This window comes from Candidatus Nitrospira neuquenensis, assembly GCF_979578155.1.
In genome coordinates, this window is the sequence record NZ_CEFZDU010000039.1 from 1 (window position 1) to 55,295 (window position 55,295).

Here is a 55,295-nt window from a genome sequence, read left to right on the forward strand (position 1 = left end):
GTCTTAATCCCTTCTGGTTCAGGTCGAGGTTCCATCACAATGCGACTCCGGAAACTTCCACCAGAGCTACGGTCTTAATCCCTTCTGGTTCAGGTCGAGGTTCCATCCGTCCTCAATGTCTGCATCTTTCAGGTGGTGCGCCTGTCTTAATCCCTTCTGGTTCAGGTCGAGGTTCCATCACTCCGTCCGGACGGGGATAGCCGTATTCCCCGACGGTCTTAATCCCTTCTGGTTCAGGTCGAGGTTCCATCTTGACGCCGCAGGTAAAATCCTGCGGCTCAATAAGGTCGTCTTAATCCCTTCTGGTTCAGGTCGAGGTTCCATCGGTCGCTAAGGAGTGACCTGTAAGACGGTCTAGCCTGTCTTAATCCCTTCTGGTTCAGGTCGAGGTTCCATCCGCCCCCACCCACAAACCTCCGACGTTCCGCCCGGTTCGGCGGCCGGTTGCACGCAACTGACGAAACGTGCCGAGCAACAAACTCCCTCACCCCCCTTCAGGCACTACGCCGCCCTGTTTCCACTCACGCACCCGGTCCCGCAGTTCGGGCAAGTCGGCCGGGCCGACCAAGCGGATGCCCGCCTGCCGAGCCCGGGCTTCCAAGACCGCCGTCGGCCGCCGTGCCGTGAGCAGCCAGATATCCCCGAACAGGCCACGGGTGTCTTTCCCCAGGCTCTCGACTTTGTACGCCAGCTCGTTGTCGTTTCCTCCCCCCTCGATCTTGAGCGTCTTGCACTCGATGAACAGCAGCCGGTTCCGGTGGCAGGCGAGCACATCGAACTCGTTCCGCGCCGCCTCGGCTCCCTCCCACACCCCCTCGACATTGATCCGGACATCGTGCAGACCCTCGTCCCGGACCACGGCGAATGCATACTCCTCCAGCCACCCGCCGCTGAGAACCCGGGCGCACTCGGCATCCGGAAATTCGACCTCGGCCTCACCCTTCCATCGGATCACCCCGGCCCGCTTAAGCGTGCGCAAGGCCTCCGGCCACCAGCGGCCGTGGGGCTTCTTGGAGAACTTCTGACACGGTTTCTCCAATCGCTCGCCCTGCGCATCCAGGGCGGCCCGCGCCAGGGCGTTCAGCGCGCCGATCAACCCGGCCAAGGGCTCGGCACGCTCCGCCAAATACCGGGCCGCGAGTTGCCGCGCCGTCATGCGAGCCAGCCACGCCGCATCCCGCGACGCATCGCCCTGATACCGGAACCCCTGCACGGCCAGATAGCGGGGAACATCGAGCACGTCCGCCATCGGCACCGGCTGGGGATCGGTCGTCCCTCGCTCGTACAGAACTTCGATCTGCGCATGCGCCGTATCCGTATAGATGATCCGCGCGGCCCGGTCCCGGAACGCCTCGATGAAGCCGAGCGTCATGAGTTTCGTGCCGCCCGTCGCGTTGAAGACCACCTCGCCCCCCGCCGAACCACCTTCCAACTCATCGGCCAGTTCCCTGGCATAGTTCCGGATCTCCTCCAGCCGCGCGTCCGGCGCCTCTCCGCGAATCTCCGAGCCGATCCCGTGGTCTCGCAGCACGGCCTGGAGCCGCCGCGCCCTCTCGGCCATCGCCCGCGAGACCACCAGCACCACCCGGTCCGGCCGATCCATCAGGCAGGGAATCACGGTCGGGAGCAACTGCTCAGACACGATCGCGAGATGGACGCGCATGACGCAGATCGGCGTACCGAAGCAGGGGGGTCGCTCCTTTCCCTTGGGCGAGACCCGCGAGTTCACGACGGAGGCGGAACCAGCGCCAACCCCTCCGCCCCAGCCGCCCGGTTGAGTTCCTCGTCGAATCCGAGGAAGGTGAGCTCCTCGGAGGCACGAGCCCGAAGGTGCAGTGCTGCAGCCAAGTAGACCGCATCATGGGCACGCAGCCGATGTCTCTCGGCTAACCGACCGGCAAGCCGGATGACCTGCTCGCTCATGTCCATTACAAGATACCGGTGCCAATCTTGTTCAAAGTCCGCCACCATGGCTCGATACTGTCGACGGACCACCCGCCCGCCGTGAGCCGCGCGCGCGAAGGCAGCCTTGGCTTCCACATAGCCGATGGCGGCAATCCCCACCACGTCGGCGGTGTCGATCCAACGGCGCACCCACGACGAGCCCGCTTCCTCAACATAGAGCTTGACCAGCGCGCTCGTGTCGCAATAAAGGATCATCGGCGATCGGCAATCACCAGGTCCGACACCGAACAACCTGGCAGCACGAGCGGCCGCTTAGCGCCCTTGGGCTTGCCGCCGCCCCATGTGGCCGCGCCTTCGCGCACCAGAGCGCCGACCCCGACCGGGATCTCCCGGCGTGCGGCCGGCACGACCCTGGCGATCACCTGTCCGCGATCCGCCACCTCCAATTCCTCTCCCGCCTTCACCTTTTTTAAGTACCGGCTGAGGTGATCGCGCAATTCCCGCACCCCGACTTGTGCCATGGTTTCTCCCCTTGTGGCGTCATTGTGGCCGGCATGTGGCGACGAGTCAATCCACACCCTGCGCTACCGGTCCCTGGCCGAGCAAGTCGTCATAGATCGCCTTGGCCTGTTTTGCCGAGCCGGATACCTTGCTGTCCCACCAGCCCTTCGCCTTCCAGCGAACGACGATGTCAGCCAGGGCCGCTTGCTTGGTCTGCTCGTCCTCGATGGCTTTCACGGCTTCGGCCAGCGCCTTGCCGCGCATACCGGTCTACGATTCACGAGGAATCGTTGGGACCAGTTCATGTTTTCCGCCATTGCTGCAGCACCTCCCCCAGTTTGCCCTTGCGCAGCTCCTTCGGTAGCGCCTGCTCCAACTGCTGTGCGACATGCTCACGTTCCTCCGGCGTCAGAACCCACGTGTCGTACCTTTTCACAATGGCTTCAAGTGCCGATTTGTCTTGGGCACCTTTGAACATCCGCACTCGCCGGCAGTCAGAGTCTAGTCGCTGCTGCAATTCTCGCGTTCGCTTGTCGCGCGCCGTCTGTTCGGCTCTCGCTTTTTCAGCTTCCTCCTGTTCCTCCCGTTGACGGTCGTACAAGCCTCCCCACTTCTTCTCGCTTATGTCCATAGCCCTGAGACGGCCGTAGCCCACAGCGGTCTTCGCGCCGATGCCATACGTTTCCAAGCCCGCTTTGAGGCAAACCCTGGCGCGCTCAAGTTGAGCCCGGTGTTGCTCATGCGCTATGAGAGTGAATCGGAACCGTGTGCCAGGAGCGACCGTCCAGAAGAGAATCGGGATAGGGTTCTGGCATTCGGTCGGGCCGATGGGGGAGCCGTTCGGCCCATTCTTCTGAGCGTAGTAGTCGGGATAATGGGGATTCATGATGTCGAGTTGCAAGGCCAGACCGTCTGGAAGCGGCAGCGCATCGAGAAACCGCACGGTCCCCATGGCATCTTGCGAGCCGAAGTGTTCAACAGTCGCGGGCCAGTGAGGATTGGTGTGGTCGCCGCTGAGGAGCGGTTCTTGCCGGGGTTTCCGTTTCCCATCCTCATCATCCTCATCAAGGATTTCTTCCCCTGTCCACAACGACCTGAGAAGCTGGCGCTGAGCCCGCAGTTCATCCTCCGAGGAGAATCGATTGATCTCTTCTACTTCAAACGCGAAGCGGCACAGTCCCTTGACAGATGTTGCCGGAAGATACGGCACCCCCAGCGTCCAATGAAACGTCAATCCGACCTCGGAAGGATGGGCCCCACCGATGCCAATGACGAGCGGGCTCGTGACGTCAGCCTCGAATTGAATGGCCAGTTCCTTGCGGCGAGCAGCAGCTTTGGCATAGGCTGCTTGCCGTTCGAGTGCACGCTCCAGCACCGGTCGTTGATGCCCAACCCAGTGTTGGAACGCCTTCGTCATCGCCTGATACTCTGCCTTGCCGAACTTCAAGTCTTGTCCGTCCACGGCAAATGCCGCCCATTTATTGAAGCGCAACCCAAAGTTGTAGGGTACGGCCTGCGCCTGGAGGACGGCTGCTACTGCTTCGTTCATTTCGCGATACAGCGCGCGCACGATGGATGTCACCCCCACAACCCGGCGTCGGCATACCGCTTGAGCCACGCCAAGACTTCCAATGCTTCCTGCTGGGCGCGCAGATAATCGTTGAGGCCCAGGCTGTTCAGGCCTTTGATGAGTTCGCCTTGCGTTGGATCGGATCTCAAACCGGGCAGAATGCCTTCTCTCACGACCCAGGCCAGTACAGCCTTGGCAACTTCCTTGTGGTCGTCTTTCCCTAGCATAAACGCCAAGGCTGCGCCTAGGCCGTTTTGCAGGATCATGGCCGGCGCGCCCTTGACCTTGTCTCGAAACCCGTTCCGCGTGGCGGCCGAGAGAGTCCGTATATGTTCCAGGGCGAACGCAGCCCGTCGTTGGCTCATGCGAGTCACGGTCGCTTCTGCCGGCATGCTCGTCCTCACGTTCCTGTCCCGTTCAACCAGGACATCTCGAAAATTCCTCGTCCCAGCGTCTCATCGCCGCCCATCTGGATGTAGCCGGCTTTCTTGAGACCATCGAGCTTCTGCAAGACCTCGCTCACGCTCAAGCCGTTGCCGTTGGCCTTTCGCTCTCCGGTGGCGAAGACCACCGTGTACATGAGCGTCTCAGGGGGCAGGACTTCCTGGTACCAGAGGTTGCCCCCATCGTCCGTCGTCTTGTTCGGCCCCAGAGCAATGCGGGGCTGAACCTCCGTGGCGTTCTCCGCCAGAAACTGAAAATGCTGGTCCGAGACGAGGAACCAGCGTGTCTTGATCTCGTCCCAAAGCGGGCCAGCCGCATGCCTCAGGAATGTTTCCCCGTTCGCGCCGTTGCTCAGAGACCCTGTGGAAAGGGTAAGGTCTTCGAGTACGATGGTGCTGGCACCGGGCGCAAATCCAAGAGCTTTGTCACCTGGCTGCTCGATCGTCGGCACACCCCCATTCTGGCCGAGGTGTCCGATCAAGGCGAGGTCCCGGACCACTCGGTTCAACAAAGCCGGACATCCGACCCACACGAACGGGGCGAGGCTGCTTCGGACCGGCAAGGCCAACAGCCGGGCGTCCGTAAAACTCAACGCCCCTGGCTGGGTGCCCCCTTCAGCTCCAGCGCTTGCTTTCCCGAACAGCGCCTGCACATCGGCGCTTTCGCTTCCCCAGAGGGTTTCGGCTAAATCCCGAAACGCGCCTTTGACACCAGAGGATTGAATGACCGGCCAATTCGTGTGTTTCTCCCGCTGGATGGGCAGATCAATGGCGCCCGTGCTTGATCCAGCTCCAGCATGGCATGGGGTCAAGCCATAGAGCGTGATCCATCGTGCATGAGTCGTCAAAAACATCGTTGTACTCCCTTACCCTGAGACTTGAAACGATTGACCCATCGGCTGGAATTCGGCAGTCTCTTGGCGTTCGAGTTTGGCGCGGATTGCCTCGAACCGGCGGACGGTCTCCTGCGGGTACAACCGCTCTCCGCAATGGAGACAGACGTCGGCTTGGACACGCAGCACGGCGGTATGCAGTCCCCCTCGGACGATCTTCTCGACCTCTTTTTCGATGAGGTCACCTCCGCAGACCGGACATTTCTCGAACGGTTTCATGAGTTCTTCCTCCTTGTTCGCCACTCGATCCAGCGTTCAGGATCAGGCCGATAGACCGTAATCAGGACCGCCCAGCCGGATTCCTGGTTGTATGCCCAGACGCTATGCACCGGGTCGCCCTGAAACGTCTGCCCGTAGAGCAGACAACTCGGGTACGGCTTGCTCTCCGGGTAATCTTCGATAATTTCTCCGTGGAACACCGAATAATAAATTTCGTCGAATGTCAGCCGATCCGCCTCGGCTTCTTCATCGGCATGGTCAGTGATCTTGAGTCGACCTGCTTGAATGGCCTCGAGTATGAACCTCAACTCCATGATGTCGCTACACCCACAGCAGCCCTTGCCGTTCCGCGAGCTGAATGCGCTGCGTAGTCGGCGGCTCAACGGGATACAAGACCGTTCCAGCCGGAAACCACGATTGCAGGGGCTTGTGCTCCCGCTTGGCCAGATCCCATCCGCCGACTTTGCGGAACTTTTCCGCGACCCAGGAGCGGAGGGGAACCGCCGCGCCGTCCAATCGGAGCGTGCGGTTCCCCTGATCGACCTTCTCGGCGGGAAACGGCACGACGGCCACCCAGCGTGAACCCGATTCCGCTCGTGGCACCGCCACGGGCTCGCGCTCGCGGTAGTACACCAGCCGTTGTTCTCCACCCCATTGTAGGAGACCTGAACCGGGCAACACGGACGCGGGAACACCGTCGAGTCCAAACACCATCGTCACGCCGGAACGAAGCCGGATGTGGCTGGTGCTGTACAGATGACCTTCCTTGGCGCGCCGACCGTCCAGCGCGAGTCCGACGCGGGATTCCGTGTCAAACACCGCGTCCGGATCGACGAGGCCCGTTGGAATATCGCCTCGATCACCCGCGGCGAGGCCGTCAGCCGTCACCCATCCTCGAACCGCACCGTCTTTGCCGACCTCGTTCCGCAACCACGGGAGACTGATCGAACCAGCAACATGGCGGATTCCCCAGCGATCGGCCACGTCACAATCTACCGGCGTGAGACGAACCACACGTCCGGTCGTATCGCGCCGCCAGTCAGCCGGCACCGGATAGAGGGGCACGCCACCATAGGCAAAGAGCGGGCCAAAGAGGCTGAACGTTGCCGGTGGTGCCGGGTCCGCGCCGATCGTTTTCCGCACTTCCTCGGAGAGTCGGCTTTGCCATCCTGGAGCGAACGTGACCCCGGCCCGGGACAGCGCGGCGGTCCGCACCGCACCGATCAAAGTCTGCGGCAGGGGAGGAAACTCCAGTGACTGCACATGGGTTTCCCCCGGTTCCATCGGTTCGGCTCCACGGAAAAACAGGGTGTCGAGAGGATCGATCTCAAACCACCGCATCGGCATGTTCTTTCTTCTGCTTCGCCAGCACTTCTCCCAAAAATCTGGCGATCAACAAGGGATCGGTCCAGCGCTTGCCTCGATGAACATTCGTCTGAGGGCGCAGCAATCGCGCCACCTTCGTCGCCAGCTCTTCGCGCATCTCTTTCTGCTTCTCACCGGAGAGGCCAGATTTGTCCAGCACCCGTTCAAGCATCCGCTCCAATGCCGGACCCGGTTCTTCGGTCAACGGCTTGAGTCCAGGCTCCATGGCCTCGACGTGATAGGCCAGTCCACGAGAAAGGTCCTGCCCGCCCTTCTCGAAGGCGTCGGCCACGTCATCAAGAATGTCCAGAAGGTCATTGTCCCACTTTGCGCCGAAGAGAGCCGGCCCACCGCCGCGCTTATACAGTCCGATTGCAAAGGCGCCTCGTCCGCAACGTTTCTTTGCCATGTCGTCCAACAAGCGATGCGCCTCGCGGAGCGCCCACTTGAAGGGCGCCTTGTGGTGCACGATGGCGATGCCGGCCGAAATCGTCGCGTTCGGCCCCATGTGGATCACCAGGCGGCCAGGTCTATCGGAAACATAGGCCAGACTTTCAGCCATGAGGCGCCCCTGACGCGCCAGGTCCGGCGCTAAAGAGACGTAACTCCACTGATACGCCTGAGCCAACTCCCGAGCCGCCTTCACCACCGACCGAACCGGCAGTAACGCCAGCACGTCATCGCCACCAGCATAGATCAATTCCCCTCCGTGCTTCTCGATCACCTGCGGCACCGTGACGGTCGAAAAATACCCCAAAGCTTCGCTGATGGCTGCATGACGAGCAGGAGTGAGCAGGCGTTCCCCAGACAAGAGCTGCCGCCAAATACCGGCCACTTTATGGTTCAGTCGATCTTCCCTGTCGGCACCTGTGATTCGCTTCACCAACGGAGGTGCCAGCACCTCTTGCCACGTGAAGCCACGCGGCGCCCCCGCCACGATTTTGCCCATCTCATCGCCGTCCATCAGGAGGATGGCGTAATATCCACCCTCAGGCTCATCCGCCGATGGATCGAAATCTTCTTCCTCTCGTCGCCCCCCAGCCAGTTCCGTGGTGGATTTGAAACTGTCTGGTCGGTCAAAGACCGCGCTCAAGAGGTGGTCATCCTTCCTCTTGAACACAAGGCTTGTCAGCCGCTTGGTCAGGCACAAGGCGCACAGACGCTCCTTTTCGGCTCGCCTGAATAGAGCCTGATCGTCACCCCAAGCCTGGGCGATCTTTTTCCAGAACTCGCGTACCGCCTCGCGTCCGTCGCCGATCTCCGGATCGTGAAGCTGCTGAAACTCCACGCACTGGATGCACTTCTCACCCAGCTCCTGACGGCCATCAGGCCTACGGACAAGCTTCGCCGCCGCATAGACGCCTTGGACGCCTTGATGGGCCAGTCCGTAGAGTAGCCCTTGGGGATGCACGTGATCCTGATTGATCTCGTGAAACTTCTCCATGACTCCACAATAGCGAGTGACCTCGCTGCTTGAGAACCACTCCCTCAACGAAGCTTCCGCCGCATGATCCTTATCAATCAATGGAAAACTTGCCCAAGTGATCTGCCAGTAGGATTCGCACTGGCGTGTCCACAATTGCCGGAACCTCTGCGAATCGTGAACAGCCACCCGGTGAATGACCGCCTCGTGCACCGACCGCCAGATGTCAGCCCATGACTCTTTGATGGCCCGCTCGATGTTCTTGGCGATGGCCTCTTCCTGCCCCGCCGGAACCAGCACGACGGCTTTGTTGGGAAATGACGGGCATTGAAGCGATCCGGTCTCCACCCATTGCTCAGGAATATCGTGACTTCGCTTCAAATGCTCGGCGACCAACGGCTGATCCACGAGTGATGGGTACAGCACATGGTCCGGCCCCAGCTCGTGCATCACCCATTTCAATCCGGCAAACATGAGATAGGAGAGGATCACTGAGCCGGTCCAGAGGTCACGCGCCTTTCTGGCTTTTTCGATATAGTCCTGCACCGGGGCGAGGCCCCAAACCAGTAAGGCGGGCGCAATGCCCCCTTGCGGGTCCTTGCACGAGGCCAGAGCCGCCGTAAGCGCACAGTGCTGCCAGATCGAATGGTCCGGCATGCGTGTGTCGGCGGGCAGGCGGTACCACAAGCCGCCCAGTGCTGGCTCGCACATGGCCAGGCGTTGGCGCAAGGCTAGGTGAAGGTACAGGAACTTCCGCCGTGCCGCATCGGCTGGAGAGAGCTGCTCCAGCCTCAGATGGCGAAGATCGTCCCGAACCAAGGTGGCCACGCGATCGGCCAGGTCATCGGCGGAGACGCCGGTGAGCGACGGGGGCCTAAGCGCATCGCCACCGAGCGGATGGGTGATGCCGCCATCTCGAAAGTCCACGCTCCCGCCCTGCTGGTGGCTCGGTAAGACGGCGCGATCTGCACTGGCCGCGTACCAGTCGGCGACTTGGCTCTGATCCGCCCTGGTTTCGAGTTGAAATGCTTCAAGGACTCGATCCGCGAGCCGCTCGTGCTCCTGAATCGACAGCGCCTTGAACGGCGGATCGTGCAGGTAGTTAAGGATCTTCGTTTCCCAGTAGTGTGCGTTAGGCATTGCGAAACCTGTAGCTTAAGGCAGTGTCATCCGATCCATTCTCGAATCGAGTTCCTGATGCACCTCGCTCCAGACGTCCTTGTCTGCTGGTACGTCATGCGGAATACCAAACTGATACGGAAGATGAAGGATGTAGCCCTGATGCGTGCCATTCACCCGTTTAACCATAAGACGCAGCGGCGACGCATGACGTTTCCACTCATTGCTTTCCCAGGAAGGCACTTCATGATCCGTCACCGGATACCCCAGAACATGGCGTTTGTCTGGTCGCGACCGAAGCGGCAAGGACTTCCGAACTTGTCGATAGATCTCTGCCAGCTCGCATAAAGGCTCTACCCAATCATCTTTGCCACTACCGGTGAGTTTCCACCAGAGCGGACGATGGTCTTCGTCGAGGGCTAATCCTGACGGGTAAGTCCTGTCGAAGAATCCCGTCCAAAGCCGCCACACCACCTGAATTTCACTCAAAGCTGGAAGAGAGATGTTGTTCGGCCTCAGAAGAAGGCTTCCCCATCCGTTACTACAACGTCCGCCAATCGTGCCGAATTGGTCGATTGCTAAAAGCACACGGAGAAGGGTCGTTCGTTGAGACGAGGGGATGCCGAGGCGCACCAGGACTCGTGCTCCAACGTTGATCGCCTTGATCGGCACGGCTATAGTTTCGCCCGCGCGCTCCTCGTGCCGCACGGGCCTCAGCACTCTGTCCTCCTCTAGGCAAAAAGGCTTGACCCGGCCAAAGCCAATATAGGCCAGGGGGTGAGCCGGGCCAGCTCGATGCCGGCCACGGGGCAGAGCATCAACCTCAATGTTCTGGTTATTTTGACTCTCAATCGTGATCTGCACCTGACTCTGCCCCGCCTCGACCGCTGAACCGAACAAGGCGCTCTCGGCCTTGAATAAGTCTGACACCGTTTCGTATCGATGCCCCTCCACCACACGCCACCAATAGCGGAACAAGGCCTTGAACGGCGCCGCACGCAATTCGCTTTTCTGCTCCCAATTTCCTAAGAACGCCGGGGTGACAAACTCCAGTGTTAGTTCCAGCCGCTCCCGCTTGTACCAACGAGCAATCGAGACCGCCATGGTTTACCTCCCCCATTCCGCAAACTTACCGAGATCGTGCAACAAGGCGGCGATCGCCACACGGCAGCTTGCATCAAGAAGTTGGCTCATCGCGAGATTCTCCCGATCGCGTGGTTGACTAGCACAACATCCAACGGTGTGCGCCACCGGGTCCCTGACGGAGCAGGTCGGCGTCGATGGCCTTGGCCTTCTTGGTGGCGCCGCCAGTTGGCTGCTCCCACCAGCCTTTGGCCTTCCACCGCGCAGCGATGTGGGCCAACACTTGGCCGTGAACGGTCATTGCCCGTCGCCCTTGTTCAGCGACGCGAGGCCTACGAGCGTCCGCAAATTGCCCTCAACCTTTATCACAACAGGAATGCCCTCCAGTTGCCCTTTTTTCTTCAACCGTCGGCGCTGTTCCTCAGACAAGGAAGCCAGAAAGGCCGATGCCGCTGGCCCGCGCGCTTCCGCTTTATTTCTCCCTGCCTGAGCTGTCACGATGCCACCACCGCCTTTGTCCTGGGTGATGATCGCTGAGTGCCACACCTCTTCGTGTGAAGTTCCTCGCGGCACGTGCGGAGCCTGCCTCCCTCTCGGGGTGGCCACGGCAGCTGGATCCATTGCCTCACTCTTTCCTGTCGGCTTGGCAGCCCCACAATCTCCATCGCAAGGCGACTTCATCGCTCCATAGCCCACCGCCGTCTTGGCGCCGAAGCCGAGCCAGGTGAAGGCATGTTTGAACGCCGCTTCGAGTAACGTCTTCCAGTGGGTCTCGCCTTCAGCGAGGAGGTCGGGCGCACCCGGTTGCTTGTTATCCGTCAGCCGCTTCAGGTGCGCCACATCGCAGACCACGTGGAAGATGAACTGTGAACGGGGCGGCACGGTGAGGAAGCTGATCGGGTTGGGCTGGCCGGAGTCGTGGGGTGGCACTTCGATCGGTTTGCCATTGCGATCGGTTTTCCATTGGTAATAGTGGCTCTGATGCGGGGTCATGATCTCGACCAGGAGGTGGTCGTCCTCAATCTGCGGGATCACATCCCAGAAGCTGAGCGCGCCCCGCACATGGTCTTTGTCCCCGGCTTCAGTCTCGCGCCCGAAGAGGACATCGAGGAGGGACAATCGAATCGTGGTGTCTCGATCAATCTGTATGGAATACGGCTTCTCCTCGCTCCAGCCTTGCTGGTCCGCCCACTGGCCGCTCGCGAGTTCCTTAGCCGCCTGGCGCAGCACGCCTTTGACCCCACTCCCCGGCAGATAGGGCAGCCCGTAGGGATTCAAGAACGCAAAGCCGTTCTCCAGCGGATGTTCGTTGCCGAGACCGGTGGTGAAGGGGGCGACGGCGCGGGCGGAGAGACGGAGCTTGGCGGAATCAGGCCCGGTCGTGGAAAAGGAATGAGACTCACGATCAATCAGCGCCTTCATCCTGACCCTGTCGGATTGATTGAGAGCTACAATGCCGTTCCAAGCCTTGCGCGCAGCAAAATCGTTCTTTTCCCAAAGACCAGGAAGTGGCCGAGATTGGCGCTGACGCAACGTCCTGATCGCAGCGTCCATCCCCTGGCTCTGAAGCAGGGCAGCTACTTCCCTCCCCTCAGGGCTCTTGGCTTCCCCACGCTTTCTGACCTCCTGTTCCTGGTCTGCTCGATCCGTCCAAATCGGCAGGTACATCCCAAACCGCAAGGCCGGCGAGGCGTCTCTGAAATCTTTGCCTAGATACGAAGGCACAGCGGCGATCGGCATAGCGTGCTCCTCAACAATGTGCTACAGTGGCCGGCACGAGCATCAAGAGGTGCCTCATGGCCACGGATCTGACCATTCCACTCGATGACGAACTCGATGCCGAATTAAACCGGCTGGCGCAACTGACCCAGCGCAGCAAGAGCGATCTGGCACGCGAGATGGTGCGCCGGGGCGCGGAGTTGGAAGCGCTCCGCCTGGCCCGCCGGCGCCTGACGCCCTTTGCCGAGCGGGCGGGCTATCTGACCGACGAAGACTTCTGGCGCGCGTTTTCGTGAGGGTGTTCCTCGATACCAACGTGCTGCTCAGCGGCCTGTTCGGGACAGGGTTGTGCGCTCGCTTGCTCGACACCTTGGTGCTGACCGGCCACACCCTCGTCATCGGCGAACCCGTCTTAGCCGAGTTCACGCGCATCGCTCGTGAGAAATTCGAGGTTCCTGAGGACGAGCTGACCCTGGCGCTTGACTGGCTACGCCGACATGAGGTGGTCGGCAACCGCTCGTCCTGGCCCCTCCCGGATATCCCCGATCCCGACGACCGTCCCATCATCGCCTGTGCCTTGGCTGCGCAAGCCCACCTGTTCATCACCGGCGACCAGGCGCTGCTCGACCTCGATACCGTCCAGGGCTTGCGCCTCGTCAACCCACGGGTGGTCTATGAGCGCATGCAGTCCATCGTAGAGTAACCAGCCTCTGCCTACCTGTCCGACAAGCGCGCCGAGGCCATCTGGCGCAACCACTTGAGCCAGGCGAAGGCTTCCGCGGTGATGGCTTGGTAGGTTCGCGGATCGGCGTTCATCAGCGACGTCATGAATATTTCGAAGCCGGGATCGCGAGCCACGCCGTTGAACCGCTTGTTGAGCCAGGCGCGCAAATCGGTTGCGACTGTTTCTTGCGCCCCCTCTTTCTCATGACAGAACGCCAACACCTGCATAAGCCCGCTGTTCATGATGAGGGCCGGCAGCCCCTTAGCGAAGTTGGCATGCTCTTTCGTATAGCGCTCGCAACATCGCCACGCATCCTGCGCGCGTTGTTGCTCCAGAGTGAGTCGTGCCGGCTGTTTCGTTTCGGTGGCGGCGGCCATTTAGTTCCCTCCCACGACGGTGGCGACGATCAGCCCACGACCGGTGGTCGCGTCGCCGCCGATTTGTAAGAGCTGCCCGTTGATCACGGTGGTGATTTTTGCCAGCACCTCGGTTGCTGGCATCTCCCCGTTCGCGCCCTTGCCAGTTCTGGTGTCGCTCGCCAGGACCGGCACGATGAGGAGCGACTCGGGCGGTAGATTTTCCGTGTAGAAGAGCCCGCCGTCGGCCGCCGTGCCAGTGACATCATCGATCCGCACGTGTGGTTCGACCAGGGTGGCATGTTGGACAAAATAGGCGAAGTCGGTATCGGACAGGACGATGAGGTCAGTCGCGAGTTTGTCGCGAAAGAAACCATAGCCGTTCCCTTGGGGAATCGCCTTGGCAGCGAGGTCGGCCGCCAGTGTTTTGAGCGCGGCGTGCTCTTTGTCTTTTGCCGTGTACTCGAAGGCTTCCAGGTGCAAGACGTCGGTCTGCCGACCGTTGATCTGGCGTTGCGAGAGCAGAGCGGGATTGGCGACGAGACACTCGCCCTCGCCCACGGCAGGCACGTCGGCCCAGGTGACCGAGACGCCGACGGCCTCCATCAGGCGACGGGCGCGGGCCAGGGCCAGCGGACAGGTGGCATAGACGTAGCCGCCCTTGAGCGAGCGCACCGGAAAGGCGACGAGCTGCGCGTCGCCAAAGCTCACAGCACCGGCATAGAGATCCTGGCTCCCGGATTCCGGCCCGAATAAGGCATTGATCAGGGTTTCGTCCCCACCAATCGCCTTAAACCCATGCCGCACCGCGCCCTTAATACCGGAGCCGGCAACGCACGGATGCCCCGTATGGCGCTCGCGCTGGATGGGGTTGTCAATGACACCGATGGCTTGGCCCGCGCCCATGTGGACAGGGCTTACGGCATACAAAAAGACGACTGCGCGTTTTTCAAACATGAGCACTCTCCTTTGCTGACGGAACGGCAATGGGAACCGATATCCTGGTGATCGTGTCTTGCAGGGAGGCCGGCGCCTCAGCCCAGACGACGAGATCCACGCGGAACGGCAGGTCACTTTCGTCAAAGCCCTCCAGGACGGCGCTTCGGACCAAATCGGGCACGCACTGCTCCCCCATCACCACGAGATCGAGATCGGAAAAGGGTTTGGCCGGGCCGTGGGCGCGCGAGCCGAAACGGATCAGGGCTCTGTCGCTCATCGTGTCCAACTCGGTCGCGCCCGGCAGATCCATCTCCAGGCGGCGCTTGAGCATTTTCCAGCAGAGCTCGAAGGTGAACTCGAAGCGCTGGATGCAGGCATCGCGCAGTTCTTCATCGCTCGGAGCTTTGGCCGACCGAGCCAGGGCGCGATCCAGCGCGGCAAGCGCCCTTTCCAATGAGGTGAGGTCCAAGATCATGATGTGCTCCCTTTCGGCCAGGCGGCAAAGATCGCCCGATTGAAACCCTCGGCGTGGCGGGCGGCGTCTTCGCAGGGCTCGCTCCATAAGCCTCGCTCCACGAGGGTCTGCAGCTCCTCCGGTGTGGCGTCCAAATCGTCCAGCCAGTAGACGGTGCCCGTCGGAGCGGCGCGCTTGGCCGGTTTCGGTTGCCACTTTGCAAGGTCCCAGCCCGAGACGACTTCCGCCCGCGGGACCGCCGCACAGACCAGCCGGCCTCGGACACCGTGCAGATCGAAGCGGATCGGACCGGCGCCATTGGGGACGCAGCCCGTGGGGAGCCAGCCGCCTGAGAAGATGCCGGGGCTCGTCAGGATCAGCCGACAGCGGCGGCTCTGGAGAATCTGATTCACTACGTCGGGTGTGCCAACGTTCGCGGAGATCACGGTCGCTCGGGCCGCTCGACCATCGCCGCCGAACCGGAGCATCAGCTCTTGCGGGAGAGTCGCCCCTTCGATTTGAGCCAGAAAGCCAATGTCGTAGTCATGTGCCTTGTCGTGATGCCGCTTCCGCATCGCCACGGCCTGCACCGTGAAGAGCTTGCCCTCCGCCGCGCTCCGCTTCGTTCGATCGAGCCCCACGCCCACGCGGGTATCGAGCCCCCAGAGATCGCCGGTCTTCACCAGCATGGTGTTCGGGTCGATTGGATCGCCTCGAAGATGGGCACGCCAGCCGGCAGGCGTGAGCCAATAGCCGCTCTCGGGCTTGGTGCGTTCGCGTTCGGGGAGTACAGCATGACGCACCGTCGCAGCCGAGGACTGGATGCCGTGCAGCAGTGCCTGCGGCTGCATGGGAACGCATTCGACTGTGCCGTCATCGTGACGCCGGATGACCAGATCAGCGGGCGGCGCATAGAGCGGCTCGACCTGACCATCGGCCCAGCGTCGTGCGAGGCGGAACTCCGTTATCCGAAATGGGCCGGGGTCGGCCGGTGTGCCGAGTTCCGGGTCGGATACCCGGCCGGCTGCGAATGCCTGAATGTCCACTCTCTTGTGAGCCAGCAGCGCCGAGCGGATGGCGCCCGCCGCCACGGAGGGCCAGGGCGGGACCAGCGACTCGCCATAACTCCCGGGATCGCCGAAGAGCTTGTTGCCGCGCAGGAACAGCACATCGAGCGGCTCGATGAAGAGTGTCTGTCTGGTTGCCGTGGCGATCATCGCCTCTCCTCGGCTCCCCGTGAGCGGCCTGCGGTTGCCGTGACGGGTGCCACCTCGTTCAGCCCAGCCCGCGCTTCGCGGGCCAGGAACTCCGCCACCCCCATGAATCGCGAGAGCCAGTCGAGCCGTGCCTTCTCTTGTTCGTTGCAGGCCAGTTCCGTAATTCGTCGGCACAACTCTGGGCCGTTGCGCTTCTGCCAGGCTTCATCGCGGAAGGTTTGCCGTTTGAATTGATAGGCCAGCAGGCTTCCGAGCATGTCGGAAGGCGCATCGGACGGCAGGTCTTTGAGCCACACGAGGCTGTTGTACACCGCGCGGCGGGAGACGGCCGGGTCGGCCAGGAAGTCCCGCAAGCCCAGCAACACGTCCAGCGGCTCGCCCCATTTCGCGGTGACGGATTGCGTCCCGCCCGACCGTTTGATCACGGTGATCGAGAAGGCATCGCGCCCGCCCTCCGTTTTTGCCCGCTTCTCGGCCGCGCGCAATTCGCGCAACACCATGGCGAGTGGTGCCTGATGATGGGCGATGACCGCCCCGCACGAGGCGGTGGCGCTGGTGCCCATCATCCGCATGAGCCGTCCCTTGAGATAGGCATAGCCCCCTTTGCACACAAGCTCTGCCGAACGGCGACGCACATCTCTCCAGTCCAGAGCAGCCTGCTGAGGGTCGTCACCGCTATACGCGGAGCGCAGTCGCCGCATCGCCGAGAGCACATCGGCCACGGGCAGCATGGCCAGCACATCATCACCCCCCGCATAGAGAACCCGGCCGAGATGTTCGCCTTCGACGACTTCCGGGACCACGTGAAGGGCGAAGTCGTTCAAGGCTCCGGAGATGGCAAGATGCCGATTGGGGGACAACGCTCGCTGTTGCTGGCCATAACCCTTCAGACTGTCATTGTTTCGGGCGCGCTGCTCGAACTCCCGTTGCACCTGCGGGTGAAAGCTCTCCTGATAGGTGATCGCATAAACCGGATCACCTGAAAGGATGCGGCCCATGTGGTCGCCATCCATGAGCAGGAGAGCATAGTAGGTTTCGAGGCGGACCTCCTCTCGCCCTGCATCTGCCGCGGCAAAAGCATTTTTTATCAGCTCTTCCGTCTCGCGTATTTCAAGTTCGTTGTCACTCTCGCGCGCCGCATCGAGCAAGGCAGGCAGCCGCTTGGCGAATTCAAAAACGTCGCGCCAGCCATGTTTCCGTGCAAGCTTCCGGGGTAACGGGACCGAGTCGACAGCGGCCAGACGATTTCGCAGCGCTTCGTTCATTGGCGCCCCCGCATCGAGCCACCGGTCAAGCTGGTACGCCAGCGCCATGGTATGCGTGGAGACGACAAAGCGCGGGACTCCACCTGGCTGCTGACCAGTGGCGTGCGCCACCTCCTCGGCGAAGAGGGAGGGCCACAGGCGCTTGATGGCCGACAGGGCCCCGAGGTGCTCGCCCTTCTTCGCCCAGGCCGGCTTGGTAGCGGCCACTCTGCTCCAGAGCGTGTCGGTGCGTTGACCCGGTGGGAGCGTCAAGTATGTCGGGTCATGCGAGAGCCATTCCACCTCGCCAGAGAGCGAATCGCGCCAGCCGGTCTGTTCCTGTTGTGCGAAGGCTCGTGCGCTCTTGGCCGCAGCCAGGACGCGCTCGGCCAGATCGTACACCGCCGGGTACAACACGCCGGGTTTAGGCGAAAAGAACGTGGTCCCATCGGCTAACTGTGCTTCCTTCTGCAACACCTTCCATGCCGGAGTGTCCAGAAAACCACAGGCTTGGCCTGCGGCTACGCCGAAAAAGGGGGCCATGGCTTCGGACAACTGGGTTACGTCGAGATCTTTCTGTTTCAATTCGTCGCGCGGCCGGATCAGCGAAAAGGGCACCGTCGCCCAATGGACCTCGGGAAAGCTCTGAAGTTGCTCGCGCATTTGCCCGTGGCAGTGCATGTCCGTCCCGTCGGCCAATCTGGTTGCGTCTAGCAGGCGCTCCACGACAGTCTTGCCAAGATCTTGGAGCCACGCGCGCACCCGGGTTTCGACCGCCCGTGCGATCTCGCGTGCCCGCGAAGCCGGCGCGACTGCGACAAAGCGGTTGGGAAGGGCGGCGGCAAACAGAGGATTGGCATCCGTCGTCCTTTCCGTCCAGGCGTGACCTTCGAACCATTCTCGAGGAAGCCTCATCTCGTCGCGCAGCCAGACATCGACCTGAGGCACGCCACGCAGCCGCGGAAACAGGATTGCATCTGGACCAAGCTGTTCGCACACGACTTTCATCGCTTCCCAGGACAGCTGCGCGAGGAGGTGCGAACCGGCCCACAGATCTTCTGTCTTGCGGGCTGCGGCGATGAAGGACTGCACAGGACCAATCGAGAGCGCTAGCAGAGCTGCCTCTCCATGCGGATCGGCGGCAAAAGCGCCGGCGAACGCCGAGGTGAGATCGAGGTGATCCCAGATCGAATGGTCCGGCACGCGGGTATCAGCAGGCAGCAAGGGCCACAGATGGCCCAGTTTCGCGTTGTCCTCATCTTCGTGCAGCTCGGGCCCAAAGCGCCAGAAGGCGAGCAGCGTGCGCTGCCAATCCACGACCTCGCCGTCTTTCACGATCAACCGGGAGAAATGGTCGAAGCTCCGCGTCTTGATATCCCTGATGTCGGTGTCGCCGAGATGACCGAGATCGAATGGTTTGCCAGTTAGCGGATGAATCAACACAGGCTGTTCCGTCCAGCGCACGCGCGCCCAATCCTTAACCTTCGCGGTGACGCCCTCGCCCGTCCTTGCCGGGACCGTATCCACCGGCCACTGTGGCCGATCGGCCCCGGCCGCCCACCAATCAGCGCGTTTCACGGCCTTGTACATCGTGATCGGTATCCCGTTTTTGAAGAGCACCGTATCGAGCACCTGAGCATTATCCGGATCGAGCCACTCCTTGACTGGCAGGTCGTGGAAGCCCAAATCCCGATGCAACGCGCGGCTCGTGCCGCCCTCGTGACCTTCCGGGTCCCGGAGCAGCACGAGCGCTTTCTCCGCCGGATCGTGCAGACGGGCATGGAGTTTGGTTTGCCACAATGTGTCGTGACTCATGTCCTACTCCGAGATTCGTGTCAGCATAACCATGTCGAGTTGCGGCTTCAGTCTCAGCCGTCTGGCTTCATCCTCGACACTGCTATAGCTTCGGCCATTCGCGGGTTTGCAGAGCTCATCGAGCAAGCAATGCACCGTTTGCCACGTGCGCTCGATTGCGGCACGGGCCGGATTAAATTCTCTCGGTGGCAGACAGGGCATGTGAAAGATCACCCCGACCAGCTTCCCATCCTCGGTCTGTCGCATTTTGAACCGCAGGCTGTTCGGAAGACGGGCGTTCCGATCAAAAGCCCGCGTCGTGTGTCGGGTAATGGGATAAGCGAGCCAGTGCCGTTCCAATGATTGTTGGTGTGGAGGAGCGACTTTCGGGAACACAAACTGCGTCCGCAGCCCGATTTTGATGACCGCGAGGTCGCGCATGAGGGACTTCCAGTCGTCATAAATCTTGGCCGTCTGCCAGATCAGCGGGCCGTTTTTATCCTTGCCGATGGCATGCGGCCAGTCGCGATCGAGGCAGTCCTTCCACTCACGCAGGGGAACTTGTCCATCGAGCTGTGGTGTCTCATTGATTGGAGTTAATGTGAACGAGCCCCAGCCGTTCCTGCTCCGCCCGCCCAGCGTGCCGTAGCGATCCATGAGCCAGAGGGCGCGCTGGATGCGGCGCCTTTGGTTGTTGTCGTCCAGAATCTTTTGAACCTCACCACTCGGATGCTGCATCGGCCAGGCGAGGGAGAGCGTGGCGCCCTCGCCAACATTCACGACGGTCTTGACCTTCTCATTTAGTCTTGTGCCGCTTCGGCCATCGAGGGGACCGTAGCCCAGATAGGCATGGGGACCAACTTTGTAACCGGTTCGTTCCACTTCGGGATGCGCGACCGTGGATTGTTCCAGACCATTCCAGCTCGTCAACTTGCCAGGCTCCCACCGATCCAACCGCAGCCGCACGAGGCTCTTGCGAAAGTCGTTCTCCAGCCACGCATTGCCGAACAGCAATCCCTCCTCGCGCCGCATTGCATCCACATCCACAGCGAATCTGTTATCAGCGGCATAGACCACTCGCCACCACTGGCGCAACAGCGCTTTGATCGGCGGCGTGCGCCACCGGCCGCTCTGCTCGGCGTCGCCGAGAAAGGCTGGCGTGAGGAAGGTGAGGCTGTAAGTTGATGTCTTCATGGTGCGTATTCCTTGGGAATCAGGCTCGCACTGTACGTATCCCGGGTCGCCCTGTCCAGCGCGGCAACGTTGCCGGCCACGTCCCTTGCAGAGGATGTCGAATGACGGATTGCCCTCCCTTTCCAGATCGCGAGTCCTAGCTACCGGATGGCCTGGTAGATTGCCGGGCGGTAGCGGGGTGCGGGGATCGGCTTGCCTGACGCACGCGCTGTCTCCAGCCACGCAGCCTTAGCCTGCTCGACTTGAGCCAACGCTTCTTCCGGCGTACGGCCGAAGGCCGAACAGGATTCGAGGTCAGGGATATCCGCAATATACCCGCCGTCCTCTTCGCTAAAAAAAATGTTGATGTGGTAGTCGCTCACGGTCTGTCCTCCTCAAGCCGGAGATTGTATCGCTCCACCAGCCGCAGGAACTGCTTGATCTGATACGGCTTCGCCTCGCCCTCTACCTCCTGGAGATTCACCAGTTCCGCGAGTTCTGGATGGACAAAGATGTGATGGCTGCCGCTGACACGCTTGAGTTCGAATCCAAAGCCTTCAACTAACTTCCGCATGTCGCCAAATGCCACATTATGCAACGCACCTTCAGCGAGTCGCCGGAGGAGCTTCTTGCGATTCATTTTCCTCGATCCGCTGACAAGGCTACTGTTCCCCACCGGCCGTGCTGCTCGGCATCGCCGAGGAACGCGGGGGTGAGGAAGGTGAGGCTGTAGGTTGATGCCTTCATGGTACGTATTCCTCGGGAATCAGGTTGGCACTGTACTGATCTCGGTTCGGCTTGTCCAGCGCGGCAACGTTGCCGGGGCTGCCCATTTGGATTGCGGATGGCGCATTGCCAACGGTTAGCTGGTATCGTACGGCCTGGTCGATCCCCGATCGGTCGCCGAACACCGGCGATGCTCCTGTTGCGCAAGCCTTGCAAGTCGGCTCCAATTAGCTTACGGTACAGCCACGCCGTCACCAGGAGGGTCGTGCAGTGCACAAGGTCAGCGTGATTATCGAACATGACGAGCATGGGTATTTTGCGTACTGCCCTGAGCTGAAGGGGTGTCATACCCAAGGGCAGACCCTTGAAGAGGTCCTCGCCAACATTCGCGAGGCCACCGCGTTATATCTGGAAACCCTCTCGGCTGAAGAACGGTCCGCTCTGTTGAGCCGCGAGGTGTTGACGACGACGGTCGAGGTCTCGAGTGCCTAAACTGCCCCGGCTGACTGCGCCGGAGGCTGAATCCTTGTTGCATCAGGCCGGTTTTGCGCTCGTGCGCAGCAAGGGAAGCCATCGCATCTACGTCAAGGGGCAAGAGCGGTTCGTCCTGCCGTTTCACGCTGGGAAGACCCTCCATCCGAAGTTGGTGAAGCAACTGCTGGACGCGATCGAGGGCCGCGCAGGTGCTTCTTGAGGGAGTTTCCGTCGGACTAGCGCAAGGAGCCACCGGAAGCTTTTCTGTGTCGTCTTCTCCATCAGCCGCTCGGCGATAAACCGTTCGTGCTCGACGGGATCCAACCGGTCGAAGTCCGTATCCCAGAAATACGGCCTCAGGAACTCTGGCAATCGCGCCGCGCTCATGCTGGCCTCTCCGGTTCCAGCAACGCCCCGAGGTCCAGCGCGGGAATCTCCGGCCACTGTCCGCCGATGGCGCCGCGGATCGCGCCGTACATGCCGTCGGTGCTCGTGACCAGCCGCTCGCTCTGTGTTTGTTGTTCACCGGAGTCGCTCTGCCAGATCCGCCGCCGCGGCCTGGGCCTTGGTCGGATTATTCTCAGAGAGGAACACGTATGCCTTCGTCGTCCCCTCGTGCGCCGCATAGGTGGCGATCACCCGGTCACCATGCGCAGAATCCGGCTCCACGGTCGAGCGCCCCGGCAGGCGCGGGTTGTAGTAGAAGGTCTGGATCCGAGTGACGTAGGGCACAGCACGAACGCGCTCGACCCATTCGGCCAAGCCACGGTGCTTGCCGGGGTTGTCGTCTTCGAAGCTCACTTTCTTGTCGGCCGGCGCCATTCCCGACGGTTTGGGCAACAGCGCCTGCGATTGGGCGCGGAATCGGTCGCGAAATCCTTCGTGATAAAGCGTGCCCAGCGCGCTCAAGGTGGCCAGGCCCTGGCTGATGTCTACGAGGACCTTGAGACGGTCCGGCAGCGTCTTGAGGCGCGCATCGTCGGCCCGCAGGAATTCTCCGCCGTCCCCCTCATCGAGGACTTCGAGGATGTGGCGATAGGCGAACCAGTCGGTCAGATCGAAGGAGATCGGCAGCGGCGGCAGTTCGATGGCTTGAGGAAACGTCTCGAACTGGTAGTACACCGGCACCTGGAAGACTTGGCCGATGAGCCCAGCGAAGGAAATCTGCGCCTTGTAGCCGCCGGTGGCGTTGATGGCCCATTGCTCCCCCTGGGGCAGGGCCCGATAGTAGACAGCGATCTCCCGGACAAGGTTCTTGAGCCCTTGAGCGAAGGCCTTGGGATCGTTGCCCTGAAGCTTGCGCACGGTGCGGGATTCGGCAACAAAGCCTTGTACCTGGACGACATCGGCGAGCACCTGCCCGACGAACGCCCCCTCGCGCGTGTCCGAGACCAGAAACACGAGGCGATCGCCAGAATTGATCACGCCCTGCTCGCGCAGCGAGTGGATCGAGGTCAGCTCGGCCCCCGCCCGGCGATCAGTGGGGGACATGGACTGGAGAGCCGCGACCAGCCGTGCCCGGTGGTCGTCGTTGTAGGAGGTGCCCAGATCTTTCCAATGTGCAAGCAGCGAGGTCCCGACGGTGTTGATCATGAGCATGGTACCCTCCGGTGCCGGTGCGTGCTCCGTGTCCTACCGCACACCGTGGCCTTTGTCGAGCAGAGAAACATTGCCGGCAACGTTGCCGATGCTCAGCCTCTGTCCGCTGAGGTGCCTTCGTTGATCATGATTTTGGTTTTATCAAGCGCGAGGCCGTAGACCGTCTCGCCCTTCGGGCCGCCCGAACGGACCCGATAGGGGTTCTCGCTACCGGACAAGTGGGTGGCAACGTCCAACGCCCTATTGAGCTTGCTGACCAGCGAGCGGAACTGCTCCGGCGCATCCTCCGGTCCTTTGACCATCGGAAGAAGAGTCCCGCTCCCGCGTTCTTCGAGTTGGGCCCGTGTCTCTGCCCAGGTTTCCTTCGTGAATGGCAGGAAACAGTCGATGCAGTCGCCGCAGGCCGGGAGATCAGGATGCACGCAGTGGTGCAGTTTGGTCCGCGCCAAGGCCCGGTAGAGGGTCATCTGCGCCGGGGTCAGCCTGACCTGCACCACCCCGATTCTTAGCGCCCGGTTGGCCATGACGACCACCGGATCGGGTTGCTGCCAGAGGCGGAGTTTTCGCTCGGCCAGCTCGACCAGGACCCCGAATTGGCTCCCCTGACGGAGTTGCTCCGGCAGCAGGAGTCCGCGCAGCCGAACGTACGGCAACTCAGCCAGCTCGACCTGCGCGTGGCGGGTATTCAACCGGCGCCCGTCGGGAGCCTGAAGCACCGTCGGTTCTTTCGGCGGAAAGTAAAAGGCGGCCAGCGATTCGAACTCCGGCGTCACAAGGACATGGTAGAGGCGATCCTCCGGTCGCCCGTACAGTTGCAGCGCCGCCGCGAGCAAGACTCCCATGGTCTTCCGGCCACCGGCCACAGAACAGTGAAGCCGCGTGTGGACCCGCTCGGTCTGCCGACGGAGGAACTCAGCCAATTGGTCGGCGATCGCTCGACTGTCCCGTTCGGAACGGACATCGTCCAGCGGGCGCCCGTCAGCCCCCTTGAGTACGATGACCTGCGCGGGACCGCACCGCGGTCCCGGACGTGGGCGGTATTCGCGCACGTACCGCGCCACGGCGCCCGACGGCGCCAGCAGGGCTTCGCGGCATTTCCGGCGTCCGCGTTCGGTCGTGAGGATCCAGACTTCGGCGGGGTGAATCGGCGGGGTGCGGTGATGCAGCGCCCAGAGGGTTTCGGTGACGACTTGAGGGGTGAGCCCGCAGAGGGCCACCAGCACGTCCCGCATGCCGACCTCCGGCTTTCGGTCGCGACAGCATGCGGGAGGCTCGCACTCATGTCAAGAACCTAGTGTTGCGTCCCACAGGTTTGTTGCATCGTCATGCCGGCGGAAGTTTACCCCGGACCTGTTCAATCCGGGACCGGCATCCAGGATCTTGCAACGTCGCTGGATTCCGGCTCGCGGCCGCCCGGCGGCCTTGGCCGGAATGACAAAAGGAATTTACGGGACACTACACTCGCTCGATGGAGGGCGTCCGCCGGATGGGGCGGCGCGCCGCCGGTCGCCGACCGAGTTGCCGAACGGAGTCGGGTGAGAAGGCCGGGAAGCGAAGGCGGGCGGTCAGGCGGTGATGCCGCCGCGGACGATGGACCAGGCCAAGAGCGCAATCAGCGTCGTCGTCATGATCAGCATGGGGCACCTCCTGTTCCGGTGAAGCCCTGCTCGTCGGCAGGCGAGGCTGCCTGGAGAGTACGCAAGGGCGGTGCCAGGATGGCCTCTCCGATTGAGTCGGCGTAACGCATCGTTTTTGCAGGCCATTGCACCTCACTCCCCTGCCGGCGGCTCGATCCACCTGCTCGATCGCTTCCCGCTCCCGCCGTCTGATTCCCACGACAGCGTGGCGCGTTCGACACAGCGGGCCGGACGACGGCGCTTCCCGTTCTCACTACGCATCAACCGGCCCTTCGCCGCCACCGCTGGCCCCGCGCAGGGGTTCCGCGTATACTGCCGTCCGCTGGCGCCCGGCGGACGGGCGGGGGCTCCTCAGGGGTGAGGTCGGCGATGGGATGGCGCGAGGCGATCGTGGTCGTGGGGCTGCTGGCGGCCGGCTGCACGAGCCAGCCGCAACCGGGCGTGTCCGCTCCCTACCAGACCTGGGATGACGTGGTGAACCGCTGGATCGGCAAGAACAAGGCGGACCTCTATTACGAGATCGGCCCGCCGAACCTCCATCCGAAGGAGGCCGGCGACGGGATGGTCGAGATGGTCTGGGACTTCTCGATCGACCGCATGCCCGGCCAGGCCGACGAGTTCAACCTGCTGCCGCTGTACGGGTCCACCTCGAACTGCCGGCTGGTCTTCTTCGCGGACGCGGACGGGGTGATCCGCTCGGGCCGCCGGATCGGCTGCGACTGAACGGGCCGCCGCGCGCTCAGCTCCGGGCGAGCGCGACGGCGAGCAGGAGCACCACAAGCGCCAGCCCCAGGCCCAGGCGGGCGATCCAGGGCGCGACGCGCAGCAGCCCCTCCAGGAGCGGGGAGCCGCCCGGGTCCGCGCCGCGCATCCGCGCGGCGGCCCTGGGCCCCAGCCAGAAATCGTGGGCCGCGGTCAGCCCGATCAGGAGCGCGACGAGCAGCAGCTTCCCCGTCAGCACGCCGGGCCAGCCGGCCGGATTCCCCAGGTCCACGCCCCGCAGGATCAGCAACAGCGGCCCCGTCGTCACCAGCACCGACACCGCCGTCCAGACGACCAACCGAAACCGCAGGCCGAGGGCCCGGAAGAGCGGCCCGCGCTGGGCGGCGAAGGGTTCCTGCTTGAGCAGGGGGACGAGGACGAGCGTCAGGAACAGCATCCCGCCGATCCAGGCGAAGGCCGCGAGCAGGTGGAGCCAGGTCAGGAGGATGAACATCGGAAGGCTTGTCGGGAGGCGGCGGGGGCTTCGGCCGCCGCTACGCCGTCGTAGTCGGCGGCCGCCGGCCGATCATCGATCCCACGTTGAGGCGGGGGCTCCGGTCAGCACACGCGCCGGCACCGCGTCCGCTATCCACGCCTCCGCCTGTCGTTGGAGGTAGGCTGCGGTGAAGGGGCCTGCCGGTTCGGCAGGCCGGCCTGTCTTGGAAGCCGGTCCTCGCGGCCCTTCCCCCCACCACAGCTCCTTATCGCTAGCAATCGCCACGCCAGGGAGCGGCCGCCCAGGCCGCCACACAACATACTGATTTCGTGCGAGGTTTTCGCCACCTCGCGAAACTCCTACTCCAAAGGGACGGGGCGGTCCTCCCCATCGGCGGGAGCGGCCCTGGGGCAAAGCGCACCGCGGGCGTGCAAAAGCGCTCGCGAGAAGCCGCCGCCCGCCCTCCGTGTCATGCTCCTGCTCCTCCCTCGGCCACGCCCTTGACCAGGTCCCAGGGCGCAATCAGCCCGACGAGCCGGTCCCCCTCCTCCACGACGGGCAGGACGAAGCTGGTCTTGGCCCGATGCAGCATCAGCGCCCCGCATTCGAGGAGGGGAGTCTCGGGCCCGACGGTCGGCGGATCGGGATCGAGGACGGCGGAGACCGGCTGAGCGCGGAGCGCCGAGAGCCGGCGGCGCACCTCGGCAAGGTCCGGCGCGAAGCCCACGTGCCGGAGCTCGCCCGACGCGACGTAGGGGGGCAGCGCGCGCTGCAGGATCGTCACCGCCGAGACGGTGCCGAGCAAACGCCCCGTCCCGTCCACGACGGGAAAGGCCTGGAGCCCGGTCTCGGCGAACCGCCGGAGCGCTTCGCCGACCGGGCAGTCCGGCGCCAGCGTCCGCACGGCGGTCGTCATCACGTCCCTGGCCGTCATAGATACCTCCACCAGACGTAGAGCGCGCCGATCGCGACCTGCAGGAGCATGAGCGGAAAGGCGACCTTCAAGAAGGGCAGGAACCGGAACGGCACGCCGCTCCGCTCCGCGAGGCCGGCCACGACCAGGTTCGCCGACGCGCCGATGAGCGTCCCGTTCCCGCCCAGGCAGGCTCCCAGCGCGAGCGCCCACCAGATGCCGTCGAGCCCCTCGCCGGTCACGCCGGCCCGCTCGAAGGCCGGCCGCATCTGCTCGATCATGGGGATCATCGTCGCCACGAAGGGGATGTTGTCCACGACCGCCGAGAGCAGCGCCGACACCCAGAGGATGGCCATCGTCGTGGCCGCGAAGTCGCCGGCCGTGAGCGAGAGCGTCCACTCCGCGAGCCGCGCCAGCAGGCCCGCGCGCTCGACCCCGGCCACGATCACGAACAGGCCGCAGAAGAAAAAGATCGTGATCCACTCGACCTGGGCGAAACCGTCGTGGACCCGGCGGGCCGCCTCCTCCCGATCCAGCCCGACCGTGACCAGCAGAAGCAGGAGCGCGGCGCCGCCGAGCGCGATCGTGGCAGGCTGCAGCCCCAGGGGGTGAGCCAGGACGAACCCGAGGATGACCAAGCCGAAGACGATGAGGCACTTTCGGAGCAGCACGGCGTCCCGGATCGCCTCGTACTCGTCGAAGGCCAGGAGCCGCTCCCGCGCCTCCGCCGTCCCCCCGAGGTGTCTTCCGAAGACGAGCCGCAGCGGGATGAGGGTCGCGGCGAACACCACCAGGCAGACGGGCGTGAGGTGGAGGAGGAACTGATTGAAGGTCAGGCCGGTCGCCGAGCCGATCATGATGTTGGGCGGATCGCCGATGAGCGTCGCCGTGCCGCCCGTGTTGGAGGCGTTGATCTCCGCGAACAGCAGGGGGTAGGGCCTGAGCTTGAGCTCGTCCGCGATCAAGAGCGTGACCGGCGCCACGAGCAGGACCGTCGTCACGTTGTCGAGGAGGGCGGACAGGACGGCCGTGACGATCGAGAGCATGACGAGGATCCCCCAGGGGTCGCCCTCGGCCGTCTTGGCCGCCCGGATCGCGAGGAACTGGAAGACGCCGGTCCGCTGCGCCACGCCCACGAGGACCATCATGCCGGTGAGCAGGCCGATGGTGTTGAAGTCGATCCCCCGGACCGCCTCCTCCTGGTCCAGCACGCCCAGGCCGACGACGAGCGCCGCGCCAAGCAGCGCGACCACGGCCCGGTTGAACCGGTCGGCGATGATGATCGCGTAGGTGAGGAGAAAGATCCCGGTCGCCAGCGCCGACGGCGGCAGGCCGAAGAGGGTCGCGTGGGAGGTTGCCTGATCCATCCGCGGAGTCGTCGGCCCGGTCGGCCGGTCGCGGGATTATGCGCGGGGGGCGCGGCGCAGTCAATGCGCCGTCACATAGGGGGGCAGCAGGAGGCGCGGGAGGGGCGATCCCTCCCGCGCCGTCCCACAGCAGCGCACCGTTTGAGGAGGAACAGGCGGCCCGGGCCGGCGCTCAAAAGAGCTTGAGCAACAGCCACCCCACCAGCACGAGGAAGAGGACCTCCAGGACCACCATAGTGGTCCGGGAAGCGAGCAAGATACGTTCCCGTGACACGCTTCCCGCGATTCCTACAGATGACTCTCACCATTCCAAAGCAATTCAATCGGTTGCGACGGCTATAGCGGCCGGCCGGCTCCCTTCCCCGGTGCAGCGCCTCCCCAATCCCTCGCAACGAGTGCGGATTCGCTCACCGCGACCTGTGCGAATGTGCAAGGATGGGAAGAACTGGCCGGCGCTGGGGCGGGGAGTCACCCCCGCCGTTGGCCGGGGTCGGCCCGCAGGACCGCCAGCGCCTTAAGTATCTCCCCCGGACGCGGCGGGCAGCCGGGAATGCGGACGTCCACCGGAACGTGCCGATCGACGGGGCCGGTGACGGCATAGCTCCCCTTGAACATGCCGCAGTGGATGGCGCAATCTCCGAGCGCGATCACCAGCTTGGGGTCCGGCGTCTGGCGATAGACGTCCTTGAGCGCCCGCTCCATGTTGGCGGTCACCGGACCGGTCACGACCAGCGCGTCCGCGTGTCGCGGGGACGCCGCGACGTGCAGGCCGACCCGCTCCGCGTCGTAGACCGGGTTCATCAGGGCGTTCATCTCCATCTCGCAGGCGTTGCAGGAGCCGGTGTCCACCTCGCGGATGGCGAGGGACCGCCGGAAGGGCCGCGCCTTCTTACTGACCTCCGGCTCGGGCTCCGCCGTCGTCTCCGCGGGCGGATGCCGCCCCGTCACGACGCCGGTCTTGAGGCTCTTCTTGATGATGCGGAACATCTCGCCTCCTTTGGCTCTCGGCTTCCGGCTTCGTCATCCCGGCGAACGGTTGACCCCGATCGTCATTCCGCTCCTCCGTCCTTCCTCCCCCTCCGTCTTTCCGGCCCCACCCTTCGTCATTCCGGCGAAAGGTCGTCACCCCGGACATTTTTAATCCGGGGCCGGAATCCAGACTCGGAACTGGACCCCGGCATTCGCCGGGGTGACGGCACTGGACCCCGGCATCCGCCGGGGTGACGGCACTGGGCCCCGGCATCCGCCGGGGTGACGGCACTGGGCCCTGGCATCCGCCGGGGTGACGGAACTGGGCCCTGGCGTCCGCCAAGGTGACGCCCCCTTGCCGGGAGATGGCCTTTCCGGCGGTTGCGCGGCGACGGCCCCTTGGCCACTCACAGGTCGTTCCCCGCGTACGACAGGTTGAAGCTCTTGTTGATGAGGGGAAAGTCCGGGACGATGTTGCCCAGGACTGCCCACTGGATCGCCGGCCAGTTGACGAAGGAAGGATCGCGTACCTTGCACCGGTGGATCCGCCCGTCCTCCCCGGCCATGACCATGTAGAGGATCTCGCCGCGCCAGCCCTCGACGCCGGAGAGGGCCCAGTCGCCGGCTGCCGGGTCGCGGGTCGCCTCCGCCACAACCGGGCCGTCGGGAATCCGCGCCCGGATTTCCCGGATCAGACGCGCGGACTCGTGGATCTCGTCCATACGGACCCGCAGGCGGGCCCGCACGTCGCCGTAGCGGTAGCAGGCGACCGTGACCGGCAGCTCGTCGTAGGCGGCGAAGGGGCGGTCCCGGCGGAGGTCCCGGTCGATCCCCGAGGCCCGGCCGACCACCCCCATGACGCCGTGGTCCCAGGCGGTCCGCTCCTTAAGGACGCCGGTGGTCTCCAGCCGGTCGGTCAGCGAGGCATTGGCGAAGATGATGGCCTCCAGCTCGGCGAAGTCCCGCTCGATCGCGTCGAGCTCCGTCACGATCTCGGCCAGGCGGTCGGCCGGCAGATCGAGCGCGACGCCGCCCGGCCGGATGACGCCGCGCAGGAAGCGCGAGCCGCTCAGCCGGTCGTTGAGCTGCATGATCCGCTCCTTCATCCGGCTGGCGTGGGCGTGGGCCAGGGCATAGGCCGTGTCGTTGCAGACGGCGCCGACGTCCCCCAGGTGGTTGTGCAGCCGCTCCAACTCGAGGAAGAGACAGCGCAGGAACCGCGCCCGCCGCGGGACCTCGATCCCCAGCAGGGTCTCCACGGCCTGGCAGTAGGCCAAGCCGTGGCCGACGGTCGTGTCGCCGGAGACCCGCTCCGCGAGCGGCGCGCCGTCGGCCGGCCGCAACCGCTCGAACAATTTCTCCACGCCGCGGTGCTTCCAGAAATGCCGCAGCTCCAGTTGCATGATGGGCTCGCCGGCGACCGAGAAGCGGAAATGGCCCGGCTCGATGATGCCGGCGTGGATCGGGCCGACCGGCACCTCGAAGACGCCCTCGCCCTCGATCGCGTGGAAGGCATACCGGCCTTCCCGCCGCCCCAGGACGCGGTCCCAGGGAAAGGACTTCCGCAGCGGATGGGTCCCCTTGGGCCAGTGTTCGTGGCGCACGAGCCGGCGCAGGTCGGGGTGCCCCTGGGCGATGAGGCCGAACTGGTCGCGGATCTCCCGCTCGTACCACTGGGCGGCGTGGATGTGCGGGGTGATGGACGGAAACAGCCGGTCCTCCCCCTCCAGGCTCGTCGAGAGCACCAGCCAGTCCTTGCGCGCGGCGAGCGTGAACAGATAGCAGACCTCGTACCGCGCCGCCCGCGGCCGATGGTCCACGGCCCAGAGCAGCGACAGCGTGCCGCGGAGCGCCGGGTGCGTGTGGACATAGTGGGCGACCACCGCCAGGCCATCCTTGGCGAGCCGCACCAGGGGCACGCCGTGGACCACCGCCGTGTCCACGATGGCGGAGCCGAAGGCGCCCCGCAGCCGCTCCACCGCCGTCAGGTCTTCGGTCATCGCGTCACCTCACGGCCAGCACGGTCGCGGCGCGGTGCAACAGGGTGCGGAGCGGATCGGGGAGCGCCAGGCCGAACCCGACCAGCGCCAGGGCGGTCACGACCATCGGCACATGCCCCAGGTCCCATCGCTCCCCGCGCGCGACCCCGTCCGGCGGCGTGCCCCAGACCATGGCCCCGAGCCGGACGACCACGCCGCCGAACAGCACGACCGCGAAGACCAGCACCACCGCCGTCACGAGCAGGCTGCGCAGCTCGTCGGACAGGACGACCGTGAGGAACTGTCCCATGCGCAGGGAGTCCGAGGCGAAGGTCTGGGTCGCCAGCGCCGAGACCACGAGCGTCTCGCTGACGAACAGCGAGAAGGGCGGCAGGCCCACCAGCGCCAGCCCGGCGACCAGGACCGCCGCGGCGGTCAGCGGCTGCGCGCGGGCCACGCCCCGCACCTCGCCGATCTCCCGCGTGTCGAACCGGCGGTGGATGTTCCCGGCGGCGAAGAAGGCGAGCGACTTGGCGAGCGCGTGGTTGAGCAGGTGGAAGAGCCCGCCGAAGACCCCCGCGCCCCCGGCGCCGAACCCCGCCATCGCCAGCCCCATGTGCTCGATGCTCGACCAGGCGAACAGGCGCTTGTAGTCCCGCTGGACCAGGACGAAGAGCGCCGCGACGCAGAAGGACGCCAGCCCGAACAGCAGGAGCAGGTTGCCCGTGAACCCCGCCGGCAGGGCCCGGTCCATCACGGTCCTGCACCGCAGCACCGCGTAGACCGCCACGGTCTCCAGCACGCCGGCGAGCATGGCCGTCACCGGAGCCGGCGCCTCGCCGTAGGCCTCCGGCAGCCAGGCGTGCAGGGGCACCAGCCCGACCTTCGTCCCGTAGCCGACGAGGATGAAGATAAAGGCCACCTTGAGCACGTGCGGGTCCAGCCGGTCGGCCACGGCGAGGAGCTGCGTTACGTCGAGCGCCGCGCCGGCGTCCCCCGGCACCCGCAGCGACGAGGAGTAGGTCAGCACCGTGCCGAACAGGGCCAGCGCGATGCCGACCGAGCAGAGGATGAGGTACTTCCAGCCGGCCTCCAGGCCCTCGCGCCGGCGGAAGAAGGCGATCAGGAACGTCGTGGCCAGGGTGGTCCCCTCGATCGCCACCCAGAGCACGCCCAGGCTGTTGGCCAGGACCGCGGCGATCATCGCGAACAGGAAGAGATGGAACAGGCAGAAGAACCGGCGGAGGCGCCGCGGCGCGACGACCCCGCGCGCCACGTAGTCGTCCAGGTACGACCAGGTGTAGAGGGAGCAGGAGAGCCCGATCGCGGCGATGATGAACAGGATGAACGTCGAGAGCGCGTCCACGTACACGAGGTTCCACCAGGCCGGGAAGGCCCCGCGCGCCAGCACTTCCCCGATCAACGAGGTTTCGGCGACGACCAGGGCGGCCATCGCGGCCAGGTTCAGCCCGTGCAGAAGCCGCGCGCTGGACAGGACGAGGCTCAACAGGCCCGCCGCCAGGGGCGTGACCAGCAGGACCGCGACGGAGATCACGGGCATGGCCGTCACGGCGTCGCCCCCGCCCCGAAGATCCGCTCGACGGCCGACAGCAGCGCGCCGAGCTCCGACGGCACCTGCAGGCCCACGAAGGCCAGCAGCGCCACGTTCAGCCAGATGGCCGCGGAGGCGAAGGCCCTGCAGCGGTTCCCGACCGCCCGCCCGGGCGCCAGCGGCTCCCCCAGCACCATCCGGAGCACCTGGTAGAGGAGGGTCGCGAAGGCCAGCCCCAGCAGCGCCAGGAGAGCGTAGACCGCCCCCGGCCTGCTCACCGCGGCGCCGCCCAGGATCAGCACCTCGCTGGCGAAGAGCCCGAAGGGCGGCAGGCCGGCGAGCGCCAAGCCGGCGGCCAGGATCGTCGCGCCCGCGAGCGGCATCTGGCGCAGGAGCCCCGGCACGCCGTCCAGCCGCTTGTGCTCGTGCCGCAGCAGCACCAGTCCCGTCCCGTAGAAGACGGCGGACTTCGCCAGGGCATGGTGCAGGAGATGCCAGGCGCCGGCGAAGACGCCCGCCCCCCCGACGCCGAAACCGACCAGGGCGATGCCGATGTGCTCGATGCTGGAGTAGGCGAACAGCCGCTTGTAATCCCGCTGGACGAGCAGGAAAACCGCCGCGACGGCCACCGAGCCCAGGCCCAGCCCGACCAGCAGGGCCCCGCTGAACTCCCCGCCGACCGTCCGGTCCGCCACCGCCTTGAACCGCAGGATGGCGTAGACCGCCACGGTCAGCATGTTCGCCGACAGCATCGCGCTCACCGGGGTCGGCGCCTCGGCGTGGGCGTCGGGCAGCCAGGTGTGCAGCGGCGCCAGGCCGGCTTTCGTGCCGTAGCCGACCAAGACGAAGACGAAGGCCAGCTTGATCGCGGCCGGGTCGAGGCGGTCGGCGACCCCGTGCAGCGCCGACCACCGGAGGGCCTCGCTGGTCACGCCGAGGACGTGCTCCGAGGCGTAGTAGAGCAGGATCGTCCCGAACAGCGCCAGGGCGATCCCCACGGAGCTGAGGATGACGTACTTCCAGCCGGCCTCGAGCGCCGCCTTGCTGCGATCGAACCCGATGAGCAGGGCGGCCGCGAGCGTCGAGCCCTCGATGGCGATCCACATGATGGCCAGGCTGTCCACGAACAGCGCCAGCAGCATCGCCGCCAGGTACCAGTCGAAGAGGAAGAAAAACCGCCCGAACTTCCGGGCCGAGAGGTGTCCGCGGTCCAGCTCCTCGCCCAGGTAGCCCACGGCAAAGAGGGTCCCGCTCGCCCCCACCAGCCCCACGATCAGCCCCACCCAGGCGCTCAGGCCGTCCGCCCGCAGGCCGGGCTCGACCGCCGTCGGACCGCCCGTCGCCACCGCCTCCACCGTCAGCAGCGAGGCGGTGAGCATGACGCCGGCCTGGAGGCTCTGCAGCGCCTCCACCGTCCGCCGGTCCCGGGCGAGCAGCGACGCCGGTCCGGCGACGGCCGGCGCGCCGAGGAGCAGGAGAAGGGGCCAGGTCATCGCGGGCTACTCCTTGAGCGCCGTGAGCTTGGTCGTGTCCACACTGTCGAAGGCGTCCTGAATCCGATGGGTGTAGATGCCGATGATCAGGCCCGCGACCAGCACGTCGAAGAAGACGCCGAGCTCCACGATGAGCGGCATGCCGTAGGCGGCCGCCGTCGCGCCGAGAAAGAGGCCGTTCTCCATCACCAGGAACCCGACCACCTGGGTCACCGCCTTCTTGCGGGCGATCATCGTGAAGAACCCGATCAGCACGATGGCCAGCGCGATCGCCAGCGAGTCGCGCGTGAGCAGAAAGCCGAGCGGAATGATGGGCTGGGTGATGGAGAAGGCCAGGATCACCAGGCCGCCGCAGATCAGGAGCCCCGCCGGGATGTTGATCTGCATCTGCAGCTCCCGCGTCACATTCAGCCGCTCGATCACCTTCTTGAGGATCCGCGGGAGCACGACGACCTTGATCGCGACCGTCAGGGCGGCCGCCACGTAGATGTGGTGGATGCCCGTCAGGAACGCGACCAGCGCGGCCGTGGCGGCGAGGAAGGCCGACTGCAGCGCGAAGAGGTCCACGCAGGCCGACAGGCGCCGCTGCGCGACGATGGCGAAGCACGTCAGCAGCAGGAGGGCCGAGCAGAGGTCCACCAGTTGCGAGCCGATCTGGGGAGGCAGCGCCGGCACATCAGCCCCGCAGGATGTAGAAGAACACCAGCGCCAGCAGCGCCAGGATAAAGGCCACGCCCAGGAGGTCGGTGACCCGGAACAGGCGCAGCTTGGCGAACATCGACTCGACCACCCCGATCACGACCGCCAGGCCCGCGACCTTGACCGCGTAGGCCGCCAGCCCCAGGGCCACCGCCCCCGGCGCGAGGCTGGTGGCGATGCCCCAGGGCGCGAAGACGTTGGCCAGCAGCGTCAGGAACACCAGCAGCTTGACGGCCGACGCCCACTCGACCAGCGCCAGGTAGCGTCCGGAGTATTCGAGCGCCATCGCCTCGTGGATCATCGTGAGCTCGAGGTGCGTGGCGGGGTTGTCCACGGGGACGCGGCCGGTCTCGGCGAGCGTCACCAGGAACAGCGCCGCCAGGGCCATCAGGTGCGGGGAGGGATCGGTGACGATGCCCTCCATCAGCGCCGTCTTGTGCACGATCGTGCTCAGGTTGGTGGAGCCGGCGGTCAGCGCAATGGCGAAGATGGACAACATCATCGCCGGCTCCGTGAGCGAGGCGACGATCGCCTCGCGGCTGCTCCCCATCCCGCCGAAGGCGGAGCCGGTGTCCAGCCCGGCCAGGATGAGAAAAAAGGTGCCCAGCGCCATGAGGTAGACCAGCGCGATGATGTTGCCCGCGAAGCTCAGCGGCGTCCGCGAGACGAACACGGGCACGAGCAGCCCCGCGGCGAGCGTGGAGGCGAACAGGATGTAGGGCGTCGCCGTGAAGATCCACGAGGCGGTGGTCGAGACGACCGGCTCCTTGCGGAAGAGCTTCGCCAGGTCGGCGTAGGGCTGCAGCAGGCCGGCGCCGCGACGGCACTGGAGCCGGGCCTTGACCTTGCGGATCAGGCCGACGACCAGCGGCGACGCCAGGAGCAGGACCGCCGCCTGCGCGAGCACCACGGCAACCGCTTGCCACACGATCACGGTCACGCCTTCCCCCGATCATGACGCGTGAGACGTAAGACGTGAGACGTGAAGGGTAATGAACGGCTCGCGGCCCTCCGCTTCACCCCGCCCCCCTCGCCTTCCGCGTTTCCCGTGTCACCTCTCCCGTTTCCCCCTTCACCTCCCACCGTTCGCCTGTCCCTTTCCCCTCTCACCGTTCACGTTTCACCCCTCGCGCGCTGTCACACCGCCACCAGCAACAGGACGATCAGCGCCACGAAGATGTACGCCAGGTAGAGATGCAGACTTCCCGCCTGGATGACCCGCAGACGGTCGGCCGCGACCGAGAAGAACAGGACCACCGGGTCGTAGAGGTACTTCTGAAACAGCGGCTCGATGTGGAACTCGAAGCGCCGGCGCTTGGCGAAGTACTTCGACTCCTCCAGGAATTCGGTCTCCAGCTTCACGGTCGGCCGGTAGATCGTGCCGAACACCCGCTTGATCGGCTGCACGAAGCCGGTCGCGGTGTATTCCATCCGGGGGGACAGGTTGATCCCGCAGCCCCAGGTCTTGTAGCGCCGCACCATAAGCGCCCCTCCGAAGATCCGGGCCAGCAGCAGGCCGAGCCCCGCGAGGGCGACCAGCATCGCCGCCAGCGCCGGCGGCGAGATGCTCGAGAACTCCGCGCCGGCCGGCGCGAGCGCCCAGCCTTCGAGCGAGAGGATGCGCCCGTCCACCGTCGAACCGGTGTAGGGCGCGACCACTCGCTCCAGCAGCGGCACGACGGCCATCGGGGCCAGGCCCAGGACCACGCAGGCGGCCGCCAGCAGCCCCATCCCCGCGCGCATCGAGACCGGGACCTCCCGGGCGCGGCGCGCGTGGGGGCTGCGCGGGAGGGCCAGGAACGAGAGGCCGAAGGCCTTCGCGAAACAGGCCAGCGCGAGCACGCCCGTCAGCGCCAACGTCGCGGCCGCGAGCGGCAGGATCAGCTTCAGCAGCACGACCGGCAGGTGGAAGCTCAGGAAGAGGCTCTGGAACACCAGCCACTCGCTCACGAAGCCGTTGCTCGGCGGCAGCGCCGCGATCGAGACCGCCCCGACCAGGAAGAAGGCCCCTGTCCAGGGCATGCGGCGCAGCAGGCCGCCGTACTCCTCCATATTTCTCGTGTGCACGGCGTGCAGGAGCGCGCCCGCCCCCAGGAACAGCAGGGCCTTGAAGACCGCGTGGTTGATCGTGTGGTAGAGCCCGGCGAGCAGGCCCAGCGCGGCGAGGTCCCGCAGGCCGTAGGTCTGGAAGATCATCCCGGCGCCGACGCCGAGCAGGATGATCCCGATGTTCTCCACGCTGTGAAAGGCCAGCAGGCTCTTGAGGTCGTGCTCCATCAGCGCGTACATCACGCCCAGCAGCGCCGACACCGCGCCGACCGCCAGGACGGCGAAGCCCCACCACCAGGGGAATTGGCCGCCCAGAAAATCGAAGTAGACCCGGATGAGGGCGTAGATCGCCGTCTTGATCATGACCCCCGACATGACCGCCGAGACGTGCGAGGGCGCCGCCGGGTGGGCATAGGGCAGCCAGACGTGCAGGGGAACGATGCCGGCCTTGGCCCCGAACCCGACGAGGGCGAACAGGAAGGCGAGCGTACGCAGCCCCTGGGGCAGCCCGGTGCCCCCCGCCCGGAAGGCGTCGAACGAGAAGGATGCCGCGTCCTGGAAGAAGACCAGGAACGTCAGAAGGATGAACGCGGTCCCCACGTGGGCCATGATCAGGTAGAACAGGCCGGCGTACCGGACGTCGGCCTTCTCGTGCTCCGTCACGACCAGAAAATAGGAGACGAGGGACATCAGCTCCCAGACGATCAGGAAGAAGAATCCGTTGTCGGCGACGACCACCAGGGTCATGGCCAGGAGGAAGGCGTTGTACAGCGCCCCCATCAGCCCGATGGGCGCCCGGCCGTAGAAGTCGGCGACGTACCCGAGCGCGTAGATCGAGGCGGCCAGCCCGACGAGCGAGATCGTGAGCACGAAGAAGGCCGCCAGCGGGTCGATCCGCACGGCGAAGGCGAGGTACGGCAGGGTCGAGGGCAGCGAGGCCGTGAACGGCGCGTCGGCCAGCAGCCCCGCCAGCCCCAGGACGACTCCCCACAGGCCCCCCGCGGCGGCGAGCCCGTGGGCGAGGAGGTTCTGCGCCCGCGGCCGCCCCGCCAGACAAGGAGGCAGCAGGATGCCGCCGGCGTAGCAGGCCAGCCCCCCCACCAGAGCGATCGTCATCGGCACCGCCCTGTCACCCGCACGAGCACCGCCACGGTCCGGACGGTTCCCGGCGCCATCGAGCCCGGCGCACCGTCCCCCGATCGTACGGTTCGACCGGGCCCGCCACGCGCTTCGGCGCGCCGACCGCGGACCCTGTCGAGGGGCTCAGCACGACCGCCGTGCTCCCATTCCTGGTGACGGGCGCGGCGCCCGATGAGGTCGGTGGCGCTCACGAGGGGCGCGAGCGCTTCTGCCGGTGCACCGCATCCACGATCCGCTGGATCGTGTCGGCGGTCAGGTCCCGGATGGTCAGGTGCGCCTCGTCGTCCCCGCTGAAGGTGCAGAGGGCGATCGTGAAGCAGTCCGTCCCGCCGCGGATGATCTTGAGGGCGATATTGGACTGGTGGCAGTGCACGCCGACGAAGAGGCAGACATCGATCCTGTTCTTCCAGATGGTCAGGTTCGGATGGTTCGGGTTGATTTCCCGCTCCGGGACAATCTTGGGATATTTCGGACGGTAATCCGCCATCGGGATCACCCGTGCCGGCACCGCGTCCGCCAGGGCCTTGACGACCTTCGCCTCGCGGGAAGCCTGCTCGGACCAGGCCCAGAGCACCAGCGGACCGGGGAAGATCGTCGGGTGCCGGGCGTGCACCAATCGGCGGGCCGCTTCCTCGATCGCCTCCTGCTCGGGAACCACCCGGCCCAGGACCAACCCCTCCCCCTTGGAGGGCCCGACGACTCCCCGCATTGCCATCGCCAGCGGGAGATAGCCCTCCGCCCCCACGGTCATGTCACGGGATTGCATGCTCGATGCTCCTTTCCTCGGATGAACATTGACGATTACGTGCCCAACCCTTCGAGCAGAAAAATATCCTTCGGCGAGAGGGCCCGACCCGGCTCGGGCATGATCGTGGTCGGCCGGAGATGGGATCGGGACCGGACCAGCGCCGTGTAGCTGCCGCGACGGTTCGGCTCCACGACCACGACGCGGCCCACCGTCGCGGCGAAAGCCTCCAGCTCCCCGAGAGGCAAGGGCCTCAAGACCTTCGGGTAGAGGGCGGCCACGCGCAGGCCGAAGCTCCTGCAGAGGCTCACCGCATCCCTGACGACCCCCTGGGCGCTGCCCCAGGACAGGAACCCGACGTCGGCCGGGCAGTCGCCTTCCCGCTCGGCCTTGAGCCCCTCCACGGTCGTCGCCGCCGCGGCGCGCGGCCGGCCGGCCTCCGCCAGGAATCGCTCCACGACATCCAGGGGCACACCCTGGTGGCGACCGGTGAGCCACTCGTCCGCTACGACCCAGGGGGGCGGCGCCGCAGGATGCACGAACCCGCTCGCCGTCCGGAGTAGATCGGCCAGGTCGGCGAGGTCGGCCGCCACCACGAGCGCCGGCGTGCCGTGCGCCTCCACGGCGGCGATGGCCGCCGGGTCGGCGCACCCCAGGCAGAGGGTCACGCCCTCGAGGTCCGAGCAGCCGCCGGCGCCGGCAAGCCGTCGGCCGGCGGCGAGGTGTCCCGCCAGCCAGTCATCGGGCGACCGGCGAAGGCGCTCGGCGCAGGCCTTCCCGCAGCCGCACTCCCCCCCGGCGAGCCCGAGCTCAACCGCCTGGGAGAGGCCGAGCAGGACCGACGGCGTGTCGGCCGCCGGCTCGGGCAGGACATTGACGTCCCGCTTGACCAGGTGCTCCGCCGCGAACCGATGGCCGGCCTCGAAATACCGCCGACGGAGCCCGCCGCCCAGCCGGTGGCGCACCGCGTCCCTCGGCACGCCGAGCAGGTGCGTCAGGACCCCGACGGCGATGTAGCCCTTCCCCTTTCCGCCCGGCCCGCACCCCCGTTCCAGGTCGGAGAAGGGCACGGGGTAGTGAATCACGCCCTCGGGGATCGCCGAAGGTCCGGCCTCCCCGGTGCCCTCCGCCTCGGCCAGGAGGACGGCGCCCCACTGCAACCCGAAGGGGTTGCCGACGGGCACCGGCCGCTCCAGGTAGGCCAGCAGGTCCGAGCCGCTGCCCGTCGAGCCGACCGGCCGGGAGGCCACGCGCATCCGCACCGAGGCCAGCGCCCCGTCCCCGCCCAGCTTCCCGGCCTGGCTCACCACCGAGAGCCCCCTGTCGGCCAAGACCTGCCCCAGGGCGGCCATCCCCTTGTCCAAGCCCGCAGTGCCGCGCCCGGCGATCTTCAGCACCAGGTCCGGCAATGGCTCTACTCGCCTGGGCAGCCAGGCGGTGAATGGGGCCATCGTCTCCCCCTGTCCTCTCGCCACTGATCGGGCGGGCGCTCCGCCTCCGAGGCGCCCGGCAGCCACTGCACCACGTATCCGCATAGAAACAGGCGGTCGTACACGGCCGAGAGGAAGGCCGCGCCGTCCATGGGCCCCAGACGCCGCCCGGTCCAATCCCGCACCCCCTCGTCGAAGAAGGCGGCTCGCAGACCGGCATGGTCCGTCGAGATGCGCCCCGTCCTGTCGTCGCATTGCATGACCGCCTTCCGTCCCCGGGGAAGCTGCACCACGATCATCGCCATGACGTCCTCCCGATCGCCGCGCCGACGCTCTACCCGATGGGGCGGACCCACTCGGCCCCGTGGTTTGCGCGGGATTGCACGCCCGTGAGCCGGACGGTCTTGCCGTCCGCCGGCATCGCGATGCCCAGTTCCCGGCGGACGCGCCGGAACACGTCGATCACGTGGTCCATTTTCCGAACGTCGAGGTCCTGGAGCGAGATCATCGCGTCCTCGTGGATGTCGTGGCAGAAGGCGATCGTCAGGCAGTTCGTGCCCATCCGCACCATCCGCAACGCCAGGTTCGCATAGTGGCAATGCACGCCGATGAAGAGCGCGACCTCGATCTTGTTCGCCCAGATGGTCAGGTTCGGATGGTTGGGGTTGATCGCCTCTTCCGGGTCGATCTTGGGATACTTCGGTCGGTAGTCCGGCATCGGGATGATCGTGATCCCCGGGATCTCGGCGGCGAGGCGCAACAGCGCCTGCCCCTTGGCGATCCACTCTTGATTCCAGGCCCAGAGGTAGAGCGGCCCCGGGAAGATGGTGGGATTCTTTCGGGTGAACAGTTGCCGCGCGGCCTCGGCGATGACCTCCTCCTCCGGCGCCTGGAGGCCGTAGAGCAGCCCCGCCCCCGAATCGGGAATCTCGACGCCGAGCTGCATGGCCGAGGGGACCATGAATCCCGCCGGCCCCACGTCAATGATGCGATCCGATGATGGCTGGCTCCTGCCCGTCACAGCTCCTCCTTTCGCTGGTCTCCCCGCCCGGCCGGTTGACGCTCTTCGGCGGCGCGCCGCCGGCAGCGCGCCAGCCCCTCCCAGGCCTCGAGGTTGTTGGGGTCGTACACCAGGACCATCTTCCAACTCTGCAACGCGGCGGCGATCTCGCCGCGATCCTCCTGGATCGCCGCCAGCTTGGTGCGCGCCCTCGTGTCCGAGGGACAGAGCTTGAGGGCCTCCTTTAGGTGCGCCGCCTCCATCTACAGCTCGAACTCCAGCAGGTCCGACAGCTCCAGGCCACACCGACCGACATCCACCCACTCAGGGTCCAGCCCCAGAAGACACAACCGATCGAAGGCAGCTTCGAGGTACCGTTCCCCGTCGGCCGGCATGACGGGCCGATCCGACCAATCGCGCAGCTCGCCGATGACGGCGCGTGCGAGGGCGGTCGGCGGCGAGACGCGCACGACAGGATCGTGGTCCGGTAGCCACATCAGGAGCCGCCCCCTTCCCTCAAGCCGGACGCTGATGTACTGCATGGCCTCCTCGACAGGACCCCGCCGGGGACATGGCAAGCCCGATGCCATCGCACGCGCGCCGGTTCAGAAACCTGAAGCCATTGGGAACGCTGGAGAATTCCCGCTCAGACGCAGCGGTGCCCGTCGCACGCCGGCCGGCGATCGCGGCGGCGCGCAGAATTTGCAGGTCCGGGCGGCGCGCCGATCGTGACCGGCGCGCCGGAGCCGCGCCGGATCTGGCGTTCAGCGCACGCCTGCGATGTCAGGGGGGTGCAAAATCTGCGGGACGGACACGCCTCACGCCACGGAGGCCTTCCGGCGAATCGTCGTCACCCCGGCTCGTCATTCCGGCCTCCCCTCGTCATTCCGGCCTCCCCTTCGCCATTTCCGGCCTCCCCTCCGTCATTCCGGCGAACGCCGGAATCCAGAGTCCGGACTGGGCCCAGGCCCCGGATCGAGAATGTCCGGGGCAGGCTTCCGCCTGGGTGACGGTCCGGGATGCACCGTGCGCCGGGGGGACGTTACGAAATTTGGGGGTTCGCGGAATGACGGACCGGGCGCGACGCCCTCAGTCCCGGATGCCGTAGGCCTTGATCTTGTATTGGAGCGTACGGAGGCTGATCCCGAGGAGCTTGGCGGCCCGTTCGCGATGATGGGTGACGTCGCTCAGAGTCCGGCGGATGACTTCCCGCTCGATGTCCTCGAGCGAGCAGCCCAACGGAACCGTCAGGGTCGGCGCCGCTTCGGCCCCCGCCTGGATCTCCTCCGGCAGGTGGACCGGCTGGATGATCCGGTCCGGCACGGTCACGACCACGCGCTCGATGACGTTGCGAAGCTGGCGGATGTTGCCGGGCCAGGGGTAGCGCCGCAGGACCCGGAGAGCCTCGCGCGACATTTCCTTCGGTTCCCGATGGTGGCGCTCGGCGAACTCCCGCAGGAACCGGGCGATGAGCAGGGGGAGATCGTCGCCCCGGTCGCGGAGTGGCGGCAAGCGGACGGGCACGACGTTCAGCCGGTAGTAGAGATCCTCCCGAAACCGGCCCTCTTGGACCGCCGCCTCCAGGTTGCGGTTCGTGGCGGCGATGAACCGCACGTCCACCTTCACGAGCCTGGTCCCGCCGAGCCGGCGGAACTCCCGCGTTTCCAGCACGCGCAGGAAGTCCACCTGGGACTTGGGCGACAGCTCGCCCACCTCGTCGAGGAAGAGCGTCCCGCCGTCGGCCAACTCGAAGCGGCCGACCTTCGTCCCGACCGCGCCGGTGAAGGCGCCCTTTTCATAGCCGAACAGCTCGCTCTCCAGGAGGTTCTCCGGGAGCGCGCCGCAGTTCACGCTCACGAAGGGCCCCCCGCTCCGCGGGCTCCGCTCGTGGATGGCCCGGGCGACCAGCTCCTTGCCCGTGCCGCTCTCCCCGACCAGCAGCACGGTCGCGTCGCTGCTCGCGATCATCTCCATCAGGCCGAAGACGCGCTGCATCGGCTCGCTGTCCCCGACCATGGCGTCGAAGCGCATCCGCGTCTCCAGGCGGTCCCGGAGGCGACGGTTCTCGGCCGCGAGCGCGCGGCGCTCCAGCGCCTTCTCCACCGTCACGGGGAAGCGCTCGCGGTCAATGGGCTTGGTCAGGTAGTCGTAGGCCCCCGCCCGCATGGCCTCGACCGCCGTCTCGATGGACCCGTAGGCGGTCGTGACCAGGACCTCGACGTCGGGGAACTGCGCCTTGACGCGACGGAGGAGTTCCAGGCCGCCGAGGCCCGGCATCTTGAGGTCCGTGATGACCAGGTCGGCCGGCTCCCCCTCCAGCCGGGCCAGCGCCTCCTCGCCGCTCGCGGCCGCGGAGGCCGCGAACCCGCGCTTCTCCAGCAGCGCGACGAGCGCGGTCCGGATGTTGACCTCGTCCTCGACGACGAGGATGCGGGCCTGGTCGCTCATCGTCCCACCGCCTCGCGTGCTCCCACGCCGGCTGCGGCGGGCAACCGCACCGTGACGCTGGTCCCGCTGCCCGGCTCGCTGGCGACCTCGATCGTCCCGCCGTGATCCTCCACGATCCGGTAGGCGATGGCCAGTCCCAGCCCGCTCCCCCCCGCCTTCGTCGTGTAGAAGGGCTCGAAGAGCCGCGGCAGCGCCTCCGCCGGGATGCCCGTGCCCGTGTCCCGGACGACGAGCTCCAGCCAGTGCCGGGCTCCTCCCCGCCGGGCGCGGCCCTCCACGCGACAGAGCCCGCCGTGCGGCAGGGCCTGGAAGGCGTTGACGATGACGTTCAGCAGCACCTGCCCGATCTGCGCCTCGTCCCCCTGCGCGGCCGGCAGGCCGGGCGCCAGGTCGGCTTCCAGGCGGATGCCCTTTTCCTCCGCCTCGTACTGGAGCAGCGAGAGGATGTGCCCGACCACCGCCCCCACGTCCACGGCGCGTGACTGCACCGCCCCGGGTCGGGCGAACCTCATGAAGTTGTCCAGGATCGCCGAGAGGCGCCGGCTCTCGGCATTGAGGACCCTGAGGTATTCGACGGCCTTGGGCCCGGCCGCGCCGCATTCCCGCAGCTCCTCCTCCAGCAATTGGAGGTTCAGGTCCACGGCGCTGAGGGGATTCCGCAGCTCATGGGCGACCCCGGCGGAGAGCGTGTGGAGCGCCGCCAGCTTGTCCGCGCTCCGCACCCGCCGCTCGAGCGCGAGCCAGTCCGTCACGTCCTTGGCCAGCAGGATCACCCCGGCCTGGTCCCCCTCGTCCCCCGCCAGGTCGGCCGTGCTCACCCGGATCGTCCGTCCCGACCCGTCCCCATCATAGGCCAGGTCCTGATGGTCCACGTGCGTCTCGCCGGCCAGCGCCCGGTCGAGCACGGTCCGAATCGGATCGCCCTCCGCGAAGACTTCCCGGTAGGGCCGACCGAGGACGGTCTCGGAGGACCGTCGGAGCACAGCTTCGGCGCTGGGGTTGACGGCCGTCACCAAGCCGGCGCGGTTGACGGTCAGGACCCCCGTCGGGATGCTCCTGAGGATGTTGCGCGCCAGGCCCTTGACTTCCTCGAGGGTCCGGCGGACGCTCGCGTAGTGGAGGAAGGTGATGACGGCCGACGCGGCGATGCCGCTCATCAAAAACAGGAGGGCGGTGACGGCGATCAAGCTTTGCCGGGATTGCCACAGGGCCTGAAAGAAGTGCGCGGGCAGGTCCTTGCCCTCCGTCAGCCCCCGCACGACGACCCGCTCGTGCTCCAACCCCAGCACCAAGACAATGGACACTGCCAGGGCGAGGATCAGCAGGACGGCGGTGATCGGGAGAAAGGGAACCCTGCGGATCAGTGCAGCTTCTGGAAGGGGGCGAAACATAAGGGGATGGCCCCGAGCACCGTGGCCGGTGCGTATGCTACCACGGCCGGCGTCTCCTGTATACAGCTCCGGCCGCCGACCGAGCGAGCCCCCGGCGCCCTGCCTATGGCCTTTTCACCGTCGAACGAAGGTGGCTCGCTCTCAGACGGGCGAGCTGCATTCGGCAGTCCGGGCAGAGCTCCTGCAGGCTCACGTCATCGCAGACCAGGTCGGCCGACCGCCTCGCGCACCGATCGCAGTACCGTGCCGGCGGCGCATTCTTCGTCTCCGCCTTGGCGTCCTTTCCATGAACCTTCAACGTTCCCCCTCCTTTCCTCATCCCACATCGCCAGCCATCCACGCCCTCTTCGCCGAAGCGACGCCGGTCCTGAGGCTCCTGGCCGGCGGTCCACCGCCATCGCGGATTCGCGGCGGCGACGAGCCGGCACGCGGCCCTTGGCGCAGGCCGGCGGGCGGGCTCGCCGCTCGGGCGGTCGACGTGCGGCGCGTTGCACGCCTCCTGCTTCGCGGCTCCGCGCGCCCGTCGCGCGCGCGACGGCGCGATTTCGTCACGAACCGCCATGACTACTGTGGGCTAGTGCGTGTGGCGCCAGGGGCTGCGCCGCGACGGCTTTCGTCCACGGGATAGGTCGCACCGATGCACAGAGCATCGTTCGCGCTCGACCCGCCCAAGCCACACCCGAGCCATCACATGCTCCGGATGCATCGTCCGAATCTGTTCGCACTCCTTCGCCGCATCGGCATACCGCCGGTGGACGATCAGCAAAAAGACCAAATAGTAGCGAAGCTCCAGCGTGGTCGGCTGGCGTCGAATCAACCACCGAAGCTTCCGTTCCTCCTCCGCAATCTCGGCCTGATATCGCTCTTCGTCTGTCATGACCCGACTCATCTCCTCGACCCCTCGCCACGCAACCCACGCACCAGCGGGCCGAGCCGCCAATCCGAAGAGAAGGGCCGATGAATCCACTGGGGCTTCGCTTGCAGCCCCAGCGGAAGTCCACCCCGGTGCCGGGAGGACACGCAAAAACTGCGGGCGCCCGACGAAACCTTTCCCCGTTCGAACCCGGGAAGCCGGCAGGTGTCGTCGTCGAGGCACCAGGCCGCGCCTGCAAAGTTTGCAGCCCCGGCCCCGCCGCCGGGCAGGCGGATCGCTCACGGACGCGGCAGGGATCAGAGGCGCTCGCCTCTCTGCGGGAGCGTCATGGCCAGAGGACCGCCACGCCCTTCAGCGCGGTCCCGATGGGCGCAGGGCCTTCTGCTCCCTTCCCTCCGCGACCGGTGTGTCCCGCAGAGCCAGCCGCCGCTTGCGTTGCTCAAATGCCCCACCGCGGCCCGCCCCTTCCCCAGAGGGCAGGGGCGCCGCCAGCGGGATGCATCGGATGCACAACAACTGCTCGCTCCGGGTATCCCACACCGCCATGGTGACCGGTTGGCCGCAACTCGCACACGCGATCGGCTTCACGGCCGCAACCTCCTCCTTCACCTCGACGCCACGCCGGTTCCTTGCACCGGAGAGCCCAGCAAGATTCGCGCCCGTCGAGGCGATGAGAACGTGAGAAGAAGGATGAGAAAAAGGAACGGAGCCGGAGCCTCGCCGTGGGTACCGATCGCTCCGCGCCACCCGGCGCTCCGGGTCCGCCAACCCCACGGCCGGGATGCCAGGGCCCGCATTCTGCGCGGCCGCGTCCGCCGCCATCGCGGATTCGCGGCGGCGACGAGCCGGCACGCGGGGTTCACGGCGCACCGCCGGTGGCCGATCGGCGCCGACCCGGCGTCAGGACAAATCTTGCGGATCCCCGGGGCTGGGACACGGCGGGGGCTGGAGCGCTCGATCGAGCCCGTAGGTCTTGCGCTTGTTGTAGAGGCCGGCCGGGCGACAGACGGGCATCGGTCAGCGACCGGCGGGCGCCTGATCGCCGGCCCCGCCGCCCGGGAGGAGACGCTGGATGGCTGACTTGAGGTCGGCGATCCGCACCGGCTTGTCGAAATAGGAGGCGACGCCGCACCGCAGCGCCGCCTCCTTGGTCTGGGAATCGCCGAAGGCGGTCATGAGGATGATGGGGACCCGCGGCGCGACCACCCGGAGCCGCTGGACGTAGTCCAGCCCCCCGGCGGGCATCCGCAGGTCCGTGATGATCAGGTCCGGCAGGTCGCCGGAAAGGCGCTGCAGGGCCTCATGCCCGTCCGCCGCCTCGACGATCCGCCAGCCCATGTCCCACAGTTCATCACACAGGAGGCTGCGCATGGCCTGATCGTCCTCGACCAGGAGGATCACCGCCGGCCTCGCCGAGGGCCCGACATTCATGGGCTGATTTTCAGCAGCCTGCACCCCAGACTCCATGGATCAACGCCCCTCTCAAGCGATTGACGCATACCTGAGAGCCAGCAAGTCTCATGCCCCCGGCCGAATTCAGGGTGGCACAAATTCGTCCTTGCAATCAACAGGTTGCGGAGCGACTGCGATCCGTCATCCGGCCGATGGTGGCAAAATGCCGTGAAGCCCCCTTCACGTCGCCTGCGGGCTGGCGCGGGATGCCACAGGTCTTTCACCTAATTACGTTTCGGCGATCGGGAGGGCGACGGTGAAGGTGGTGCCTTGGTCAACCCGGCTCTCGACCGTGATCGTGCCGCCGTGCTCCTGAATGATGCCGTGGACCACGGTCAGCCCCAGGCCGGTTCCCTTGCCGACCTCTTTGGTGGTGTAGAAGGGGAGGAAGATCTTCGAGAGGGCCTCCTCGGGGATGCCGTGCCCCGTGTCGCCCACCTGGATCGTCACCGTGCCGTCGCCCCGGGCGAGCGCCAGGCGCAGGGTGCCGCCCTCCGGCATGGCCTGGATCGCGTTGAGCATCAGGTTGAGCAGGACCTGGCTCACCTGATCGGCGTCGGCGAGCACCGGCGGCAGGTCTGCCGGCAGATCCGTCTCCACCCGGATGCGGTGGCGCCGGACCCGCTCCTGGATCACGTCCAGGCAGTCCGCGACGGACTTGCGCAGGTCCAGCGGCCGCCGCTCGGCCGGCCGCCGCCGGGCGAAGGCGAGGAGCTGGTTCATGATCTTGGTGATCCGCTCGACCTGGGCGACGATCGTTTCCAGCCCGCGCTTGGTCGGCTCCTCCTTGGTGCGGCTCAACAGGTACTCCGCCCGCCCCAGGATCACGTTCATCGGGGTCCCGATCTCGTGCGCCATGCCGGAGGCCAGCATGCCCAGCTCCGCGAGCCGCTCGGTCCGCCGGAGCTGCTCGCGCACCTGCTGGATATCCGTCGTATCGAGGCCGGTCCCGATCACGTATTCGACCTGGCCCCGATCATCCAGGAGATGCGTGCTCAGCCAAGAGATCCGGCGGCGGCGTCCGTCCTTGGTCACCCAGTCATTTTCGAAGGCGTGGGGTGCCGCGGCGCCCTTGACCTCCTCGAAGGCGGCCTTGGCCGGCTCGATGTCCTCCGGCGCCAGCAGAAAGTCCCAGACCGGCTTGCCCATGACCTCCTCGGCGGCGTAGCCGCTGGTCCGCTCGCAGGCCCGGTTGAACCGGACGATCCGCCCCTCCCGGTCGAAGACCACCACCAGCGCCCCGGCCGTGTCCAGGACGGCGGCGATGAAGTCGCGCTCGTGCTGGAGCTCTCGCTCCGCCTTCACCCGCCGGGTGATGTCGCGCAAGATCACGGTGTACAGCTTTTGGCCCTCCACGTCGAGATGGGAGATCGACGCCTCGACGGGGAACTCCTCCCCGTCCGCCCGCAAGCCGATGACCTGGCCCAGCGCGCCCATGCGCCGGCTGGTGACGTTGGTGCTGCCGAAGCGCCGGATGTGGTCCCGGTGCGCCTCGCGGAACCGCGCGGGGATGAACCGATCCAGCGACTGCCCCAGCGCCTCGGCGGCCGGGCAGCCGAACATCCGCTCCGCCGCCGGGTTGAACAGGGTGATGCGCTGCTCGGCGTCCACGGTGATGATCGCGTCCATGGCCGAGGCGAGGACGCCGTGGAGCTGTTCTTCGGTGAGGCGCCGCCGCCGCTCCGCCCCCCGCCGCTGGAGGCACAGCACCGCCGTCGTCCAGAACACGGCGAGCGACAGCAGCCGGTTGGCCGCGAGCACCGTCGGCGGCAGATCGCCGGGCTCGGCGACCGCCCCGGCCACGGTCAAGGCCGTGCAGACGCCGGCGAACAGCAGGAGCATCCGCCGCTCGGTCCACCAGAGGCAGGCGAGCAATAGCGGGATGACATACAGGATGCCGACGGCGACGCTGCTGGGCACGAGGACGTCGAGCAGGAAGACGGCGCCGGCGAGGCCCCAGGGGATGGGTCGCATGCGGAGATTCGCTCGCTGTCCGACCGGCACGGTTGCCTCTCCGAGCGCACTGAGCGGGAGGCTCCGGCCAGCCTTGTCCTGGTCAGGGTTTTGTCGGGGCGGCGCGCAGGCCCGGCGGTTAGGACGGGGCCCGCCCCTCGATCTCCGCCAGCTTGCGGTACAGGGTCTTGCGGTCGATGCCGAGAATCTGGGCCGCCTGGTACTTGTTGCCCCCGGTCTTGTCCAGGATGCGGAGGATGTATTCGCGCTCCACCTCCTGGAGCGGCAGGGTCCGTTCGGCCGCCTCGTCGACCACCCGGCGCTCGCCGCGCGCCCCGGCGATGGCCGGCGGCAGGTCGTCGGGGACGATCTTCTCCCCGCGCGCGAGGGTGACGGCGCGCTCGATCACGTTCTCCAGCTCGCGGACGTTCCCGGGCCACCCGTAGTCCACGAGCAGCGCGAGCGCCGCTTCGGTGATCCCCTGCAACGGCTTCTTGCTCGAGTCGGCGCACTTGCGCAGGAAGGCGTCCACCAGGAGCGGGATGTCCTCCCGACGCTCCCGCAGCGGCGGCAGCCTGATCTCGATCACGTTCAGCCGGTAGAACAGGTCCTCGCGGAAGCGCTTCTGCTTGACCTCGTCCGCGAGCGCGAGGTTGGTCGCGGCGATGATCCGGAGGTCCACGGGGATGGACTTGGTCGCCCCCACCCGGCGGATCTCGCGCTCCTGGATCGCGCGCAGCAGCTTCGCCTGGAGCATCAACGGCAGCTCGCTGATCTCGTCGAGGAACAGGGTGCCGCCGCTCGCCTCCTCGAACAGGCCGCGCTTGTCGGTCTTCGCGTCGGTGAACGAGCCCTTGAGGTGGCCGAACAGCTCGCTCTCCAGCAGGGCGTCCGGGATCGCCGCGCAGTTCACGGGGACGAAGGGCGCGTCCCGCCGGCTGCTGTTGTAATGGATCGCCTTGGCGACCAGCTCCTTGCCCGTCCCGCTCTCGCCGCTGATGAGCACGTTGGTGGCGCTGTCCGCCACCCGGCGGATGAGGTCGAAGACCTCCCGCATCGGCTTGCTCTTGCCCAGGATCTGATGGAAGCTGTACTCGCGGTGGACTTCCTTGCGCAGGCGGGCCACCTCCCGGCGCAGCGACGCCTCGCGCACGGCCCGCTCCATGACCAGCACGAGCTCGTCGGTCTTGACCGGCTTGGTGACGTAATCGTAGGCACCCTGCTTCATCGCCTCGACCGCCGTCTCCACCGACCCGAAGGCGGTCATGATAATCACGTTCGTGTCCGGAAACGCGCGCTTGACCTCGCCCAGCAGCTCGATCCCCTGCATGTCCCGCATCCGGAGGTCGGAGAGCACCACGTCGAAGTCCTGCTCGCCCAGCCGCTTGAGGGCCTCCCGGCCGCCCTCGGCGACCGCGACCCGGTGTCCCCGGTCGTCGAGCACGTCCTGGAGCAGCGCCCGCAGGTCGGCGTCGTCGTCCACGACGAGGATCGTGCCCTTGACGTCCGGCTGGGAGGCCACCCGCGCTCCTTATCCCCCGAAGAGGGCCCTCGGGCCCCGAAGCTCGCCCAAGCCTAGTGAGTTCTCCTCCGTGGGTCAAGGGAATCGTGCGGGAAGGCCGTGGGGGCGGCCTCCTCCCCCCGGCGCGCCGGGGCAATCCCCCGACGGATGAAGGCGCCCGCGATCCACCGGACGGGAGGGGGAGGGCCTCATGGCCCATGCCGCGACCCGACAACGATCAGGCTCGGACCTGTCCGTTCCGCGTGACGGACCGGCGGCTTCCTCCTATCGTGGGCCCTGGACCGGATCGGATTCCCGTGCGACGGCGCACCAACCGGAGGGAGGGCACCATGCAAGACGTTCGGCGGACGGCGGGATGGGTCGCGGGGCTTTCGGCGACGGGGCCGGTGATGGCCCTGGCCGAAGAGGCACCCAAGGCTCAGGGCTATGGCGGCGCGGACTATGTCTGGTTCATCACGATCGGGCTGATCCTCCTGTACGGCGTCTACGACACCTTTTTGAAAAAGACGTAACCGCCGGTGTGACTCGCCCGGTCCGATTCCCGACGGACCGGGCGAGCCCCGCCGGGCGACGTCCGGCCTTCTTCGATGCTCGACGTTGCTCGGCCTTCCTCCTCGCCGCCCACCGGGCGAGGCCCCTTCATTGAGGGAGGCGGCCGGCACGTCGCCGGTTGCGGTAGAATGGGGCCTTCCGACCACGACTACGGTGGGGTGCCGGGTGAGCCGTTCCACAAGCCCTCTGTTCTCCCTGATGCCGGCCGTTTGCCTGACGGTCGCGTGGTTCGCCCCTTCTTCCTATGCCGCCACCTATTACTGTCTGGACCCGGCCGGCCGCCCCCTCTTCACCGACAGCCCATCGCAGGCAGATCAGTGCGTCCTCGTGCAAGAGGGTCGGCCGACCCCACCCCCGATCCCCCAGCGATTGCCGGATGATGCCGTCGCCGGCACACCGCCGGCCGCCCCCCCCGACCTCCGGCCCGCCGGGACGGAAGACCAGGACGGCGCGTCGCCCCCGACGGACGCCGCGCCGCCCGGCACCGTGCGGGTTCCGATCGGGCGATCGGGCAAGTCCCTGATCGTCCAGGTACGGCTGAACGGGACGAGGGACGCCCGGCTCATCCTGGACACCGGGGCCGACGTCACGATCCTCTCCCATGCGCTCGCCCTCGACCTCGGCATCTTTCCGAGCGCCTCCCTGTCGACCGTGACGTTGAACACGGTCGGCGGGCAGGTGCGCGCCGACGTGGTCCGCGTCGGCTCCGTCTCGGTCGGGGAGGCGGAAGCCCGGGACGTGCTCGCCGTGATCCACGACCTCCCCGACGCGCCGACCGGCATTGACGGCCTGCTCGGCCTGACCTTCCTCGATCGATTCGTGGTGACGGTGGACGCCCAAAAGGGCGAGATGCAGCTCCGCCAACGCCGGTAGCGCCCGCCGCTCTCGTGCCTCTTTCCGGCCGCCGCGCCACGCGCCCGCGACCCCGAAGGGGGCAAAACCGGCATCGGCTCAGAGGAGGCGGGCCGCCCTTTCCTGCCCCCCATAGGCTGCCCCACCCCCACGGCTTGCACGCTCCGGCCGGATGGGGTATTGTTCGGATATGACACGTGACTGTGGCAAGCCGCGACAGGGTCCGGACTACGAGCGATGGCTGTTCACCCCATTGCCGCGCATCGGCAATCGTCGTCCGTTCAAGCGTTTCGACGACCTTCAGCCCCGTTCTTCTCCGAAACGAGACCGCAGGGCACGATTTATGCTGGGCACTTGGACCTGTGGAGAATCTTCACCCAGACTGTGGGACGCCACGATCAGGCCTGAGGAAGGGAGGACGTCGTGACGACGATGCCGAGCCGAGCGACCGTTTCGCGCAAGCCCACTGCCGACGAGCTCAAGGCGGCGGAGGCCGCCTACCAGGGTCGCCCCTTCAACGAGCAGTGGTCGGAGGCCGCGCGGGCCGTGTACGAGGGAATCCGGGCCGCCGCCCGCAAACGGCAGGCCAAGATGGAAACACCGCCCCCCGCCCACGCCCCGGCCGAGACGGAGTCCGAGCTTGAGCTGTTCCTGGAACCGGCCGAAAAGGGAGAAGAGTGAGGCCATCATGAGGGACATCACGGCCGCCAAGGCGTCGCGGATCGGGCCTGCGACCTGTGCGTTGCTGGCCGTGGTCCTGTCGATCCTGAACACCCCTCCTGGGGCCGGGGCGGGCGTGCCCGTCCATCGCGAGCAGTTGATCCCGATCCTGGGCGTGACCTTCGGCACGGGCGAGCAGCCGACCGGGACGGTCGCGAACCTGATCCTCTCCTTCGACCAACGCGACGACCACGGGGGCCTGGCGCTGCACTTCAAGGCCTGGCCCGGCCGCTTCTCCCCCATGGCTCAGACGGCGGTCAAGCAGGCCATCTACCGGACGGCCAAGGCCGCCGGCCTGTCGCCGGACTCCTGGACCGTCGTGCTGGCGGTGCCCGAGCCGGGCCTGACGGTGTACGGCGAGAGCCTCTCGGCGATGGTGGGGGTGAGTGTCATCGCGATGGCGAAGGGCGACCCCATCGCCCCGGGCCGCGTGCTGACCGGCACGGTGACGCCGGACGGCCACATCGCGCCGGTGGGCTCCCTGGCGTTGAAGGTGGACGCGGCGGGCCAGGCCCACATGCAGCGGGTGGTGGTGCCCGACGCCCTCGACCCGGCCGACGGCGACTGGTCCACGCCCTTTCTCCTCCAGGTTTCTCCCGTCGGATCGGTCAGCCAGGCGTATCAGGCGCTGACGGATCATCCGTTGCGCCCCTGACCGGCGTCCGGCCGCCCCGTCCCGAGCCTACAACCGCCCCTCGTCCAGCTCGATCGCATCGGCCCAGGTGGAGACCGCCGGCAAGGACTCGACCGGCACGCCGCGCTTGGCGGCGATCTCGGCCAGCCGCGCCTGAAACCGCTGCCGCGCCGCCTCGTCCTTGGGCCCGCCCTCGACCACACGACGTTCCCACTGCCGCAGGTCCTCCGCCGTGAGGGGACGGGCGTGGGCCTTCACCCAGGCGAGGATCTCCTCGTCCGTCCCGCCGGCCAGCACCCGCCGCTCGAAGTCCTCGCCCGCGATCCCCAGCAGGTCCAGCAGGGACTTGTCGAAGCCGACGGTGAGGTAGTTGTAGTCTTGAATCTCGCCACGGTGGCGCAAGCGGACCTTGTCGATCATCCGCGCCAGGTGGGCGATGCCGCCGAGCGCGAGCTTGGGACTGCGGGGATAGCGAGTCGTCGTCATGTCCGCCCTCCCTTCGATCTCTTCTCTCTACGCTTCCCCCGAGGGTCCGGTCAACCGTCGGCCCGCCGGGAGCCGGGCCCGGCTCGATTCTTCCTCTCGATTCTTCCTGTTGAACAGCACCGCCGTGACGCAGTATCCTAAGAGCCTGTCCAGAGCCCTGGACGGTCTTCCTTCCATCCCGTCATTCCACAGACGTCTAACGAAAGGAGCGACCCATGGCACTGCGACTCGGAGACGAAGCGCCGAATTTCACGGCGGAAACCACCGAAGGCCCCATCACCTTCCACGAGTGGCTCGGCAACGGCTGGGGCATCCTCTTCTCCCACCCCAAGGACTACACGCCCGTGTGCACGACGGAGCTGGGCACGATGGCCAGGATCTCCGAGGAGTTCAAGAAGCGCAACGTCAAGGTCATCGCGGTCAGCGTGGACCCGCTCGACGCCCACAAGGGCTGGATCAAGGACATCAACGAGACCCAGAACTGCACGGTGAACTATCCGCTGATCGCGGACCCGGAGAAGAAAGTCGCGACGCTCTACGACATGATCCATCCCAACGCGATGGACAACATGACCGTGCGGTCGGTCTTCATCATCGGCCCGGACAAGAAGATCAAGCTCATGCTGACCTACCCGGCCTCCACGGGCCGGAATTTCGACGAGCTGCTCCGCGTCGTGGACTCGCTCCAACTCACGGCCAACTACAAGGTGGCGACCCCGGCCAACTGGAAGCAGGGCGAGGACTGCATCATCACGCCGGCGGTGTCCGACGAGGACGCGAAGAAGCTGTTCCCGAAGGGTTTCCGCGCCGTGAAGCCCTACCTGCGCTACACGCCGCAGCCCAATCGGTGACGGAGGCCGGTCCCGCACCGTCCCCCCGCGCCCCGGGGCAACTCGTGGCGCGGGGGGGTCCGTTTCAGGCGAGTAACAGCCCCGCCGCCCGCACCGGCGCCGTCCCCGGTTCGAGGCCCGCCGGGGCTTGACAGCGTCGGACGGACGTGGGACCCTCTGCCCCGCCATGGCCATGCGGGTCACGTTCTGGGGCGTCCGGGGCTCGCTGCCCTCTCCCACCAGCCCGCAGGCTTTCGCGGAACGGGCGCGGGACCTCTTCCAGGCCTTCTTCGACGCCGGCCATCGCGAGCGGCGCGACATCGACCCCTTCCTCGCCGCGCAGCCCCCCCACCGGGTCGGCGGCTACGGCGGCAACACCCTCTGCCTGGAGGTGCGGACCCGCTCCCAGCGCCTCGTCATCGACGCGGGCAGCGGGCTCCGACTGCTGGGCTACGACCTGCTCCAGGGCC

At 66.3% G+C, this 55,295-nt stretch carries 57 protein-coding genes and 1 CRISPR repeat array (1 of these 58 running past the window's edge); of the genes, 11 read left to right on the forward strand and 46 right to left on the reverse strand.

Going from position 1 to position 55,295, the window contains the following annotated elements:
- Positions 1-397: a CRISPR direct-repeat array (repeat unit 36 nt; unit sequence GTCTTAATCCCTTCTGGTTCAGGTCGAGGTTCCATC).
- Positions 398-484: 87 nt separating this feature from the next.
- From AC1U7O_RS16915 to cmr6 (AC1U7O_RS16975), 13 genes are all read right to left on the reverse strand, one after another.
- Positions 485-1,663, reverse strand: coding sequence for a Card1-like endonuclease domain-containing protein (locus AC1U7O_RS16915; RefSeq protein ID WP_479896071.1), 1,179 nt, complete (start codon positions 1,661-1,663; stop codon positions 485-487).
- A gap of 62 nt (positions 1,664-1,725) precedes the next feature.
- Positions 1,726-2,160, reverse strand: coding sequence for a type II toxin-antitoxin system VapC family toxin (locus AC1U7O_RS16920; protein WP_479896072.1), 435 nt, complete (start codon positions 2,158-2,160; stop codon positions 1,726-1,728).
- Positions 2,157-2,426, reverse strand: a complete 270-nt coding sequence (locus AC1U7O_RS16925; RefSeq protein ID WP_479896073.1) for a type II toxin-antitoxin system Phd/YefM family antitoxin — start codon at positions 2,424-2,426, stop codon at positions 2,157-2,159. Before AC1U7O_RS16925 ends, AC1U7O_RS16920 begins: the two co-directional genes overlap by 4 nt.
- Before the next feature lie 46 nt (positions 2,427-2,472).
- Positions 2,473-2,670, reverse strand: coding sequence for a hypothetical protein (locus AC1U7O_RS16930; RefSeq protein ID WP_479896074.1), 198 nt, complete (start codon positions 2,668-2,670; stop codon positions 2,473-2,475).
- Positions 2,671-2,707: 37 nt separating this feature from the next.
- Positions 2,708-3,988, reverse strand: coding sequence for a type III-B CRISPR module RAMP protein Cmr6 (cmr6, locus tag AC1U7O_RS16935; RefSeq protein ID WP_479896075.1), 1,281 nt, complete (start codon positions 3,986-3,988; stop codon positions 2,708-2,710).
- Positions 3,985-4,368, reverse strand: a complete 384-nt coding sequence (cmr5, locus tag AC1U7O_RS16940; RefSeq protein ID WP_479896076.1) for a type III-B CRISPR module-associated protein Cmr5 — start codon at positions 4,366-4,368, stop codon at positions 3,985-3,987. Before cmr5 (AC1U7O_RS16940) ends, cmr6 (AC1U7O_RS16935) begins: the two co-directional genes overlap by 4 nt.
- Before the next feature lie 8 nt (positions 4,369-4,376).
- The gene (gene cmr4, locus AC1U7O_RS16945) at positions 4,377-5,273 is read right to left on the reverse strand and encodes a type III-B CRISPR module RAMP protein Cmr4 (RefSeq protein WP_479896077.1); all 897 of its coding nucleotides are present in this window, start codon (positions 5,271-5,273) and stop codon (positions 4,377-4,379) included.
- A 12-nt stretch (positions 5,274-5,285) separates the two neighbouring features.
- Positions 5,286-5,531: a YgiT-type zinc finger protein gene (locus AC1U7O_RS16950; RefSeq protein ID WP_479896078.1), complete on the reverse strand. Its 246-nt coding sequence runs from the start codon at positions 5,529-5,531 to the stop codon at positions 5,286-5,288.
- A complete protein-coding gene (locus AC1U7O_RS16955) occupies positions 5,528-5,845 on the reverse strand; it encodes a DUF4258 domain-containing protein (protein WP_479896079.1) in 318 nt (105 codons plus the stop codon). The genes AC1U7O_RS16950 and AC1U7O_RS16955 overlap by 4 nt, the downstream gene beginning before the upstream one ends.
- Before the next feature lie 7 nt (positions 5,846-5,852).
- The gene (locus AC1U7O_RS16960; RefSeq protein WP_479896080.1) at positions 5,853-6,878 is read right to left on the reverse strand and encodes a type III-B CRISPR module-associated Cmr3 family protein; all 1,026 of its coding nucleotides are present in this window, start codon (positions 6,876-6,878) and stop codon (positions 5,853-5,855) included.
- Positions 6,859-9,459: a type III-B CRISPR-associated protein Cas10/Cmr2 gene (cas10, locus tag AC1U7O_RS16965; RefSeq protein ID WP_479896081.1), complete on the reverse strand. Its 2,601-nt coding sequence runs from the start codon at positions 9,457-9,459 to the stop codon at positions 6,859-6,861. The genes AC1U7O_RS16960 and cas10 (AC1U7O_RS16965) overlap by 20 nt, the downstream gene beginning before the upstream one ends.
- Before the next feature lie 15 nt (positions 9,460-9,474).
- Positions 9,475-10,542: an RAMP superfamily CRISPR-associated protein gene (locus AC1U7O_RS16970; protein ID WP_479896082.1), complete on the reverse strand. Its 1,068-nt coding sequence runs from the start codon at positions 10,540-10,542 to the stop codon at positions 9,475-9,477.
- Positions 10,543-10,818: 276 nt separating this feature from the next.
- Positions 10,819-12,261, reverse strand: coding sequence for a type III-B CRISPR module RAMP protein Cmr6 (cmr6, locus tag AC1U7O_RS16975; RefSeq protein WP_479896083.1), 1,443 nt, complete (start codon positions 12,259-12,261; stop codon positions 10,819-10,821).
- Between the two features lie 56 nt (positions 12,262-12,317).
- Here cmr6 (AC1U7O_RS16975) and AC1U7O_RS16980 point away from each other — a divergent pair, with 56 nt between their 5' ends.
- Both AC1U7O_RS16980 and AC1U7O_RS16985 read left to right on the forward strand, forming a co-directional pair.
- A complete protein-coding gene (locus AC1U7O_RS16980) occupies positions 12,318-12,536 on the forward strand; it encodes a ribbon-helix-helix protein, CopG family (RefSeq protein WP_479896084.1) in 219 nt (72 codons plus the stop codon).
- Positions 12,533-12,943 (forward strand): putative toxin-antitoxin system toxin component, PIN family, encoded by a 411-nt coding sequence (locus AC1U7O_RS16985; protein ID WP_479896085.1) that lies wholly within the window; start codon positions 12,533-12,535, stop codon positions 12,941-12,943. The genes AC1U7O_RS16980 and AC1U7O_RS16985 overlap by 4 nt, the downstream gene beginning before the upstream one ends.
- An 11-nt stretch (positions 12,944-12,954) precedes the next feature.
- Here AC1U7O_RS16985 and cmr5 (AC1U7O_RS16990) read toward each other — a convergent pair whose 3' ends face one another.
- The 8 genes from cmr5 (AC1U7O_RS16990) to AC1U7O_RS17025 form a co-directional block, all read right to left on the reverse strand.
- A complete protein-coding gene (cmr5, locus tag AC1U7O_RS16990) occupies positions 12,955-13,341 on the reverse strand; it encodes a type III-B CRISPR module-associated protein Cmr5 (RefSeq protein WP_479896086.1) in 387 nt (128 codons plus the stop codon).
- The gene (cmr4, locus tag AC1U7O_RS16995) at positions 13,342-14,277 is read right to left on the reverse strand and encodes a type III-B CRISPR module RAMP protein Cmr4 (protein ID WP_479896087.1); all 936 of its coding nucleotides are present in this window, start codon (positions 14,275-14,277) and stop codon (positions 13,342-13,344) included. It lies immediately after the preceding gene.
- On the reverse strand, positions 14,270-14,734 hold the full coding sequence (locus tag AC1U7O_RS17000) for a nucleotidyltransferase substrate binding protein (protein ID WP_479896088.1): 465 nt from the start codon (positions 14,732-14,734) through the stop codon (positions 14,270-14,272). The genes cmr4 (AC1U7O_RS16995) and AC1U7O_RS17000 overlap by 8 nt, the downstream gene beginning before the upstream one ends.
- On the reverse strand, positions 14,731-15,930 hold the full coding sequence (locus AC1U7O_RS17005) for a type III-B CRISPR module-associated Cmr3 family protein (protein ID WP_479896089.1): 1,200 nt from the start codon (positions 15,928-15,930) through the stop codon (positions 14,731-14,733). The genes AC1U7O_RS17000 and AC1U7O_RS17005 overlap by 4 nt, the downstream gene beginning before the upstream one ends.
- Complete coding sequence (gene cas10, locus AC1U7O_RS17010; protein ID WP_479896090.1) at positions 15,927-18,989, reverse strand: type III-B CRISPR-associated protein Cas10/Cmr2; 3,063 nt, start codon at positions 18,987-18,989, stop codon at positions 15,927-15,929. The genes AC1U7O_RS17005 and cas10 (AC1U7O_RS17010) overlap by 4 nt, the downstream gene beginning before the upstream one ends.
- Positions 18,990-18,992: 3 nt before the next feature.
- Entirely contained in the window at positions 18,993-20,162 is a 1,170-nt protein-coding gene (locus AC1U7O_RS17015) for an RAMP superfamily CRISPR-associated protein (RefSeq protein WP_479896091.1), read from the reverse strand.
- A 140-nt stretch (positions 20,163-20,302) separates the two neighbouring features.
- Positions 20,303-20,524 (reverse strand): type II toxin-antitoxin system HicB family antitoxin, encoded by a 222-nt coding sequence (locus AC1U7O_RS17020; RefSeq protein ID WP_479896092.1) that lies wholly within the window; start codon positions 20,522-20,524, stop codon positions 20,303-20,305.
- The gene (locus AC1U7O_RS17025; protein WP_479896093.1) at positions 20,521-20,781 is read right to left on the reverse strand and encodes a type II toxin-antitoxin system HicA family toxin; all 261 of its coding nucleotides are present in this window, start codon (positions 20,779-20,781) and stop codon (positions 20,521-20,523) included. Before AC1U7O_RS17025 ends, AC1U7O_RS17020 begins: the two co-directional genes overlap by 4 nt.
- Positions 20,782-21,137: 356 nt before the next feature.
- Here AC1U7O_RS17025 and AC1U7O_RS17030 point away from each other — a divergent pair, with 356 nt between their 5' ends.
- Positions 21,138-21,359, forward strand: coding sequence for a type II toxin-antitoxin system HicB family antitoxin (locus AC1U7O_RS17030; protein WP_479896094.1), 222 nt, complete (start codon positions 21,138-21,140; stop codon positions 21,357-21,359).
- Positions 21,352-21,561, forward strand: coding sequence for a type II toxin-antitoxin system HicA family toxin (locus AC1U7O_RS17035; RefSeq protein ID WP_479896095.1), 210 nt, complete (start codon positions 21,352-21,354; stop codon positions 21,559-21,561). Before AC1U7O_RS17030 ends, AC1U7O_RS17035 begins: the two co-directional genes overlap by 8 nt.
- On the opposite strand, the gene AC1U7O_RS17040 is transcribed toward AC1U7O_RS17035, so the two are convergent.
- The 3 genes from AC1U7O_RS17040 to csm6 form a co-directional block, all read right to left on the reverse strand.
- A complete protein-coding gene (locus AC1U7O_RS17040) occupies positions 21,483-21,728 on the reverse strand; it encodes a DUF6922 domain-containing protein (RefSeq protein WP_479896096.1) in 246 nt (81 codons plus the stop codon). The genes AC1U7O_RS17035 and AC1U7O_RS17040 overlap by 79 nt on opposite strands.
- A gap of 135 nt (positions 21,729-21,863) precedes the next feature.
- Positions 21,864-22,940 (reverse strand): putative CRISPR-associated protein, encoded by a 1,077-nt coding sequence (locus AC1U7O_RS17045; protein WP_479896097.1) that lies wholly within the window; start codon positions 22,938-22,940, stop codon positions 21,864-21,866.
- Between the two features lie 92 nt (positions 22,941-23,032).
- A complete protein-coding gene (gene csm6 / locus AC1U7O_RS17050; RefSeq protein ID WP_479896098.1) occupies positions 23,033-24,172 on the reverse strand; it encodes a CRISPR-associated ring nuclease Csm6 in 1,140 nt (379 codons plus the stop codon).
- 774 nt (positions 24,173-24,946) lie between these two features.
- Here csm6 and AC1U7O_RS17055 point away from each other — a divergent pair.
- On the forward strand, positions 24,947-25,300 hold the full coding sequence (locus AC1U7O_RS17055; RefSeq protein WP_479896099.1) for a hypothetical protein: 354 nt from the start codon (positions 24,947-24,949) through the stop codon (positions 25,298-25,300).
- A gap of 16 nt (positions 25,301-25,316) precedes the next feature.
- On the opposite strand, the gene AC1U7O_RS17060 is transcribed toward AC1U7O_RS17055, so the two are convergent.
- From AC1U7O_RS17060 to AC1U7O_RS17160, 21 genes are all read right to left on the reverse strand, one after another.
- Positions 25,317-25,793, reverse strand: a complete 477-nt coding sequence (locus tag AC1U7O_RS17060; RefSeq protein ID WP_479896100.1) for a DUF4149 domain-containing protein — start codon at positions 25,791-25,793, stop codon at positions 25,317-25,319.
- A 451-nt stretch (positions 25,794-26,244) separates the two neighbouring features.
- A complete protein-coding gene (locus AC1U7O_RS17065; protein WP_479896101.1) occupies positions 26,245-26,709 on the reverse strand; it encodes a CBS domain-containing protein in 465 nt (154 codons plus the stop codon).
- Positions 26,706-28,055: an ArsB/NhaD family transporter gene (locus AC1U7O_RS17070; protein WP_479896102.1), complete on the reverse strand. Its 1,350-nt coding sequence runs from the start codon at positions 28,053-28,055 to the stop codon at positions 26,706-26,708. Before AC1U7O_RS17070 ends, AC1U7O_RS17065 begins: the two co-directional genes overlap by 4 nt.
- Before the next feature lie 468 nt (positions 28,056-28,523).
- Positions 28,524-29,042, reverse strand: a complete 519-nt coding sequence (locus tag AC1U7O_RS17075) for an NADH-quinone oxidoreductase subunit B family protein (RefSeq protein ID WP_479896103.1) — start codon at positions 29,040-29,042, stop codon at positions 28,524-28,526.
- A 389-nt stretch (positions 29,043-29,431) separates the two neighbouring features.
- A complete protein-coding gene (locus AC1U7O_RS17080; RefSeq protein ID WP_479896104.1) occupies positions 29,432-31,024 on the reverse strand; it encodes a hydrogenase large subunit in 1,593 nt (530 codons plus the stop codon).
- A gap of 4 nt (positions 31,025-31,028) precedes the next feature.
- The gene (locus tag AC1U7O_RS17085; RefSeq protein ID WP_479896223.1) at positions 31,029-32,564 is read right to left on the reverse strand and encodes a proton-conducting transporter transmembrane domain-containing protein; all 1,536 of its coding nucleotides are present in this window, start codon (positions 32,562-32,564) and stop codon (positions 31,029-31,031) included.
- Positions 32,565-32,569: 5 nt separating this feature from the next.
- Positions 32,570-34,048 (reverse strand): proton-conducting transporter transmembrane domain-containing protein, encoded by a 1,479-nt coding sequence (locus tag AC1U7O_RS17090; protein ID WP_479896105.1) that lies wholly within the window; start codon positions 34,046-34,048, stop codon positions 32,570-32,572.
- A 6-nt stretch (positions 34,049-34,054) separates the two neighbouring features.
- Positions 34,055-34,723 carry a hydrogenase gene (locus AC1U7O_RS17095; protein ID WP_479896106.1) on the reverse strand — a complete coding sequence of 223 codons (669 nt, stop codon included), beginning with the start codon at positions 34,721-34,723 and terminating at the stop codon, positions 34,055-34,057.
- 1 nt (position 34,724) lies between these two features.
- Positions 34,725-35,681, reverse strand: a complete 957-nt coding sequence (locus AC1U7O_RS17100) for a respiratory chain complex I subunit 1 family protein (protein ID WP_479896107.1) — start codon at positions 35,679-35,681, stop codon at positions 34,725-34,727.
- Between the two features lie 203 nt (positions 35,682-35,884).
- The gene (hyfB, locus tag AC1U7O_RS17105) at positions 35,885-37,912 is read right to left on the reverse strand and encodes a hydrogenase 4 subunit B (RefSeq protein ID WP_479896108.1); all 2,028 of its coding nucleotides are present in this window, start codon (positions 37,910-37,912) and stop codon (positions 35,885-35,887) included.
- Positions 37,913-38,123: 211 nt separating this feature from the next.
- A complete protein-coding gene (locus AC1U7O_RS17110; protein ID WP_479896109.1) occupies positions 38,124-38,702 on the reverse strand; it encodes a carbon monoxide dehydrogenase beta subunit family protein in 579 nt (192 codons plus the stop codon).
- Between the two features lie 35 nt (positions 38,703-38,737).
- A complete protein-coding gene (locus tag AC1U7O_RS17115; protein ID WP_479896110.1) occupies positions 38,738-40,132 on the reverse strand; it encodes a hypothetical protein in 1,395 nt (464 codons plus the stop codon).
- Positions 40,096-40,416 carry a hypothetical protein gene (locus AC1U7O_RS17120; RefSeq protein WP_479896111.1) on the reverse strand — a complete coding sequence of 107 codons (321 nt, stop codon included), beginning with the start codon at positions 40,414-40,416 and terminating at the stop codon, positions 40,096-40,098. Before AC1U7O_RS17120 ends, AC1U7O_RS17115 begins: the two co-directional genes overlap by 37 nt.
- A 29-nt stretch (positions 40,417-40,445) precedes the next feature.
- Positions 40,446-41,132, reverse strand: a complete 687-nt coding sequence (locus AC1U7O_RS17125; protein WP_479896112.1) for a carbon monoxide dehydrogenase beta subunit family protein — start codon at positions 41,130-41,132, stop codon at positions 40,446-40,448.
- Complete coding sequence (locus AC1U7O_RS17130; RefSeq protein ID WP_479896113.1) at positions 41,129-41,374, reverse strand: hypothetical protein; 246 nt, start codon at positions 41,372-41,374, stop codon at positions 41,129-41,131. The genes AC1U7O_RS17125 and AC1U7O_RS17130 overlap by 4 nt, the downstream gene beginning before the upstream one ends.
- Positions 41,375-41,653 (reverse strand): hypothetical protein, encoded by a 279-nt coding sequence (locus AC1U7O_RS17135; RefSeq protein WP_479896114.1) that lies wholly within the window; start codon positions 41,651-41,653, stop codon positions 41,375-41,377.
- A gap of 547 nt (positions 41,654-42,200) precedes the next feature.
- Positions 42,201-43,559 carry a sigma-54-dependent transcriptional regulator gene (locus tag AC1U7O_RS17140; RefSeq protein WP_479896115.1) on the reverse strand — a complete coding sequence of 453 codons (1,359 nt, stop codon included), beginning with the start codon at positions 43,557-43,559 and terminating at the stop codon, positions 42,201-42,203.
- On the reverse strand, positions 43,556-44,950 hold the full coding sequence (locus tag AC1U7O_RS17145) for a two-component system sensor histidine kinase NtrB (RefSeq protein ID WP_479896116.1): 1,395 nt from the start codon (positions 44,948-44,950) through the stop codon (positions 43,556-43,558). Before AC1U7O_RS17145 ends, AC1U7O_RS17140 begins: the two co-directional genes overlap by 4 nt.
- A gap of 1,891 nt (positions 44,951-46,841) precedes the next feature.
- Positions 46,842-47,255 (reverse strand): response regulator, encoded by a 414-nt coding sequence (locus AC1U7O_RS17150; RefSeq protein WP_479896117.1) that lies wholly within the window; start codon positions 47,253-47,255, stop codon positions 46,842-46,844.
- 249 nt (positions 47,256-47,504) lie between these two features.
- Entirely contained in the window at positions 47,505-49,250 is a 1,746-nt protein-coding gene (locus AC1U7O_RS17155) for a PAS domain S-box protein (RefSeq protein ID WP_479896118.1), read from the reverse strand.
- Between the two features lie 118 nt (positions 49,251-49,368).
- Positions 49,369-50,751: a sigma-54-dependent transcriptional regulator gene (locus tag AC1U7O_RS17160; protein ID WP_479896119.1), complete on the reverse strand. Its 1,383-nt coding sequence runs from the start codon at positions 50,749-50,751 to the stop codon at positions 49,369-49,371.
- A 329-nt stretch (positions 50,752-51,080) separates the two neighbouring features.
- Between AC1U7O_RS17160 and AC1U7O_RS17165 the strand changes: the two genes are divergently transcribed.
- The 4 genes from AC1U7O_RS17165 to AC1U7O_RS17180 all read left to right on the forward strand — a co-directional run bounded on the left by AC1U7O_RS17165 (position 51,081) and on the right by AC1U7O_RS17180 (position 53,530).
- Positions 51,081-51,263: a hypothetical protein gene (locus AC1U7O_RS17165; RefSeq protein WP_479896120.1), complete on the forward strand. Its 183-nt coding sequence runs from the start codon at positions 51,081-51,083 to the stop codon at positions 51,261-51,263.
- Between the two features lie 238 nt (positions 51,264-51,501).
- Entirely contained in the window at positions 51,502-52,176 is a 675-nt protein-coding gene (locus tag AC1U7O_RS17170; RefSeq protein WP_479896121.1) for an aspartyl protease family protein, read from the forward strand.
- Positions 52,177-52,578: 402 nt separating this feature from the next.
- Positions 52,579-52,836 (forward strand): hypothetical protein, encoded by a 258-nt coding sequence (locus AC1U7O_RS17175; protein WP_479896122.1) that lies wholly within the window; start codon positions 52,579-52,581, stop codon positions 52,834-52,836.
- Positions 52,837-52,843: 7 nt separating this feature from the next.
- The gene (locus tag AC1U7O_RS17180; protein ID WP_479896123.1) at positions 52,844-53,530 is read left to right on the forward strand and encodes a S16 family serine protease; all 687 of its coding nucleotides are present in this window, start codon (positions 52,844-52,846) and stop codon (positions 53,528-53,530) included.
- A gap of 27 nt (positions 53,531-53,557) precedes the next feature.
- Here AC1U7O_RS17180 and AC1U7O_RS17185 read toward each other — a convergent pair whose 3' ends face one another.
- Positions 53,558-53,995, reverse strand: coding sequence for a DUF5069 domain-containing protein (locus tag AC1U7O_RS17185; RefSeq protein ID WP_479896124.1), 438 nt, complete (start codon positions 53,993-53,995; stop codon positions 53,558-53,560).
- 215 nt (positions 53,996-54,210) lie between these two features.
- Between AC1U7O_RS17185 and AC1U7O_RS17190 the strand changes: the two genes are divergently transcribed.
- Entirely contained in the window at positions 54,211-54,846 is a 636-nt protein-coding gene (locus AC1U7O_RS17190) for a peroxiredoxin (protein ID WP_479896125.1), read from the forward strand.
- A 166-nt stretch (positions 54,847-55,012) separates the two neighbouring features.
- Positions 55,013-55,295, forward strand: partial view of an MBL fold metallo-hydrolase gene (locus AC1U7O_RS17195; protein ID WP_479896126.1) — the start only. It continues 698 nt past the right edge of the window; 283 of the gene's 981 nt are visible here — the first part of the coding sequence; the start codon lies at positions 55,013-55,015; its stop codon lies beyond the right edge, outside the window.

Bases quoted from the DNA above. Each gene is read 5' to 3' on its own strand.
- AC1U7O_RS17170 (WP_479896121.1), top strand. From the start codon at position 51,502: ATGCCGGCCGTTTGCCTGACGGTCGCGTGGTTCGCCCCTTCTTCCTAT.
- AC1U7O_RS16930 (WP_479896074.1), bottom strand. From the start codon at position 2,670: ATGCGCGGCAAGGCGCTGGCCGAAGCCGTGAAAGCCATCGAGGACGAG.
- cmr4 (WP_479896077.1), bottom strand. From the start codon at position 5,273: ATGTTTTTGACGACTCATGCACGATGGATCACGCTCTATGGCTTGACC.
- AC1U7O_RS17065 (WP_479896101.1), bottom strand. From the start codon at position 26,709: ATGACGGCCAGGGACGTGATGACGACCGCCGTGCGGACGCTGGCGCCG.
- cmr6 (WP_479896083.1), bottom strand. From the start codon at position 12,261: ATGCCGATCGCCGCTGTGCCTTCGTATCTAGGCAAAGATTTCAGAGAC.
- AC1U7O_RS17155 (WP_479896118.1), bottom strand. From the start codon at position 49,250: ATGCGACCCATCCCCTGGGGCCTCGCCGGCGCCGTCTTCCTGCTCGAC.
- AC1U7O_RS17070 (WP_479896102.1), bottom strand. From the start codon at position 28,055: ATGGATCAGGCAACCTCCCACGCGACCCTCTTCGGCCTGCCGCCGTCG.
- AC1U7O_RS17060 (WP_479896100.1), bottom strand. From the start codon at position 25,793: ATGTTCATCCTCCTGACCTGGCTCCACCTGCTCGCGGCCTTCGCCTGG.
- AC1U7O_RS17110 (WP_479896109.1), bottom strand. From the start codon at position 38,702: ATGCAATCCCGTGACATGACCGTGGGGGCGGAGGGCTATCTCCCGCTG.
- AC1U7O_RS16920 (WP_479896072.1), bottom strand. From the start codon at position 2,160: ATGATCCTTTATTGCGACACGAGCGCGCTGGTCAAGCTCTATGTTGAG.
- AC1U7O_RS17090 (WP_479896105.1), bottom strand. From the start codon at position 34,048: ATGACCTGGCCCCTTCTCCTGCTCCTCGGCGCGCCGGCCGTCGCCGGA.
- AC1U7O_RS17120 (WP_479896111.1), bottom strand. From the start codon at position 40,416: ATGGCGATGATCGTGGTGCAGCTTCCCCGGGGACGGAAGGCGGTCATG.
- AC1U7O_RS16980 (WP_479896084.1), top strand. From the start codon at position 12,318: ATGGCCACGGATCTGACCATTCCACTCGATGACGAACTCGATGCCGAA.
- AC1U7O_RS16955 (WP_479896079.1), bottom strand. From the start codon at position 5,845: ATGGAGTTGAGGTTCATACTCGAGGCCATTCAAGCAGGTCGACTCAAG.
- AC1U7O_RS16950 (WP_479896078.1), bottom strand. From the start codon at position 5,531: ATGAAACCGTTCGAGAAATGTCCGGTCTGCGGAGGTGACCTCATCGAA.
- AC1U7O_RS17040 (WP_479896096.1), bottom strand. From the start codon at position 21,728: ATGAGCGCGGCGCGATTGCCAGAGTTCCTGAGGCCGTATTTCTGGGAT.
- AC1U7O_RS17005 (WP_479896089.1), bottom strand. From the start codon at position 15,930: ATGATCGCCACGGCAACCAGACAGACACTCTTCATCGAGCCGCTCGAT.
- cas10 (WP_479896090.1), bottom strand. From the start codon at position 18,989: ATGAGTCACGACACATTGTGGCAAACCAAACTCCATGCCCGTCTGCAC.
- AC1U7O_RS17075 (WP_479896103.1), bottom strand. From the start codon at position 29,042: ATGTTCCGCATCATCAAGAAGAGCCTCAAGACCGGCGTCGTGACGGGG.
- AC1U7O_RS16960 (WP_479896080.1), bottom strand. From the start codon at position 6,878: ATGCCGATGCGGTGGTTTGAGATCGATCCTCTCGACACCCTGTTTTTC.
- AC1U7O_RS17135 (WP_479896114.1), bottom strand. From the start codon at position 41,653: ATGCAGTACATCAGCGTCCGGCTTGAGGGAAGGGGGCGGCTCCTGATG.
- AC1U7O_RS17055 (WP_479896099.1), top strand. From the start codon at position 24,947: ATGGGATGGCGCGAGGCGATCGTGGTCGTGGGGCTGCTGGCGGCCGGC.
- AC1U7O_RS17145 (WP_479896116.1), bottom strand. From the start codon at position 44,950: ATGTTTCGCCCCCTTCCAGAAGCTGCACTGATCCGCAGGGTTCCCTTT.
- cmr5 (WP_479896086.1), bottom strand. From the start codon at position 13,341: ATGGCCGCCGCCACCGAAACGAAACAGCCGGCACGACTCACTCTGGAG.
- AC1U7O_RS17045 (WP_479896097.1), bottom strand. From the start codon at position 22,940: ATGCTCATGATCAACACCGTCGGGACCTCGCTGCTTGCACATTGGAAA.
- AC1U7O_RS17080 (WP_479896104.1), bottom strand. From the start codon at position 31,024: ATGACCGAAGACCTGACGGCGGTGGAGCGGCTGCGGGGCGCCTTCGGC.
- AC1U7O_RS17000 (WP_479896088.1), bottom strand. From the start codon at position 14,734: ATGATCTTGGACCTCACCTCATTGGAAAGGGCGCTTGCCGCGCTGGAT.
- hyfB (WP_479896108.1), bottom strand. From the start codon at position 37,912: ATGACGATCGCTCTGGTGGGGGGGCTGGCCTGCTACGCCGGCGGCATC.
- cmr5 (WP_479896076.1), bottom strand. From the start codon at position 4,368: ATGCCGGCAGAAGCGACCGTGACTCGCATGAGCCAACGACGGGCTGCG.
- AC1U7O_RS17130 (WP_479896113.1), bottom strand. From the start codon at position 41,374: ATGGAGGCGGCGCACCTAAAGGAGGCCCTCAAGCTCTGTCCCTCGGAC.
- AC1U7O_RS17150 (WP_479896117.1), bottom strand. From the start codon at position 47,255: ATGAATGTCGGGCCCTCGGCGAGGCCGGCGGTGATCCTCCTGGTCGAG.
- csm6 (WP_479896098.1), bottom strand. From the start codon at position 24,172: ATGCGGGACGTGCTGGTGGCCCTCTGCGGGCTCACCCCTCAAGTCGTC.
- AC1U7O_RS17185 (WP_479896124.1), bottom strand. From the start codon at position 53,995: ATGACGACGACTCGCTATCCCCGCAGTCCCAAGCTCGCGCTCGGCGGC.
- AC1U7O_RS17085 (WP_479896223.1), bottom strand. From the start codon at position 32,564: ATGCCCGTGATCTCCGTCGCGGTCCTGCTGGTCACGCCCCTGGCGGCG.
- cas10 (WP_479896081.1), bottom strand. From the start codon at position 9,459: ATGCCTAACGCACACTACTGGGAAACGAAGATCCTTAACTACCTGCAC.
- AC1U7O_RS17140 (WP_479896115.1), bottom strand. From the start codon at position 43,559: ATGAGCGACCAGGCCCGCATCCTCGTCGTCGAGGACGAGGTCAACATC.
- AC1U7O_RS17115 (WP_479896110.1), bottom strand. From the start codon at position 40,132: ATGGCCCCATTCACCGCCTGGCTGCCCAGGCGAGTAGAGCCATTGCCG.
- AC1U7O_RS17190 (WP_479896125.1), top strand. From the start codon at position 54,211: ATGGCACTGCGACTCGGAGACGAAGCGCCGAATTTCACGGCGGAAACC.
- AC1U7O_RS16970 (WP_479896082.1), bottom strand. From the start codon at position 10,542: ATGGCGGTCTCGATTGCTCGTTGGTACAAGCGGGAGCGGCTGGAACTA.
- AC1U7O_RS16915 (WP_479896071.1), bottom strand. From the start codon at position 1,663: ATGCGCGTCCATCTCGCGATCGTGTCTGAGCAGTTGCTCCCGACCGTG.
- AC1U7O_RS17015 (WP_479896091.1), bottom strand. From the start codon at position 20,162: ATGAAGACATCAACTTACAGCCTCACCTTCCTCACGCCAGCCTTTCTC.
- AC1U7O_RS17025 (WP_479896093.1), bottom strand. From the start codon at position 20,781: ATGAATCGCAAGAAGCTCCTCCGGCGACTCGCTGAAGGTGCGTTGCAT.
- cmr4 (WP_479896087.1), bottom strand. From the start codon at position 14,277: ATGTTTGAAAAACGCGCAGTCGTCTTTTTGTATGCCGTAAGCCCTGTC.
- AC1U7O_RS17180 (WP_479896123.1), top strand. From the start codon at position 52,844: ATGAGGGACATCACGGCCGCCAAGGCGTCGCGGATCGGGCCTGCGACC.
- AC1U7O_RS17165 (WP_479896120.1), top strand. From the start codon at position 51,081: ATGCAAGACGTTCGGCGGACGGCGGGATGGGTCGCGGGGCTTTCGGCG.
- AC1U7O_RS16925 (WP_479896073.1), bottom strand. From the start codon at position 2,426: ATGGCACAAGTCGGGGTGCGGGAATTGCGCGATCACCTCAGCCGGTAC.